Annotated in this window: 55 protein-coding genes and 1 pseudogene; 32 read left to right on the top strand and 24 right to left on the bottom strand. The window is 61.6% G+C overall.

What is annotated here, in order from left to right:
- Window positions 1–54: 54 nt before the first annotated feature.
- On the top strand, window positions 55–1,227 hold the full coding sequence (locus VGH41_RS09325; protein WP_331597100.1) for a porin: 1,173 nt from the start codon (window positions 55–57) through the stop codon (window positions 1,225–1,227).
- Between the two features lie 81 nt (window positions 1,228–1,308).
- On the opposite strand, the gene VGH41_RS09320 is transcribed toward VGH41_RS09325, so the two are convergent.
- Window positions 1,309–1,929 carry an ATP-binding cassette domain-containing protein gene (locus tag VGH41_RS09320; RefSeq protein WP_331597099.1) on the bottom strand — a complete coding sequence of 207 codons (621 nt, stop codon included), beginning with the start codon at window positions 1,927–1,929 and terminating at the stop codon, window positions 1,309–1,311.
- A gap of 210 nt (window positions 1,930–2,139) precedes the next feature.
- Between VGH41_RS09320 and blaOXA the strand changes: the two genes are divergently transcribed.
- A complete protein-coding gene (gene blaOXA, locus VGH41_RS09315) occupies window positions 2,140–2,943 on the top strand; it encodes a class D beta-lactamase (protein WP_331597098.1) in 804 nt (267 codons plus the stop codon).
- Window positions 2,944–2,969: 26 nt separating this feature from the next.
- Window positions 2,970–3,389, top strand: a complete 420-nt coding sequence (locus VGH41_RS09310) for a hypothetical protein (protein ID WP_331597097.1) — start codon at window positions 2,970–2,972, stop codon at window positions 3,387–3,389.
- Window positions 3,390–3,423: 34 nt separating this feature from the next.
- Here VGH41_RS09310 and VGH41_RS09305 read toward each other — a convergent pair whose 3' ends face one another.
- The gene (locus VGH41_RS09305; RefSeq protein ID WP_331597096.1) at window positions 3,424–4,488 is read right to left on the bottom strand and encodes an alkene reductase; all 1,065 of its coding nucleotides are present in this window, start codon (window positions 4,486–4,488) and stop codon (window positions 3,424–3,426) included.
- A 104-nt stretch (window positions 4,489–4,592) separates the two neighbouring features.
- Here VGH41_RS09305 and VGH41_RS09300 point away from each other — a divergent pair, with 104 nt between their 5' ends.
- Window positions 4,593–5,489, top strand: a complete 897-nt coding sequence (locus VGH41_RS09300; RefSeq protein WP_331597095.1) for a LysR family transcriptional regulator — start codon at window positions 4,593–4,595, stop codon at window positions 5,487–5,489.
- A 166-nt stretch (window positions 5,490–5,655) separates the two neighbouring features.
- Here the strand turns inward: VGH41_RS09300 and VGH41_RS09295 are convergent, their stop codons facing one another.
- The 3 genes from VGH41_RS09295 to VGH41_RS09285 form a co-directional block, all read right to left on the bottom strand.
- Entirely contained in the window at window positions 5,656–6,096 is a 441-nt protein-coding gene (locus tag VGH41_RS09295) for an ester cyclase (protein WP_331597093.1), read from the bottom strand.
- Window positions 6,097–6,219: 123 nt separating this feature from the next.
- Window positions 6,220–7,323 carry a GTP 3',8-cyclase MoaA gene (gene moaA, locus VGH41_RS09290; RefSeq protein WP_414696627.1) on the bottom strand — a complete coding sequence of 368 codons (1,104 nt, stop codon included), beginning with the start codon at window positions 7,321–7,323 and terminating at the stop codon, window positions 6,220–6,222.
- Window positions 7,324–7,372: 49 nt separating this feature from the next.
- Window positions 7,373–9,565 carry an efflux RND transporter permease subunit gene (locus VGH41_RS09285; RefSeq protein WP_331597092.1) on the bottom strand — a complete coding sequence of 731 codons (2,193 nt, stop codon included), beginning with the start codon at window positions 9,563–9,565 and terminating at the stop codon, window positions 7,373–7,375.
- A gap of 435 nt (window positions 9,566–10,000) precedes the next feature.
- On the opposite strand from VGH41_RS09285, the gene VGH41_RS09280 reads away from it, so the two are divergent.
- The 6 genes from VGH41_RS09280 to VGH41_RS09255 all read left to right on the top strand — a co-directional run bounded on the left by VGH41_RS09280 (window position 10,001) and on the right by VGH41_RS09255 (window position 14,466).
- Window positions 10,001–10,282 carry a hypothetical protein gene (locus VGH41_RS09280; protein WP_331597091.1) on the top strand — a complete coding sequence of 94 codons (282 nt, stop codon included), beginning with the start codon at window positions 10,001–10,003 and terminating at the stop codon, window positions 10,280–10,282.
- A gap of 151 nt (window positions 10,283–10,433) precedes the next feature.
- Window positions 10,434–10,778, top strand: coding sequence for a hypothetical protein (locus tag VGH41_RS09275; RefSeq protein ID WP_331597090.1), 345 nt, complete (start codon window positions 10,434–10,436; stop codon window positions 10,776–10,778).
- A 51-nt stretch (window positions 10,779–10,829) separates the two neighbouring features.
- Window positions 10,830–11,267 carry a DUF2442 domain-containing protein gene (locus tag VGH41_RS09270; RefSeq protein WP_331597089.1) on the top strand — a complete coding sequence of 146 codons (438 nt, stop codon included), beginning with the start codon at window positions 10,830–10,832 and terminating at the stop codon, window positions 11,265–11,267.
- Between the two features lie 250 nt (window positions 11,268–11,517).
- Window positions 11,518–11,721, top strand: a complete 204-nt coding sequence (locus VGH41_RS09265) for a cold-shock protein (RefSeq protein WP_331597088.1) — start codon at window positions 11,518–11,520, stop codon at window positions 11,719–11,721.
- 345 nt (window positions 11,722–12,066) lie between these two features.
- Window positions 12,067–13,110, top strand: a complete 1,044-nt coding sequence (gnd, locus tag VGH41_RS09260; RefSeq protein WP_331597087.1) for a phosphogluconate dehydrogenase (NAD(+)-dependent, decarboxylating) — start codon at window positions 12,067–12,069, stop codon at window positions 13,108–13,110.
- 303 nt (window positions 13,111–13,413) lie between these two features.
- The gene (locus VGH41_RS09255) at window positions 13,414–14,466 is read left to right on the top strand and encodes a phytoene/squalene synthase family protein (protein WP_331597086.1); all 1,053 of its coding nucleotides are present in this window, start codon (window positions 13,414–13,416) and stop codon (window positions 14,464–14,466) included.
- 29 nt (window positions 14,467–14,495) lie between these two features.
- Here the strand turns inward: VGH41_RS09255 and VGH41_RS09250 are convergent, their stop codons facing one another.
- The 3 genes from VGH41_RS09250 to nthA are packed head-to-tail and all read right to left on the bottom strand — an operon-like array spanning window position 14,496 to window position 16,227.
- Complete coding sequence (locus VGH41_RS09250) at window positions 14,496–14,873, bottom strand: nitrile hydratase accessory protein (RefSeq protein WP_331597085.1); 378 nt, start codon at window positions 14,871–14,873, stop codon at window positions 14,496–14,498.
- On the bottom strand, window positions 14,870–15,550 hold the full coding sequence (gene nthB / locus VGH41_RS09245; RefSeq protein WP_331597084.1) for a nitrile hydratase subunit beta: 681 nt from the start codon (window positions 15,548–15,550) through the stop codon (window positions 14,870–14,872). The genes VGH41_RS09250 and nthB overlap by 4 nt, the downstream gene beginning before the upstream one ends.
- The gene (gene nthA, locus VGH41_RS09240) at window positions 15,547–16,227 is read right to left on the bottom strand and encodes a nitrile hydratase subunit alpha (protein WP_331597083.1); all 681 of its coding nucleotides are present in this window, start codon (window positions 16,225–16,227) and stop codon (window positions 15,547–15,549) included. Before nthA ends, nthB begins: the two co-directional genes overlap by 4 nt.
- A gap of 155 nt (window positions 16,228–16,382) precedes the next feature.
- Between nthA and VGH41_RS09235 the strand changes: the two genes are divergently transcribed.
- Entirely contained in the window at window positions 16,383–17,684 is a 1,302-nt protein-coding gene (locus VGH41_RS09235) for a UDP-N-acetylglucosamine 1-carboxyvinyltransferase (protein ID WP_331597082.1), read from the top strand.
- Window positions 17,685–17,689: 5 nt separating this feature from the next.
- On the opposite strand, the gene VGH41_RS09230 is transcribed toward VGH41_RS09235, so the two are convergent.
- The 3 genes from VGH41_RS09230 to VGH41_RS09220 all read right to left on the bottom strand — a co-directional run bounded on the left by VGH41_RS09230 (window position 17,690) and on the right by VGH41_RS09220 (window position 20,277).
- Window positions 17,690–18,271, bottom strand: a complete 582-nt coding sequence (locus tag VGH41_RS09230) for a hypothetical protein (RefSeq protein ID WP_331597081.1) — start codon at window positions 18,269–18,271, stop codon at window positions 17,690–17,692.
- A gap of 240 nt (window positions 18,272–18,511) precedes the next feature.
- Complete coding sequence (locus VGH41_RS09225) at window positions 18,512–19,624, bottom strand: asparaginase (protein WP_331597080.1); 1,113 nt, start codon at window positions 19,622–19,624, stop codon at window positions 18,512–18,514.
- A gap of 272 nt (window positions 19,625–19,896) precedes the next feature.
- Complete coding sequence (locus VGH41_RS09220; RefSeq protein ID WP_331597079.1) at window positions 19,897–20,277, bottom strand: hypothetical protein; 381 nt, start codon at window positions 20,275–20,277, stop codon at window positions 19,897–19,899.
- A 141-nt stretch (window positions 20,278–20,418) separates the two neighbouring features.
- Here VGH41_RS09220 and VGH41_RS09215 point away from each other — a divergent pair, with 141 nt between their 5' ends.
- From VGH41_RS09215 to VGH41_RS09195, 5 genes are all read left to right on the top strand, one after another.
- A complete protein-coding gene (locus tag VGH41_RS09215) occupies window positions 20,419–21,237 on the top strand; it encodes an IclR family transcriptional regulator (RefSeq protein ID WP_331597078.1) in 819 nt (272 codons plus the stop codon).
- Window positions 21,238–21,354: 117 nt separating this feature from the next.
- Window positions 21,355–22,077, top strand: coding sequence for an amino acid ABC transporter permease (locus VGH41_RS09210; RefSeq protein WP_331597076.1), 723 nt, complete (start codon window positions 21,355–21,357; stop codon window positions 22,075–22,077).
- Window positions 22,074–22,862 (top strand): amino acid ABC transporter ATP-binding protein, encoded by a 789-nt coding sequence (locus VGH41_RS09205; RefSeq protein ID WP_331597075.1) that lies wholly within the window; start codon window positions 22,074–22,076, stop codon window positions 22,860–22,862. The genes VGH41_RS09210 and VGH41_RS09205 overlap by 4 nt, the downstream gene beginning before the upstream one ends.
- Before the next feature lie 37 nt (window positions 22,863–22,899).
- Window positions 22,900–23,775, top strand: coding sequence for an ABC transporter substrate-binding protein (locus VGH41_RS09200; RefSeq protein ID WP_331597074.1), 876 nt, complete (start codon window positions 22,900–22,902; stop codon window positions 23,773–23,775).
- A 186-nt stretch (window positions 23,776–23,961) separates the two neighbouring features.
- Window positions 23,962–24,096 (top strand): hypothetical protein, encoded by a 135-nt coding sequence (locus VGH41_RS09195; RefSeq protein WP_331597073.1) that lies wholly within the window; start codon window positions 23,962–23,964, stop codon window positions 24,094–24,096.
- 15 nt (window positions 24,097–24,111) lie between these two features.
- Here VGH41_RS09195 and VGH41_RS09190 read toward each other — a convergent pair whose 3' ends face one another.
- Window positions 24,112–26,442, bottom strand: coding sequence for an FdhF/YdeP family oxidoreductase (locus VGH41_RS09190; protein WP_331597072.1), 2,331 nt, complete (start codon window positions 26,440–26,442; stop codon window positions 24,112–24,114).
- 169 nt (window positions 26,443–26,611) lie between these two features.
- On the opposite strand from VGH41_RS09190, the gene VGH41_RS09185 reads away from it, so the two are divergent.
- From VGH41_RS09185 to VGH41_RS09165, 5 genes are all read left to right on the top strand, one after another.
- Window positions 26,612–28,021: a PLP-dependent aminotransferase family protein gene (locus tag VGH41_RS09185; RefSeq protein WP_331597070.1), complete on the top strand. Its 1,410-nt coding sequence runs from the start codon at window positions 26,612–26,614 to the stop codon at window positions 28,019–28,021.
- Between the two features lie 10 nt (window positions 28,022–28,031).
- A complete protein-coding gene (locus VGH41_RS09180; protein ID WP_331597069.1) occupies window positions 28,032–28,298 on the top strand; it encodes an ArsR family transcriptional regulator in 267 nt (88 codons plus the stop codon).
- An 88-nt stretch (window positions 28,299–28,386) separates the two neighbouring features.
- Entirely contained in the window at window positions 28,387–28,803 is a 417-nt protein-coding gene (locus VGH41_RS09175; protein WP_331597105.1) for a MarR family winged helix-turn-helix transcriptional regulator, read from the top strand.
- Between the two features lie 136 nt (window positions 28,804–28,939).
- Complete coding sequence (locus tag VGH41_RS09170) at window positions 28,940–29,074, top strand: hypothetical protein (RefSeq protein ID WP_331597068.1); 135 nt, start codon at window positions 28,940–28,942, stop codon at window positions 29,072–29,074.
- A gap of 516 nt (window positions 29,075–29,590) precedes the next feature.
- The gene (locus VGH41_RS09165) at window positions 29,591–30,544 is read left to right on the top strand and encodes a GNAT family N-acetyltransferase (RefSeq protein WP_331597067.1); all 954 of its coding nucleotides are present in this window, start codon (window positions 29,591–29,593) and stop codon (window positions 30,542–30,544) included.
- A 34-nt stretch (window positions 30,545–30,578) separates the two neighbouring features.
- On the opposite strand, the gene VGH41_RS09160 is transcribed toward VGH41_RS09165, so the two are convergent.
- Window positions 30,579–31,763: a glycosyltransferase family 4 protein gene (locus VGH41_RS09160; RefSeq protein WP_331597066.1), complete on the bottom strand. Its 1,185-nt coding sequence runs from the start codon at window positions 31,761–31,763 to the stop codon at window positions 30,579–30,581.
- A 277-nt stretch (window positions 31,764–32,040) separates the two neighbouring features.
- Between VGH41_RS09160 and VGH41_RS09155 the strand changes: the two genes are divergently transcribed.
- On the top strand, window positions 32,041–33,156 hold the full coding sequence (locus tag VGH41_RS09155) for a succinylglutamate desuccinylase/aspartoacylase family protein (protein ID WP_331597065.1): 1,116 nt from the start codon (window positions 32,041–32,043) through the stop codon (window positions 33,154–33,156).
- Window positions 33,157–33,234: 78 nt separating this feature from the next.
- Complete coding sequence (locus tag VGH41_RS09150) at window positions 33,235–33,708, top strand: NUDIX hydrolase (RefSeq protein ID WP_331597064.1); 474 nt, start codon at window positions 33,235–33,237, stop codon at window positions 33,706–33,708.
- Window positions 33,709–33,788: 80 nt separating this feature from the next.
- Here the strand turns inward: VGH41_RS09150 and VGH41_RS09145 are convergent, their stop codons facing one another.
- A complete protein-coding gene (locus VGH41_RS09145; RefSeq protein ID WP_331597063.1) occupies window positions 33,789–35,921 on the bottom strand; it encodes a phosphocholine-specific phospholipase C in 2,133 nt (710 codons plus the stop codon).
- 60 nt (window positions 35,922–35,981) lie between these two features.
- Complete coding sequence (locus tag VGH41_RS09140) at window positions 35,982–36,326, bottom strand: hypothetical protein (RefSeq protein ID WP_331597062.1); 345 nt, start codon at window positions 36,324–36,326, stop codon at window positions 35,982–35,984.
- Window positions 36,327–36,543: 217 nt separating this feature from the next.
- On the opposite strand from VGH41_RS09140, the gene VGH41_RS09135 reads away from it, so the two are divergent.
- From VGH41_RS09135 to VGH41_RS09115, 5 genes are all read left to right on the top strand, one after another.
- Window positions 36,544–38,496, top strand: a complete 1,953-nt coding sequence (locus VGH41_RS09135; protein WP_331597061.1) for an amylo-alpha-1,6-glucosidase — start codon at window positions 36,544–36,546, stop codon at window positions 38,494–38,496.
- 51 nt (window positions 38,497–38,547) lie between these two features.
- On the top strand, window positions 38,548–39,783 hold the full coding sequence (locus tag VGH41_RS09130; protein ID WP_331597060.1) for an AAA family ATPase: 1,236 nt from the start codon (window positions 38,548–38,550) through the stop codon (window positions 39,781–39,783).
- Between the two features lie 110 nt (window positions 39,784–39,893).
- Window positions 39,894–42,617 (top strand): MGH1-like glycoside hydrolase domain-containing protein, encoded by a 2,724-nt coding sequence (locus tag VGH41_RS09125; RefSeq protein WP_331597059.1) that lies wholly within the window; start codon window positions 39,894–39,896, stop codon window positions 42,615–42,617.
- 160 nt (window positions 42,618–42,777) lie between these two features.
- Complete coding sequence (zwf, locus tag VGH41_RS09120) at window positions 42,778–44,376, top strand: glucose-6-phosphate dehydrogenase (protein ID WP_331597058.1); 1,599 nt, start codon at window positions 42,778–42,780, stop codon at window positions 44,374–44,376.
- 100 nt (window positions 44,377–44,476) lie between these two features.
- The gene (locus VGH41_RS09115) at window positions 44,477–45,232 is read left to right on the top strand and encodes an ROK family protein (protein ID WP_331597104.1); all 756 of its coding nucleotides are present in this window, start codon (window positions 44,477–44,479) and stop codon (window positions 45,230–45,232) included.
- A 66-nt stretch (window positions 45,233–45,298) separates the two neighbouring features.
- On the opposite strand, the gene VGH41_RS09110 is transcribed toward VGH41_RS09115, so the two are convergent.
- The 5 genes from VGH41_RS09110 to VGH41_RS09090 form a co-directional block, all read right to left on the bottom strand.
- On the bottom strand, window positions 45,299–46,294 hold the full coding sequence (locus tag VGH41_RS09110) for an aldo/keto reductase (RefSeq protein WP_331597057.1): 996 nt from the start codon (window positions 46,292–46,294) through the stop codon (window positions 45,299–45,301).
- A 127-nt stretch (window positions 46,295–46,421) separates the two neighbouring features.
- Window positions 46,422–47,627 carry an MFS transporter gene (locus VGH41_RS09105; protein ID WP_331597056.1) on the bottom strand — a complete coding sequence of 402 codons (1,206 nt, stop codon included), beginning with the start codon at window positions 47,625–47,627 and terminating at the stop codon, window positions 46,422–46,424.
- Window positions 47,628–47,846: 219 nt separating this feature from the next.
- Entirely contained in the window at window positions 47,847–48,152 is a 306-nt protein-coding gene (locus VGH41_RS09100) for a HigA family addiction module antitoxin (protein WP_331597055.1), read from the bottom strand.
- A gap of 175 nt (window positions 48,153–48,327) precedes the next feature.
- Window positions 48,328–48,942: a hypothetical protein gene (locus tag VGH41_RS09095; RefSeq protein WP_331597054.1), complete on the bottom strand. Its 615-nt coding sequence runs from the start codon at window positions 48,940–48,942 to the stop codon at window positions 48,328–48,330.
- Between the two features lie 126 nt (window positions 48,943–49,068).
- Window positions 49,069–49,374 carry an antibiotic biosynthesis monooxygenase gene (locus tag VGH41_RS09090; protein WP_331597053.1) on the bottom strand — a complete coding sequence of 102 codons (306 nt, stop codon included), beginning with the start codon at window positions 49,372–49,374 and terminating at the stop codon, window positions 49,069–49,071.
- A 108-nt stretch (window positions 49,375–49,482) separates the two neighbouring features.
- On the opposite strand from VGH41_RS09090, the gene VGH41_RS09085 reads away from it, so the two are divergent.
- The gene (locus VGH41_RS09085) at window positions 49,483–50,442 is read left to right on the top strand and encodes a GlxA family transcriptional regulator (RefSeq protein ID WP_331597052.1); all 960 of its coding nucleotides are present in this window, start codon (window positions 49,483–49,485) and stop codon (window positions 50,440–50,442) included.
- Window positions 50,443–50,526: 84 nt separating this feature from the next.
- Here VGH41_RS09085 and VGH41_RS09080 read toward each other — a convergent pair whose 3' ends face one another.
- Together VGH41_RS09080 and VGH41_RS09075 are read right to left on the bottom strand one after the other, a co-directional pair.
- Entirely contained in the window at window positions 50,527–51,549 is a 1,023-nt protein-coding gene (locus VGH41_RS09080) for a 2-dehydropantoate 2-reductase (RefSeq protein ID WP_331597051.1), read from the bottom strand.
- A gap of 144 nt (window positions 51,550–51,693) precedes the next feature.
- A complete protein-coding gene (locus VGH41_RS09075) occupies window positions 51,694–52,461 on the bottom strand; it encodes a class II aldolase/adducin family protein (RefSeq protein WP_331597050.1) in 768 nt (255 codons plus the stop codon).
- Between the two features lie 201 nt (window positions 52,462–52,662).
- Between VGH41_RS09075 and VGH41_RS09070 the strand changes: the two genes are divergently transcribed.
- The 3 genes from VGH41_RS09070 to VGH41_RS09060 all read left to right on the top strand — a co-directional run bounded on the left by VGH41_RS09070 (window position 52,663) and on the right by VGH41_RS09060 (window position 56,189).
- On the top strand, window positions 52,663–53,370 hold the full coding sequence (locus VGH41_RS09070; RefSeq protein ID WP_331597049.1) for a Crp/Fnr family transcriptional regulator: 708 nt from the start codon (window positions 52,663–52,665) through the stop codon (window positions 53,368–53,370).
- A gap of 266 nt (window positions 53,371–53,636) precedes the next feature.
- Window positions 53,637–55,193 (top strand): methyl-accepting chemotaxis protein, encoded by a 1,557-nt coding sequence (locus VGH41_RS09065; protein ID WP_331597048.1) that lies wholly within the window; start codon window positions 53,637–53,639, stop codon window positions 55,191–55,193.
- Window positions 55,194–55,700: 507 nt separating this feature from the next.
- A complete protein-coding gene (locus tag VGH41_RS09060) occupies window positions 55,701–56,189 on the top strand; it encodes a hypothetical protein (protein ID WP_331597047.1) in 489 nt (162 codons plus the stop codon).
- 311 nt (window positions 56,190–56,500) lie between these two features.
- Here VGH41_RS09060 and VGH41_RS09055 read toward each other — a convergent pair whose 3' ends face one another.
- Window positions 56,501–56,764, bottom strand: coding sequence for a hypothetical protein (locus VGH41_RS09055; RefSeq protein ID WP_331597046.1), 264 nt, complete (start codon window positions 56,762–56,764; stop codon window positions 56,501–56,503).
- Window positions 56,764–56,872: pseudogene (locus VGH41_RS09050) on the bottom strand (MgtC/SapB family protein); the annotation flags it as partial. The pseudogene VGH41_RS09050 and the gene VGH41_RS09055, both read right to left, overlap by 1 nt.

The raw sequence follows: 56,872 nt of genomic DNA, 5'->3' as shown, positions 1-56,872 counted from the left end.
GCATCGCGTGGAAATAGCGAATTGAGACCCGTCTATCTGATCGGATAAAACCAAATGAAAAAGACAATTCTTGCTTTAGCCTCTCTCGCCGCCATGTCACCCGTTGCTCACGCACAAAGCAGTGTGACGCTTTACGGCGCGCTCGATACGAGTATTGCGTACTTCGGCAATCAGCAAGGGACCAGCCATTCGGGCCGAACCTTCGAAATGTCGGCCGGCAATCTGGCGCCGAATCTGTGGGGTTTGAAAGGCACGGAAGACCTGGGCGGCGGCCTCGCGGCGATCTTCAAACTGGAAAACGGCTTTAACATCGACAACGGACGCCTCGGTCAAGGCGAAAAGATGTTCGGCCGCACCGCGATGGTCGGTTTGACGGGCGACAACGTGGGCACGATCACGTTGGGTCGCCAGTACGATCCGCTGATCGACCTGATTCAACCGCTGACGAATGACGACACCTTCGGTCCGACTTTCGCGACCCCGGGTGATATGGATAACTACGACAACAGTTACCGCACCAACAATTCGGTCAAGTACACCACGCCGGATTTCGCAGGTCTGCAGGCGTCCGCGATGTACGCATTCGGCGGTGTGCCGGGCAGCGTTGCAAGCGGGCAGACCTATGCAGCGGCGCTGGCATATAACCACGGACCATTCGGCTTCGGCGCGGGCTATTTCCACGCCAATAGCGATCACGGCACCGCCGCAACCTTCGACGGCCTGAATCCGGACGCCACGGACTTCGCCGTCGATTCCGTCGCCACGACCGGCGCGTTCGTTTCGGCAAATTCAATGCAGATCATCCGCGCGGCCGGCGACTACGTCTTCAGCAATTTCACGCTCGGCGTTTCGTATAGCAACGTGCAGTACAACGACTATGCGACGTCGTTCGGCAACCAGAACAAAACCAGCTTCAACACCGGACAGATCTACCTGAACTATCAGGTCACTCCGTTGGCCATTGTTGGCGTGGGCTACGACTATACGAAGGGCAACGGCAACAACGTGACGGTCAGCTATAACCAGTTCAGCTTCGGTGCCGACTACTTCCTCTCGAAGCACACGGACATTTACATGCTGGCTGGTTATCAGAAGGCTTCGGGCAACACGATCAGCGCGTCGACGGGTGATGTCGTGTCAGCCGTCGCTTCGATGGGCGACTTCGGAAACGACGCATCCAACGATCGCCAGGCGATGGGCATGGTGGGTATCCGCCACAAGTTCTGAGCCAGTTGCGTTCGTCGCAACAGGAGCAAACAATGAGGGCCGCCTGAGTCAATCTCAGGCGGGCTTTTTTATAGCCGGATCTCAGCGCGCACGCAGGTCGGCAAAGCGGATGCTCCTGGCACCGCACGCTTGCGTGAGCGCGGCGTCGTGGCTGCAGAAAAAGACGGTGCGATCCAGCGCGAACGTCTTGAAGAGACCGACGAGAACGGCACGCGCGCTGGCGTCGAGGCCGCCGCCGGGTTCGTCTGCGATCACTACCGCAGGTGTGCCGATTGCGGCCGCCGTCAGGAACATTTTCTTGCGCGTGCCAAATGACATTTGCTCGAAGCGTTTGTCGAGATGGGGCTCCAGTCCGAACTGGTGAGCGAACTCGAGCGTAGAGGCTTCCACGCTGGATTGCCGGCTCGCGGCGACCGCTTGCAAAAACGCGCGGCCCGTTTGCATCGGATACGCCATGCAGTCGTCGGGCACATAGGCGAGCGCCGCTTTCGCCTTGAGCGGGTCAGTGCGCAAGGCATGCCCAGCGAGCCACACTTCGCCTTCATCCGCTTCTATTTCACCCGCGAGGATGCCCAGCAAGGTGGATTTGCCGCTGCCCATTTCGTCGTTCAATGCGATGCATCCGACACCCGCATGGTAGTGCAGTCCCTTGAAGATGACGTGATCGTCGAAGCGTTTGCTGAGGTTTTCAAATCGAAGCATGGATTTCAGCGTGATGCGCGCAAGGTGGCAGGAGTTCGAAAGCGATACGGCGGTCATTATGACATCTCGTGCAGGCGCGTCATTCGCGTCAGGCGAGCCTGTCTGGCGACGGCGGACGCATTGCGCTGGAGATTTGAAACTCCGCCCTTTAGACTCATGGTCTAACGAATCGCGCTTGCCATGAGCGTGATCATCAAAGGAGACACCCGCATGCTTTGGCGCCATGTCGCACTCGGCTTTGTCCTGGCCGGACTTGCTTCTTCCACCGTCTACGCAAGAACGATCTGCACGGTCGTTGCGGATGCAAGCACCCGGCAGATCCTGGTGCAGCAGGGCGACTGCAGCAACCGTGTGACGCCTGCCTCGACGTTCAAGATTGCCATCAGTCTGATGGGTTTCGATTCGGGCTTTCTGAAAGACGAACATGCACCGGTGCTGCCGTACCGCGAGGGTTACGTCGACTGGGGCGGCGCGCTCTGGCGTGAGCCGACCGACCCGGCGCGGTGGATCAAATACTCGGTGGTGTGGTTTTCCGAGCAGGTGACGCAAGCCCTCGGCCAGGCGCGTTTTCAGCAATACACCAGCGCGTTCGACTATGGAAACGCCGACGTCTCCGGCAACCCACCCGAACACAACGGCGTGATGGGAGCCTGGATCAATTCCTCCTTGCGCATTTCGCCGCTGGAACAAGTGTCGTTTCTGCAGAAGGTGGTCGACCGGCAATTGCCGGTCAGCGCCCATGCATTCGATATGACTGACAGCATCACGGAGATCACCACGCTGCCGGGCGGCTGGAATATTCACGGCAAGACGGGTACCGGTTCGCCGGGTTCAAGCTTCGACAAGGCGCATTCGTATGGCTGGTTTGTCGGATGGGCGACGCAAGGGCCGCGTACGCTTGTCTTCGCGCGCCTGATTCAGGACGAAAAGATCGAAGCAGACTCAGCCGGCGTGCGGGCGCGCGACTCCTTTTTGCAAGAACTGCCTGCATTAGTCAGTCCGGTGAGGCAATGACCGAAGCGTTGAACCGCGAGGTGAACATGGCAAGCACACTTCAGTTCCAGTTGAGAATTACGGTTTCGCCGGAGCTCGCTTCGGCCCTGCGTGCAGATGCAGCGGCGACATCGTACGAGCCGCTTGCGAGTGTGCTGCGCAAAGACGGCGCGACCTTGAAGTGTCAGTTCGATGCATTCGCCGACTACGTCAGCGAGGCCGAACGACTCGGCATCGATCAGTTTCCCTTGTACCAGTGGACCAGGGACACGATCGAAAACCCCGAGAAAAAGGCCAGATATCTGCGGTCGTTCACAGTCTATGTGAACGGGCAAGAGGTCTACGACAAAGACGTAGCAGACCGGATGCACGGCGAACTACTGGCGCTCGTGGGGGAGACGGGCATCGAAAGCGTCTCGAGGTTCGATACGAACCCGGCGAATAATCCGCAACCGCCCAGGCGATAGGAACGATTCGCCGAAGTTCGCGCTGTGCGCATCATCAGGCATTTTCAAGCGCGGGATAGTCGACGTAGCCGTTCGGACCCGCTGAGTAGAAGGTGTCGCGATCGGGCGTATTGAGCGGAGCGTCGATCGAAAACCGCTGCAGCAGATCCGGGTTGGCGAGGTACGAACTGCCGAATACGGCTGCATCTACGTGGCCATCGGTAATCAGCGACTGCGCGGCGGCTTTGTCGAGACCGCCGCCGTAGAGGAGGGCGCCGTCGAACAAGGGACGCAGCAGCGCGCGGTAATCGAACGCGCTTTTCGTCCTGGCCAGATGCAGATAGGCAAGATTCAGTGGAGCAATGCGCTGCACCAGATACTGGAAGGTCTGTTCCGGCGTGGCGTCGCTGACACTGTTGAAGCCCATCTCCGGCGCGATCTTGATGCCGACCCGATCGCCGCCCGCTTCTTGCGTCATGGCCGTCAACACTTCCACGATGAAACGCGCGCGGTTCGCGAGCGAGCCGCCGTAGCGGTCGGTGCGTTGATTGGTTCCGGACGACAGGAATTGCTCCGGCAGATAGCCCGAAGCCGCATGCAACTCGACGCCATCGAAGCCCGCCTCCAGCGCGTGGCGCGTAGCGAGCCGGTATTGCTCGACGATGCCCGGAATTTCCTCGGTCTGCAGCGCGCGCGGTGTGACGAAATCCTGCGGTCCAGTCGCAGTGAACACCTTGCCCGCGGCCGCGATTGCCGAAGGGGCGACCGGCGTGGCGTGGTCCGGCAGCAAGCTCGGGTGCGAGATGCGTCCGGTGTGCATCAGTTGCAAGAAGATCAGGCCGCCCTTGGCGTGCACAGCGGCGGTGATGCGCTTCCATGCTTCGATCTGTGCCGCCGAGTGGATGCCCGGCGTGCGCACGTAGCCTTTGCCCATCGCAGAGGGGAAGGTGCCTTCGGTGACGATCAGGCCGGCGTCGGCGCGTTGGGCGTAGTACTGCGCGGTGAGCCCGGAGGGCACCCCTGAGGTGTCGTCGGCGCGCGAGCGGGTCATCGGCGCCATCACGACGCGGTTGCGCAACATATGGCGTCCCACGCGGAGGTTCTTGAAGAGCGTGTTCATGTCGGTTCCTTGAGTGAAGAGGGTGTGTCCACACAATGAACTGATCCATTGATGAGATAAAGACCTATAGTTGAATACAGTGATCCATCTATGGAGCAATCGACGTGGAATTGCTGAACTACATGCGCCTTTTCGTCGAAGTTGCGCGTACCAAGAGCTTTCGTCGCGCGGCGGAGGCGCTGGAGATGCCGAACTCCACGCTGTCGCGCCATATCGCGGAACTGGAGAAGGCGATTGGTTTGCGGTTGCTGCATCGGTCGACGCGCAAGGTCGAGTTGACCGATGCAGGCGAGGTGTATTTCAAGCGTTGCCAGAGCATCGTGGAGGAAGCGCGGATTGCGCATGAATCGCTGCTGGAGGTGGCGGAGCGTCCGGGCGGCACGTTGCGCGTCTCGATGCCGGTCGATCTCGCCACGGGTTATCTGGCACCCATCCTTGCCGACTTTGCGCGGACGTATCCGCTGATCTCGTTCGAATTCGACCTGTCGCCACGCCCCATCGATCTGCAAACGGAACCCTTCGATCTCGCGATCCGCATTGGAGCGCCACCCACCGCACCCTCCACGCTGGTTGCGCGGCAGATCGCGCTGTTGCCTCGTTATCTGTATGCGTCGCCGGCGTATCTGAAGCAGGGCGCGCCGTTGCTTCACCCAGGCGATTTAACCGGGCACGTACTCTGCATCGTGCAGGCAGCGGCGCGCCAGGGCGACGGCATGCGAACGTTCTATCGCGGCGACGAGGCGGTGCAGGTGATGACCACGAGGCGTTTCGCAATGAATAGCGTCGCCTTGAGCCGTGCGCTGGCAGTGCAAGGGATCGGCATTGCCGTGCTCGACACCGAACTTGCGCGGGATGAGGTCGCCGCGGGTCGCCTGATTCGCGTGCTGCCGGAATGGAGTCTGAAGCCCGTTCAGGTGCATGCAATTACCGAAACCCGCCTGCTGCCGGCGAGGACGCGCTTGTTCATTGATTTTGTGCGGACCCGGTTGCGCAAGGAGTGACGTTTTGCCTGCACGTCTAACTGGCGCGAGCAGTCGAAATAGGCAAGATGAAAAAGAGGCGCGAGCCGTCGCGCCTCTTTATATGGTGGAACGATTCACCGTTGCGGGTGCCGCTGCGCATGTCCGGCGGCAAGCGGCGAAACGCGATGCCATCGCAACCCCGACCCTAACCCCGCTCAAGCGTTTTAGGTAACTGCCCAAGTTGCCGGAACACCGAAAGCCAGTCCTCGAGGTGCCAGGTTTTCGCTATCAGATTCCCTTGCAACTGATGGAAAGAGTGAATCGCGAATTGAATGTGTTTCGAGCTTGCCTCAATGCCCAGCAATTTCCCCGTTTGCGTGCCGCTGATCTCCGCGCGAACCGCCGCCCGGTCGCCATGAATCAACACGTCGAGAAGGGTGATGTTCATATCGGGCAGGGCTGTCGTGATGTCGTGGAAGATCTGAGCCATCTGATCGGGTCCCGGGGCCGCCCCACGGGGCTCGGGAATATATTCCCAATCGGCGGTGACGACCTTTCGTAACAACGCGACGCTTCTCTGCTCGAAGGCGCGGTAGAACTCCTCGATCACTTGTCGAGTGATATCTTCGCTGGCAGCTAGGGGCATGATCGCAAACTCCTGAAAAATGCTCACGGGATAAGGTGCACGAAACGGGCGTTCTGCCACTTTGCCATCAAAACGGTGGCCTCGTCACCCTGTCCCCGAAATCGCCGCTGACACCTTCAGGCGTCAGCCTCCGACCAGCGACATGCGCACGGTGGGATAGACCTTTCCCGATCCGGACCTGCGTTGCGTCGAGCGAAGTTCGGAGTAGCGGTCGTCGCGCTGCAGCCATCGGCTGCGGATGGCGAGAGCCAGTTGCTCGACGGAAGCGCTGTCGGTGAGCAAGGGCCGCAAGTCGGTGCCATGCGTGGCGAACAGGCACGAATAGAGCTGGCCGTCCGCCGATACCCGGGCGCGCGAACACGATCCACAGAACGGTTGCGACACGCTCGCGATGAATCCGACTTCGCCTGCGCCGTCGGCGTGGCGATAATTCACCGCGGTGGCCGCCGGCTCATGACCGATGACGGGTACCAGAGGGAATTCCGCTTCGACGATCTCCCGCGTTTCGCGAGCCGTGATCACCTTCGTATTCGACCAGCCGCCCGCGCCGCCAACGTCCATGAATTCGATGAAGCGCACGGCCACGCCGGTGCCCTTGAAGAGCCGCACGAGCGGCAGGATCTGGCTGTCGTTGGCGCCGCGCTCGATCACGGCGTTGACCTTGAGCGGCGCGAGTCCGACCGCGCGCGCCGCCTCGATTCCGTCGAGGATGCGCGACACCGGCATGTCGACATCGCTCATGCGGCGAAACACGGCGTCATCCACCGCGTCGAGGCTCACGGTCACGCGGCCGAGGCCGGCGTCGCGCAACGAGCGCGCCTTCGCCGCGAGCAGCGAGCCGTTGGTCGTGAGCGCGAGTTCCATCGGCTTGCCACTTACGGTCGTCAGTCTGGCGAGCTGTTCGATCAGTGATTCGAGTCCGCGCCGCAGGAGCGGCTCTCCGCCGGTGATGCGAATCTTCTCCACCCCGAGCTGCGCGAACGCTTTCGCGAGCTTGACCATCTGTTCGAACGACATGCGTTCCGAAGACGGCAGGAACCGGTAGTCCGCACCGAAGGTGTCGCGCGGCATGCAGTAGGTACAGCGGAAATTGCACTGATCGATCACCGACAGACGCAAATCCCGCAGCGGACGATTGAGCGTGTCGAGGGTAGGCGTGACGCCCCCAGCGGATACGCTATGACGGGGCGTAGTCTCTGCACGTATTGGCGGGTCGATGATGTTCACGATCTATCCGAAGGTGGGCTGGTTGCGACAGGGGACGGAGCAACGGCAGTCATCGTTCTGATCGGAACACTGGCCGGCCCGTAAATGGCCTGCTTGCAGGATAGTGCGTAAGCGCGGCGAAGGGACGCACAGTCTGTGCGGAATTACAGGGGTACAGTTTGACGCACTGTACTCCCGCGCGCGGCGACGCAATCGTACCCAGGCCCGAAACCGGCGGAGGTGGGAACGTTGCAATCGTGGCGTCCTTGATGTCGCCATATTCCTTCTGCAAGTTACCGACTAGGGTGGCGGCGGATTCGTCCTTGCCGCGAAGCTTCGATGGACTCATCACCGGAAACACCAGACCGCTGCTCGACGAATTCATCAGGCCGGTCACGTTGAGGCCGGGAAACTCAGGCGTGTGCTCGACACCTGGTTGACGACGCGCCATCTCCCCCATTTCATGCACGACTTTCGCCGTGCGATCGAGCGAAGCGCCTGGCGGCAATTGCACGATGCTCACGAGGTAGTCCTTGTCTTGCGCGGGCACGAAGCCTCCCGGCACGATCTTGCCGAGAAGGACCGTGCCGCCTAGCAGGACGCCATACACGATCACCATCGCGAACTTGCGATGGATGACGCCCCCGACGCCTTTGCCGTACGCTTCGGAGCCCCGCTTGAAGACCTTGTTGAAAACGCTGAAGAACGGTCCCAGGATGCGGTCAATGATGCGCGTGAGCCAGTCCTTCGGGGCGTGATGATCCTTCAGCAGAAGAGCCGCCAGCGCAGGCGACAACGTCAGCGAGTTGAACGCCGAGATGACCGTCGAAATCGCAATGGTCATGGCGAACTGCTTGTAGAACCGACCCGTCAGTCCGGACATGAACGCGAGGGGCACGAACACCGCGACCAGCGTCAAGGCGATGGCGATGATCGGCCCGCTGACTTCCCGCATGGCTTCATACGATGCCTCGAGCGGACTGAGACCTGCAGCGATGTTGCGCTCGACGTTTTCCACCACCACGATCGCATCGTCGACCACGATGCCGATCGCCAGCACCATCCCGAACAGCGACAGCGCATTGATCGAAAAGCCGAACGCGAGCATCAGCGAGAACGCGCCGACAATCGATACCGGCACGGCGATCAGCGGAATCAGCGAAGCCCGCCAGGTCTGCAGGAACAGTATCACCACGACCACGACGAGGACGATCGCCTCGAAGAGCGTATGAATCACCGCATCGATACTCTCGCGGACGAATTGCGTCGGGTCGTAGACAATCGAGGCCTTGACGCCGTCCGGCATGTCTTTCCGCAGTTCGGCTGTGATGCGGCGCACGTCGGTGGATATCTGCAGCGAATTGGCGTTGGGCTGCTGGAAGATGATGAGCTGAACCGCAGGCTTGCCGTCGAGGTTCGCGCGCAGCGCATATTCCGACGCGCCCATTTCGACACGGGCTACATCGCTCAGGTGCGTCACCGCTCCATCAGGTCCTGTCTTGAGGATGATTCTGCGGAACTCCTCTTCCGTCGCCAATCGTCCTTGTGCGTTGACACTCAGTTGCAAGGGCACGTTTGTCGTCATGGGTGCGCCGCCGACGATGCCGGCTGCGACCTGAACGTTCTGTTCGCGAATCGCCTTGATGACATCTGTGGCCGTCAGGTTATGACTGGCCACCCTGGTGGGGTCGAGCCAGACGCGCATCGAGTAGTCGCCCCCGCCCCACATCACGACTTCGCCCACACCGGGCACCTGCGCAAGCCGGTCCTTGACGTTGACGAGCGCGTAGTTGCGCAGATAGGTCAGGTCGTAGCGGCCATTCGGGGAGCCGAGGTTCACACCCATCGTCAGGGTTGGCGAAGATTTGACCGTCACGACGCCGAGTCGCTGCACATCTTCGGGCAAGCGCGGCATGGCCTGAGACACGCGGTTCTGCACAAGCTGCTGCGCCTTGTCCGGATCAGTGCCAAGCTTGAATGTGACGGTTGTAGTCATGGCGCCGTCGCTATTCGCCTGGGACTGCATGTACAACATGCTCTCGACGCCGTTGATCTGCTCTTCGATTGGCGACGCCACCGTCTCGGCTATGACCTTGGGATTCGCACCAGGATACTGGGCACGAACCACCACCGAAGGCGGTACGACTTCCGGATATTCTGCGGTGGGCAACTTCGTCAGCGCGATGACTCCGGCCAGCAGGATGATCACCGACAGCACGCCCGCGAAGACGGGGCGGTCGATGAAATACTTTGAGATGTTCATGAAGGGCTTCCCGGTTGTCGCTCAGTCGCCAGTTGCGCGGCGGACTGCGCGGCGACGGTTATGCTGGCCATGCTGGCGCGCCCGGCTTCGTGAGGACGCCGTTTGCCAGATACCCGCAGGCATGAGGCGAGTATGACGACCGTGCCGTTTCGGATAAACACGCTTCCCGGAGACGCTTGGGCGATTCACGAGCGACAATCTGGCGAGGAATGGCACGGCAACCGCTGGCTCGACCGCATCGCAAGGCATGGCAGATGTGCAAGCGCGCGAGCATGGCCTGAGTTGTATTTCGAATTCGCCTATGGACGGCTATAGTGGAACCACCGTCGCCTTGGAGCGCACGTTGCGTTCAGGACGGTGATCTATGACGGGGGCAAGATGACTAACGCTGCGGGTTTGGCTAACAGTGTGCCGGCAGACACGCCGGAGTCGCTGATGGCGCTGATCAAGTACCTCGAGCTTTCGCTCGATCAGGGAAAGAGCGTCGTGATGATGCGCGACGCTACGAAAGCCTTTTCGGTTTCCCTGGGCGTTCCGGAGGACGAGGAAAACGACTTGAAAAATTACGGGACCCTTGAGGCGCCAATGGTGGAAGAGATACTCGAGCTGACCCGGCCTGGTGTGAATCGCATCACCGTTGGAGATCAAACGTACCGGTTTTTTCGCAGCTTCACTCACATCGCCGAGGTTGGAGCGGTGGTATTCGCTCCCGCGTAGATTCGCGCGCCCTGACTGCAGCCGGGCACTAGCCGTAGTATTGTATGGCTCGCCGTAAACTGGCCGCGCGAATGTGCGCCAGTATTGATTCTCGTACGCCGTCCCTCATATCTTGTGGCGTTGAGTAACAACAGTAGGCAAGCCGATAAGTATGACAAAACCTGAATTTATTGAGCCCGACAGCGCGCGTCCTGACTTGCTGTGTTTTCTCGTGGCGATTGCCGCGGCATCGTATGCCCTGACCTACGAATGGCGTGTGGACCATGTGGTCGAATGCTGCCGCCAGTGGTTACAGAAGAACCGGCTGAAGATGCACTGGCTCGACCGGGTCCGGATTGGCCAACTCGCTTTGAAGATTGCCAGTAAGGACTTGCTCGACGCGGGAGTCGCGGTTCGACTGTCCAGCGTGCAGGCACTCTTTACCAATGAAATGGAACTCAACGCTGCGAGCACGATGGTGCAGCGAATGATGGTGTTGTGTCACGAGGCGCTTTGATTGGCTGCCTGCGGATCCGGTCGCTACCGGTAACCGGGACTGGCGGCTGCGGTGAATCCGCGAAAAACTACGCAAAAAATCTACTCAATCTTCTCCCGGGCGGATACGCGCGCTTACGGGCTCCGCTCGCTGCGTATCTGCGCCACGCGGACGGTCATATCCCCCACCACCCCGGCATTTCTCTTGAAGGTCGCCGCGCCGCCACCTATCTTTAAGTTGCTTTACGTTCAGGAGATAGCCATGGAAGGCGCTGCAGTTGACGTGCGCATCGATAGCAGGCACTTGTTCGTCGACCTGTCCGACGGTCGCGCTGCTGAGTTCCCACTTGACTGGTTTCCTGTCCTGCAGGCAGCCACGGTAGCGGAGCGCGAACATTTTGCCATTTCAATGGACCGGCAGCAGGTGTTCTGGCCTGAAATCGACGAAGACGTGAATGTACCGGCACTGCTTTCTTTTGTTCCCGACAGGACATTTCTACAATCGTTCTGAAGGCTGACTCCTCTATCGAGCCTTCGCTATGGCGTAGCCTGGCGCGCCGCGGGACCACTTTTGAGCGTGTTTCGCCGTCGCGGCAAATCGTCGGTAGCAGATCACAAAGGACGGATGGCACGGTGGCCTGTCCGAGCGCAACGCCAATCCTGGTGTGCAGTGACGTTTCTTCACCGGAGCCGTTGAACGCCTCTTTGAGGCAATCCACGGCTTCTATATAACGCGGCCTCTTTTAATTCTGGACTCAATCATGGCAACCGGTACTGTGAAGTGGTTTAACGACGCGAAGGGCTTTGGCTTCATCACGCCGGACGATGGCGGCGACGACCTGTTTGCTCATTTCTCGGAAGTCAAGGCCGAGGGGTTCAAGTCGCTTCAGGAGGGGCAAAAAGTGAGCTTCGAGGTCAAGCAAGGACCCAAGGGGAAACAGGCGGCGAATATCAAGCCGGCGTAAGCCCAAGGGGAATCCTCCTCAGCGGGCCGAGACCGTGGGTTATGCGGGCCGGCGGCCGCGCAAAAAAAAGCCCGCGTCGTTGCGTGGGCTGAATGATGCACGCGACTCGGGGAATTCGCGTGCATGCCATGCACAAATGTTAGGCGATATTCTAGAAAATACTTTAGGTATTTTTGTAACTGATTGTTTTATATTAATAATAGGCTGAACGAGTGTCGCAATCGGGTTGTCTCACCGCTGCGCGTTGCCCGCAATCAGGCACATCGTGTGCATCGCTCCTGCTCTGAGCTCTGCATGGACGGCTGCTCATGATGTACAGCGCGGTACCCCTCAAAGGAGCGAAACATGCAGCTAGGCATGATTGGATTGGGGCGCATGGGCGCCGACATGGTACGGCGCCTGACCGCTGGCGGTCAGACATGCGTGGTCTACGACGTGCAGCCCGCGGCGGTCGAGAAGCTCAAACAGAGTGGTCATGGCATTGACGGCGCGGCGTCGCTCGAAGACCTGGTGCACAAGCTTGCGAAGCCGCGCGCGGTCTGGCTGATGGTGCCGGCGGCCGTGGTCGATTCGACGTTGTCGCAACTCACCCCCTTGCTGGAACCGGGCGACATCGTGATCGACGGTGGCAATTCTTTCTATCGCGACGACATCCGGCGCGGCCAGGAGTTGGGCGCACGGCAGCTTCACTATGTGGATGTCGGCACGAGCGGTGGCGTCGCTGGACGGGAGCGCGGCTACTGTCTGATGATCGGCGGCGAGAAGGCGGTCGTGGAGCGGCTCGCGCCGGTATTTTCGACGCTGGCGCCCGGACCCGGCGCGGCGGTTCCCACACCCGGCCGTAGCACGAGCGCAGGAACGGCGGATCAGGGCTACCTGCATTGCGGACCGCAAGGCGCCGGGCACTTCGTGAAGATGGTCCACAACGGCATCGAGTACGGGATCATGGCCGCGTACGCGGAAGGCATGAACATCCTGCACAGCGCCAACGCCGGAAAACAGTCGCGCGAGATCGACGCCGAAACCTCGCCGTTGCGTAACCCCGAGTTCTATCAGTACGACCTGGACTTGCCGGAAATCGCGGAAGTGTGGCGGCGCGGCAGTGTCATCGGTTCGTGGTTGCTGGATCTGATCGCCGCCTCGCTGATCGGCGATGCGGATCTCAAGGAGTACACGGGGCGCGTCTCCGATTCGGGCGAGGGGCGCTGGACAGTCGAGGCCGCGATCGATGAAGGGGTGCCCGCGCCCGTGCTGAGCGCCGCGTTGTTCGAACGATTCAGCTCACGCGGAGAAGGCGATTACGCGAACCGGGTGTTGTCGGCAATGCGGCATGATTTCGGCGGTCATATGGAAAAAGCGGCCGAGAAGCTGGGTAAGCCGCTGAAGTGACATCTTCCGGCGAGGGCGAGGGCGAGGCAAAGCACCAGGTGCGGAACCCGTCGGCACAACAGGCGCAAGCATGACGTGAACGAGGCCGGCCAGCTTACACAAGGCCGACCGCCGTTCACGCTGGGCGCACCGGGACTCACACCCTTGCGTCACGAGCATGGGCGCGCCGCGCGCGGCGGCGCGTGGTCACACCGGTTCGCCCGCGTCTTCAAGGCGCCGGGAGCCCGTCGGGACAAGGCGGTCGCGGTTTGCAGGATACAATTCGGCTGCGCCTGATTTGTCCCATTCCGACCTGACCCATCCATGCTCAATCCGACCCGGGCCTTCCTTCTCGGCCCGCTGCTGAAAGGCGTTTCACGTTCGTTCTATCTGACGCTGCGCGTACTGCCCGCCGGCATGCGCGATCCGATTGGCCTCGCGTATCTGCTCGCGCGCGCCGCGGATACGATTGCGGATACCTCGTTGATTCCGCCCGAGCAGCGTCTTGCCTTGCTGCTGTCGCTGCGCGCCCAGGTGAACGGTGCCGCGGACGAAGGCGCTTTCTTGCAGCGCATGGCGGTGGAAGTGGCAGGACAGCAGACGCACTCGGACGAGAAGGTGTTGCTCGAATCACTTGGGCCGGCGCTGGCGGTGTTGGCGCAACTGGGCGAGTCCGACCGCGCGGCGGTCCGCGAGATCGTCACGACGCTTACGCAGGGCATGGAGTACGACCTTCGCACGTTTCCCGACGAACGCTCCGGGCAGATCGTGGCGCTTCAGGAACTGGCCGATCTCGACCGCTACACGTATCTGGTGGCCGGATGCGTGGGCGAGTTCTGGACCAAAATGACGTATGCGCACATGCCGGGCACGCTCAAGGGCGAACCGCGGATCATGCTCGCGCGCGGCGTTCGTTTCGGCAAGGCGCTGCAGATGACCAATGTGCTGCGCGACTGCGGCAAGGATTTGCGGATCGGCCGCTGCTATTTACCGGTGACGCTGCTGGAGCGCTTCGGCCTCACGCCGCAAGACCTGCTGGTACCTGCCAACTCATTGCGTGCGCAACCGTTGTTGTTCGAACTGGTGCGTCTGTCATTGGACCACTTCCGCGAGGCAGTCGAATACACGCTTGCGATTCCTGCGTTCTCGGTGCGGCTGCGCCTCGCGTGTTTGTGGCCCGTGATGATCGGCCTGGAAACGTTACTGTTGCTGGTCCATAACGACGACTGGCTGGACCCCGGCAAAGTGTCGAAGATCCAGCGCAACAAGGTGTACCAGGTGATGGGATATTCGTTGCCGGCGGTCGCTTCGAACACGCTGGTGCGCAATTGGGCCGCGGGGCTGATCCGGCGTATCGAAGCCCGGTTACAGGCCTGAGCGTTGCTGCGCGTTCGCCGCTGTTAACGTTAGCGCGAGCGACCAAGCTCGATCGGCTGACCGTGCGGCGTATGTCGCGCGGCAGCGTCCCATTCGTTGCGACGCTGCGCGAGCATGTCGCGCTTCACCAGGCCCTTGGCGGTGCTGATGCGCTCCAGCGCGGTCAGCCAATGCGCATAGTAAGTATCGCCATGGTCCGGATCGCCCGCGGCCTGCGCATCGCGGATGGCGCCGTGCAGATAGTCCGCCCACTCCGCCCACGTGAACGTGCCGCGCTCGTGCAAGGCGAGCGTCATCGCAAAGGCCGTGGCTTGCCACGGTGCGTTGAAAACGGGACCCGCGCCGTCGCACGGCAATTCGGGCAGCGCGTGACGCAGTTCGGGCAGATTGAGCCGGCTCGAAGTCATGCGCGCTGATCCTGCCCGGCGTTCGCATGATCCAGGTACGGCTCCCAGCAATCGACGCATACCGAGGCCGCCGTCGTATCCGCGCCCCACAGTTCGGCTGCGTCGAAGCGCACGGTGTAAAGCCACTGCGGCTGCTCGCCCAGGCCGATTGCGTTCGTGTCGGGAAACACATGAGTGCCGCGCACTGCGACGATTTCGCCGCGTTTGCCGCGGCAATAACGCGGCAAACGCGTGTGCGTGGAGGGATTCATCACGCGCGCCCGGACCGCATCGCCCATCTTGAAGCGTGCTTGAGTCGTGGCCGGACGTTCCGCCGGAGTGCCGCGCAGCAGCGCAGCCGTCACCTGATCGGCCCTCAGCACGCGCGCCACCGGCGCAGGCGCGCTGGTGGATTTGCCCGTGCGGATTTCTTCCTCGCTCGCGAGCCCCGCATGCAGTACCAGTTGTTTGAGCCCTTCGAACCAGATCTGGTAATAGGTACTTGCCAGATATTGCGCCGGCGGCAAGCTCTCGCGTTCCGAGCGGGACGTGTCGATGTTCCACTTGCCGGTCGCGCCCATTCCCAGCGTGATGGCGAGGACTCTGCGCTCCCAGTCGGCGTGAAATGTTGCGGTGTCCGCCTGAGGGCGAATCGGGCCGAATGACTGCATGCCGCCCATGTCATGCGGGCCGTTCATGTTGTCTCTCCAGCGAACGAGGGGGTGAGTGGCAAGCCGGTGCCAATCATCGAATCGCGCGTCACCAGTTCGGCAAGCGCCTCTTCGCTGAAGGTTTCGGTACCGGCGGGTTGCATGGGCAACACCAGGTAGCGGAGTTCGGCGGTGGAATCCCACACGCGAAATTCGACCCGCGCGGGCAATTCAAAGCCGAACTCCTTGAGCACGCCGCGTGGATCGATCACCGCGCGCGAGCGGTACGGCGCCGACTTGTACCACGTAGGCGGCAGTCCCAGCACCGGCCACGGATAGCACGAGCACAACGTGCACACCACCATGTTATGGACCGTGGGCGTATTTTCCAGCGCGATCATATGCTCGCCCTGCCTGCCCGAAAACCCCAGCGACGCGATGGCCGCCGTGGCATCGTCCAGCAGCCATCTCTTGTAGGCCGGATCGGTCCACGCCCTGGCGACGACGCGCGCGCCGTTGCGCGGCCCGACCTGATGCTCGTACGTGTCGATCAGCACGTCCAGCGCTTTGGGGTCGACGTAGCCCTTCTCGATCAGCAAGGATTCCAGCGCACGTACCCGCAAATCCATTTCCGGCAGCGCGCTGCCGTCGTGGCCGTGATCATGATCGTGAGAGTGATCGTGTGTCTGCGCGGAGGTGCTTCCGGGAGAATCTTGATGGCTCATTGAAGTTCGTCCTGGCGTTTTTCCGACACGTCCAGTATGGTTTGCTCAATGTGCAAATGCAAACCAGCCCTTGAATCAGGACACAAATTATCATCTACGCGCGTCGCGCAGTGGCATGATAACGGCCTCGCGTCCCCTTCTTTTCGTTCCCGAACATGTCCAACCTGATCGTCCATGGTGGCCTCCCGTTGCGCGGAGAAATCACGCCATCTGCCAATAAGAATGCTGTTTTGCCCATTTTGTGCGCCACCTTGCTGACGAATCAGCCGTTGCGGCTGATTGGCGTGCCGGATATCACCGACGTCAAGAAGATCCTCGAAATTTTCCGCACGCTGGGCAGTGAAGTGTCGATGGACTTCGGCACCGGCATTCTCGATCTGCATCACCACGCCACCGCGTTCGACCCCGTCACGCACAAGTTGCCGGAGGAAATGCGTTCCTCGATCATGCTGGTGCCGCCGCTGCTGGCGCGTTTCGGCGTGGCCCGGCTGGAAAACGACGTGAAGGGCTGCACGCTCGGCGTGCGCGAGATCGATCCGCACGTCGAAGTGTTCGAGCGATTTGGCGCCCGTGTCACGCGCACGGCGGAGTCGCTGATCGTGCGCACCGAAAAGCAGATGACGCCCAACCATCATTGGCTGGACTACGCATCGGTCACCACCACGGAAAACTTCGTGCTGTGCGCGGCTTCGGCTAGCGGCACCTCGACGCTCGTGAATGCCGCATCGGAACCGCACGTACAGGAGTTTTGCCGTTTCCTCGCCATGCTCGGCGTGCAGATCGAGGGCATCGGCACGTCGCGTTTGAACGTCGCCGGCGGCAACAAACTCGGCGGCGGCGAATTCCGTTTCAGCGAGGATTTTCACGAGATCGCGACCTTTCTCGCTCTGGGCGCCATCACGGGCGGCGACATCGTGGTCAAAAACACGGCCCCGGATCAGTTTCCGCTGATCGACCGTACCTTCGCCAAGTTCGGCGTGGACGTGGTGCATCGCGACGGCTGGTCGCGCGCGCATCGTGAAGGGCCGCTCAAGGTGCGCCGGCCGTTCACGCAGAACATCCTCACCAAGGTGGAAGCCGCGCCCTGGCCGTATCTGCCGGTCGATCTGCTGCCCATCTTCATCGCGCTCGGCGTGAAGGCCGAGGGCAGCGCAATGTTCTGGAACAAGGTCTATGACGGCGCAATGGGCTGGTCCGGCGAACTCTCCAAGTTCGGCGCGCACGTGTTCCTGTCCGATCCGCATCGGCTGATCACGTTTGGCGGTCTGCCGCTGAGTCCGGCACGTGTGGAGAGTCCGTACATCATCCGCGTGGCGATCGCGCTGCTGATGGTGGCCGCGAGCATCGAAGGACGCTCGGAAATCATGAACGCGCTGCCGATCCGCCGCGCCCACCCGCATTTCGTGGAAAACCTGCGTTCCGTCGGCGCGAACGTGGAGTGGACCAGCAGCGAATAGCAGTCTTACTGCACGGCGTAACCGCGTCCTTGCATGCAGACGCCGTAGGCGCGCCAATAGCGCGTCATGGGCGGTTCGGGTGGCGGAGGCGGTGGGAGCGCGGGGGTTTTGGCATCGGCTTCCGTGGTCGCTGAAGCGCCGCTGGCCGCGCTGGCGCCCGGCATCTCCGGCATACCGTTCTTGCCGGTCTGGGCCATCGCGCCGCTGGCCGGCGCTGCGCCGGCTGCGGGCGTCGCGCTGGCGGCCCTGGCCGTGCTAACCGACGCCGCGGCCGTTCCGCTGGCCGGCATCGCAGCCGTCGCCGCGGTCGTCGAAGCCGCGCCGTACCCGGGTAGCGGCGGTTGCGTCACCTGCCCGCCGCCGCCCTGGCCGGCGGCGCCCGAAGCGGGCTTGGGCGCCATCGGCGCCTGTGCCTCACGGGTCATGTTGACGTTGGTTTGACGGGACGCCATGGCATAGCACGTGGCGGCGTCGGCGTTCTGCTGCCACGCATTCTGGCTGCGGATCGGGTAGATCACCGGCTGCCATGCCAGCGCGGCATGGCTCAGCACGCATAGCGTCAGGCCAATCAGGATTGTCGTTCTCATCGCGGCGCCTCCTGCGGCGGTCTCGCTGCAATCCTTAAATGGCTCCATTCTCCCCAGGCGCAAACTGCGACCTGAACGGGACCCAGACGTCAGCGCGTATTCGACCGCCTATCGATGTCACTTGAGGGTAACACCGCGCCCGCGCCGCGCAAGACGCGGTATATCGGCTCTGTCGGCCATTGTGAAGCGAATTGGGGCACGGTGGCGGCGGCTGGCGGCGGAAGACGGACGCCCGGTCGATTAGACGGGCCGGGTGGATTCGAGCGCCACTGAGACTTGTAATCGACCTGTCTGAACGCCCATCGTGTTGCGCAAGGGCGGTGCCCGGAACGATTCGAGTTGCGCGCGCTGCGCGGCGCTGCCGATCTCGAGCTGCGCCAGCAGGTCAGCCACGATCGCGTACAACACGGTCGCATTGCCGTCCTCGACCTTCACCGCGATCCCCAACGCGCCATGGGCGCCCAGCCGCGCGGTTTGCGCGTTGGGCCGCACGCCGATCGCATAGCTTGCATCCGCGCCCACCTTGCCGACCAGCGCCCCGTCGAACGCCTGCATCAGGCTCGTACAAAAGCGGCCTTCGCCCGCGACCAGTTCCGGATAGCGCGTCATCGCGCGATAAATCCGCGCAAGCGCAGCCGTACGGGCGGATGACGACGCGGTCCCGGTCACGGTGCCGGTTCCGGTCCCGGCGGGTTGAGCGGTGGCGTCAGCCAGCTTCGCAAAAAGCCGTGCGAGGCGGTCGAGCGGAAACGCGGGCGTCGGCAGGTTGCAGCCGTCGATGGCCCACTGAACGGCGTCGTCCGGGAGATCGCAGAGCTGGGCGACGGTGTGTTTCACGCGCACCTGCAGCGGATGGTCGGGCAAATGGTAGTCCTGCTTCGCCGCGCCGATGGCTTGTGCGCCCGCCAGCATCCCCGCATGCTTGCCCGAGCAGTTGCTGCATACCCCGCCAGGCGTGAAATCGCGCTTGATCCACGCGCGATAGACCGCCTCGGACAATGGCGGATGGCCGCCGCAACGCAAGTCCGCTTCATTTGCCTGCGCCTTGGCGAGCATCTGCCGGGTCCGTTCGATGTGCCGCTCCTCGCTGTTGTGCGACGCGCACATCAGCGCGAGGTCAGCCTCGTCAAAGCCGAAACGTTCGAGTGCGCCGGTTTCGACCACCGCCAGCGCCTGGGCCGGTTTGGCCGCCGAACGTGCCAGCGTCATGCGCGCCGGATCGCCGAACGCATAGAGCAGGCGCCCTTCGGCATCGACCACGGCGACGTGCGCGACATGCGTGTTTTCGACCGAGTCACCACGATAAGTGGTCGCCGCAATCGGTGCCTGGGGTCTGCTGGCGTGCGCAGTCATGGGTTCGTCTCCTGAATCGTCATGGAATGCGAGCGATTTTACGGTTTTTAGATCGCACGAACCAAACGACGACGTGCCAGAAGGGAAAGCCACGGATCTCACCGGAGGGCGGCAAATCGTCATAAAAAAGATGCGGATGCCGGTGTATTTGTAATTCGAATTACCGCTGCGTCCCATTTCCGAAATTCACGCAGTCGGAAAAATCTGCTGAAAATGAAATTGCCTGGCAGATTATGCGGAAATAATTGATGCGAACGATATTCGTAAATTACTTAATTCTTAAGGGCGCCGAGAATCCGGTCGATTTCATCGAACTGCGTCGGCGACAATTGATGGCTTTGCATGATGCTCAGCAGACGCTTGCGCCAATAGGCCCGCGGCAGGCCCGAGCGGTCGAGTTCGGCCTCCGAAAGGAGCCCTATGACCAGTTTGATGTGCAAAATTTCGCTATGCACGAGCTTTGCGGAATGGGCACCCGACATTTTCGATTGCCCGGTAATACAAACGCCCTGTTCGGAAACTATTCCCATCTTCGCTTGCCGACGAGCCTGGCGACGCCACGTGAACAACCCCGGAACGCGGCGTCGGCTCGAATTCGGCCTCCTGTCGTATTTTTGATGGTGGGGCGCACCGTAGGTCGTCTGGAACGCCATTACCGAAAGTGAATATATGTTCGGCTATACCGAACGCCGTTCGGTATTGAGATTCATGGTAATTTCCGGATTAGTGACTGTCAATATGAGATGTGGGATCCTTACGGGATGGCTTCATCAATCTGACGGACAAAACAGAAAATGACCGATGCAGCTCAAATTGCCGAAGATCGATACGCGCTGCGTAGCGTCAATCGCGCAATCGATGTTCTGGATGCCTTGGGGAAGGCAGGCGGAGACGGCCTCACAGTGGCGGGAGTGGCGGAGCAGATCGGGGTGTCGAAAAGTACCGCATTCGCGCTGCTGCAGACGCTCCTCGTGCGCAATTTCGTCACCGACGTGCGGCTGGGCGGCTCGCGGCGCTACCGGCTAGGACTTGCGCTCGTCTATCTGGGCGATCGGGCGGCGGAGGAGGTCGGTGTATCGCAGCTGGCGCTGCCCGTATTGCGTGAACTCACGGCGCTGACGGGACTGACTTCGCGTCTTGCGATTCTCGACCACGGCTACGCGGTGGCGATCAGCCGGATCGATGCGCCGGGGATTTTGCGGATCGCTTCCGCGCTCGGGCAGCGCGAGTTGCCGCATTGCTCGGCGCTCGGCAAGTCGCTGCTGGCGCTGCTGCCGCCGGCGCGGGTCGTCAAGCTGCTGGCGCAAACCGGCATGCCGCGTCGCACGGAACACACGCTGGTCACGCCGGCCGAATTGATGAGCGATCTGATGCGGGTGGCCGAGCGTGGCTATGCCTTCGACAACGAAGAGGACAACATCGGCGTCGTGTGTATTGGTGCGGCCATTACGAATCGCGATGGCGAAGGCGTCGCCGCGATCAGCGTGACGACCCTCAAGAGCGGCTTGACCGACGCGGACCTGCACGAACTGGGCCGCACCCTGCGCAAGCATGCGGACCGCGTGAGCCGGATGCTGGGCGCCGAAGTGGACCAGGAAATCCAGGCGGTCTAATCAGGTTGCACGAGCCGCCGCAGCGTCCAGTTTGCGCGGCCGCGACGCAGGGGGGCGCTGCACAACCGTCGGCTGTCGCACTGGTAGCACCGTTGTGCACCGATACGAAGGAACTGCATGCTGACGACATTTATCGGCCTGTTCGATTTGCACGGCGTGGGCGAATATATGCCCGCGCTGTTGAAGGGCGCCATGACCAGTCTGGCGCTGACGTTATGCATCATGTTGATCAGTTTGCCGCTTGGACTGCTCATTGCATTGGCTAAAATCGGTCGCTCGCGGATTATGCGCACGCTGGCGTCGATTTACATTGAAGTGATCCGGGGCACGCCTGCGCTATTGCAGCTGTTTTACATTTATTTCGTGCTGCCTTCGTTCGGGATTCGCTTCGATCCGTTCTGGGCCGGCGTCATCGGACTGTCGATCAATTACTCGGCCTATCTGGCCGAGGTCTATCGAGCGGGTATCGCGGCTGTTCCGCAAGGGCAGATCGAGGCAGCCAAAGCCTTGGGCATGTCGCGTCGCAAGATGTTGCGGCTGATTGTTCTGCCGCAAGCAATCCGCGTAATCATTCCCCCGCTCGGCAATTATGGCATTTCGCTGTTCAAGGACACGTCGCTCGTGTCGATCGTCACCGTCAAGGAACTGATCTTTACCGGGCAAATCATCTCGTCGACGAATTTCGAATACGTCACGGTGTTTACGATCATCGGCGCGATCTATCTGGCGTTCTCGTATCCGAGCGCGCTCGTCGTGCGCTGGCTCGAACGGCGCATGAAGGTTGGCGGCAAGGCGAAGGCCCCCGCCACCACGCCTCGTGCGACGGCGGCCACCCCATGATCCGGCTCGAGCACGTCAACAAGCGCTTTGGGCACCATCACGCACTGCAGGACGTCTCCCTGAACGTCGCGAAAGGGCAAGTGCTGAGCATCGTCGGGCCGTCCGGATCAGGCAAGTCGACCCTGCTCCGGTGCATGAATCATCTGGAGAAAATCGACAGCGGCACAATCTATTTCGATGAAGTCCCCGTTTACGAATACATCAAGAACGGCAAGCGTCACGCCGATAACGATAAGGCAGTCGAAGCGATTCGCGCGAAGGTCGGCATGGTGTTTCAATCGTTCAATCTGTTTGCGCATTTGAGCGTGCTCGACAACATCACGATTGCGCCGATCCACGTGCGGGGTATTTCGGCATCCGATGCAATCGACGAGGCGCGCGCGTTGCTCGACAAGGTCGGGTTGCTGGCGAAGGCGAATGCCTACCCGCACGAAATGAGCGGCGGCCAGCAGCAACGCGTGGCGATTGCGCGGGCGCTGGCGATGCGCCCGGAGGTGATGCTGTTCGACGAAGTCACCTCGGCGCTCGATCCGGAACGGGTCGGCGAGGTGTTACGCGTGATGCGCACGCTGGCCGGTGAAGGCATGACCATGATCGTTGTCACCCACGAGATGGGTTTTGCGCGCGAAGTATCGGACCGCATTGTGTTCATGGCGGATGGCCGGATCGTCGAAGAAGGCAGCCCCGCGGCATTCTTTGCGACGCCTCAGCAACTGCGCACGCAGGATTTCCTGCGCTCATTGTGGGAGCGAAACAGGCAACTGGGCGGGACCGTTAGCCCCTAATAACAAACAGTCAAGACCAACGAATCGGGAGCTTCACATGAGAATGGCAACGCTGATGCTCGTGTCGCTGGCGGCGGGCTTGCTGTCCACCTCAACCGTCTTCACCGCGTCATCCGCGTGGGCTGCGGACGAAGCGGCACTCGGCAACATGCGTTTCGACGGCGGCGACGGCTCGTATAAGCGCGCGGTCGAAAACGGCGTCACGTTTGTGATCGCCGCGGACCCGCCTTCCACCTTTCGCGACAACAAGACCAATAGTTTCGACGGCGCCGACGTGCGCATCTTTCGCGAAGTGGCGAAACGCCTGGGCATCGCCAAAGTGAACTGGGACATCGTGCCGTTCGACGCCATGATTCCCACGCTGCTGGCCGGCCGTGCGGATGTGATCGTGGATAACCTGCACGAAACCGAACCGCGTCTGCGTGTGGTGGCATTCACCAGCCCGGCCTACTGGTACGGCTCGGGCATCGCGGTGCAGCGCGGCAACCCCGCGAAGATTCACGACTGGGCCAATTTTGCGGGCCGTAGGGTGGGCACATTGCGCGGCAGCATCAACCATCAATTGCTGAGTGAGCGCAACGACCTGAAGGAGCTGAAACTCTATACGAGCAGCGAGGCCGAGTACTCCGACCTGATTGCCGGGCGCATTGACGTGGCGATGGAAGACGACATCAAGATCGGCCAGTTTCTGAAACAGCATCCCACCGCGCCGGTGGAGAGGGTGCTGGACTACAAGCCGCAGCCACGCGAATACGGCTACGCGCGTTACGCGTTGCGCAAGAGCGACGTGGATCTCAACAACGCGGTGTCACGGGCGCTGGATGAAATTCGCGCGGACGGCACGCTGAGTTCGATCATCGCGCAGTTCGGCTATACGGACCGCAACCTCTGGTATTTCCCCGTCAAGAACTGACCTGGCAGCCTGATGGCGCGCCGCCCGTGCCGTTTCTGCGGAGCGGCCTTGCATCATCGCATCCCGCCAATCTGATCGGTTTCGACGCGAGGCCGTACAATCATGCCTTCATGAATCGCGCAGGGCGCCAGCGCCTGGCGCGATTCAAATCGTTGCAAACCCCTTTGAATCGAAACAGAAAGCCACGTGACTTCGTCTTCCAGTTCCTCTTCCTCCGCAGCCAACCCCCGCACCCGCAAACCGCTGACCATCATCCAGACGCTCGCCATTGTCGGCGTGGCAGGGCTGATCGGCTCGCTGCTTCTCAAGCTGCTGGTCTAGCCCACGCGCCGGGCATCAGGCCGCGATCGCGACCTCGTCTTCGGAAACGACAGTCGAGGCCGCGAGCAGCACCGGAATCGACTTCGACGTCGGCGTGCCGGCGCCGTCGGCCACCGACGACAACGGCACCAGCGGATTCGTCTCCGGGTAGTAGGCGCCGAGGCAACCGCGCGGAATGTCGTACTCGACGAGCAGGAAGCCGGCGGCGTGGCGTTCGACGCCGTCGTCCCACACGCTTGTGATATCCACGCGCTGGCCGACTTTGAAGCCGAGCATGTCGATGTCCGCCTTGTTGGCAAACAGCACGCGTCGCTGACCGAACACGCCGCGATAGCGATCGTCGAGACCGTAGATCGTGGTGTTGTACTGGTCGTGCGAGCGGGTCGTCATGAGCGTCATCAGGCGCTCCCCATGGAGGGCGCGGGCGCGGTGAATCGGCGAGTCGACCGAAATAGCGTGCACCATGAATTGCGCCTTCTTGCTGGGCGTATTCCAGACGCGGTCGCGCGAGGCGACGCCCAGATGGAAGCCGCCCGGGTGCTTCAGGCGTTCGTTGTAATTTTCGAAGCCGGGGAATACCTTTTCGATGCCGTCGCGGATCAGCGCGTAGTCGTTCGTCAGGGCGCGCCAGTCGACCTTGGCGCTACCGAGCGCCGCTTCCGCCATGCGCGCCACGATGGCGATTTCCGACAGCAGATTCGGCGAAGCCGGCTTGTTCATGCCGTACGAGATGTGCACCATGCTGAACGAATCTTCGACGCTCACGCCCTGCGCCACGCCGTTCTGGATGTCGATCTCGGTGCGGCCGAGCGTCGGCAGAATCAGCGCGTCGCGACCATGGACGAGGTGGCTGCGGTTCAGCTTGGTCGTGATGTGCACGGTCAGATCGCACGAACGCATGGCTTCCCACGTGCGCGGCGTGTCCGGCGTCGCAATCGAGAAATTGCCGCCCAGACCGATAAACACCTTCACCTTGCCGTCGAGCATCGCCTGAATCGAGTTCACGACGTCCAGACCGTGCTCGCGCGGCGGCTCGAAGTCGTACACCTCGCCGAGACGGTCGAGGAAAGCCTGGGTGGGACGCTCTTCAATGCCCACCGTGCGGTCGCCCTGCACATTCGAGTGGCCGCGCACCGGGCACAGGCCCGCGCCGCGCTTGCCGATCATGCCGCGCATCATCATCAGGTTCGACAGGATCTGGATGGTCGGCACCGAATTCTTGTGCTGCGTGAGGCCCATGCCCCACGTGGAGATGACCGCCTTGCCCTTGACGTAGATGTCGGCGAGCTTGAGCACGTCGTCCATCGGCACGCCCGATTCGGCGACGATGGTGTCCCAGTCTTCGGCACGCAGATCGGCGGCGAAGACGTCGAATCCCACCGTGTGCTCGGCGAGGAAGTTCACGTCCAGCACGCGTTCGGCGCCGCTCGCGAGTGCCGCGTCGTCCAGTTCGATCACGCGCTTGGCGACGCCCTTGATCAGCGCGAAGTCGCCGCCCACCTTCGGGCGAATGAACACGGAGCTGATCTGGGTGCTGCCCATGGTCAGCATTTCAATCGGATGCTGCGGGCTGGCGAAGCGCTCCAGACCGCGCTCCTTGAGCGGGTTGATGGATACGATGGTCGCACCGCGTTTCGCGCACTCGCGCAGTTCGCCGAGCATCCGCGGATGGTTGGTGGCCGGATTCTGGCCGAAGATCAGAAACGTGTCGGCATGTTCCAGGTCGTCCATCGTGACCGTGCCCTTGCCGACGCCCACCGTGCCCGGCAAGCCGCGGCTGGTCGCCTCGTGGCACATGTTCGAGCAGTCGGGGAAGTTGTTGGTGCCGTACATGCGCACGAACAGCTGAAACAGGAACGCCGCTTCATTGCTGGCGCGGCCCGAAGTGTAGAAGGCGGCGCGGTCGGGATCGTCGAGCCCTTTCAGGTGACGCGCGATCAGGTCGAAAGCTTCGTCCCAGCCGATCGGCACGTAACGGTCGAGCAGCGCGTCGTAGACCATCGGATCGGTCAGCCGGCCGTGCTGTTCGAGCTCGTAGTCGGTCTGCTTCATCAGTTCCGTGACCGTGTGCTCCGCGAAGAACTGCGGCGTCACGCGCTTGCTGGTCGCCTCGGCGGCCACGGCCTTCACGCCGTTCTCGCAGAATTCGAAGGTCGAGGCGTGTTCCCGGTCCGGCCATGCGCAGCCCGGACAATCGAAGCCGTCAGGCTGATTCTGCTTGAACAGGGTCTTGTAGTTCCCGCCTGCGACCTTTTCCTTGATGAGGTTGATCGCGACATACTTCAGCGCGCCCCAGCCTGCTGCCGGGTGGGTATACGGTTCGATACGAGCTTCGGGTTTCTTCATGACCTTGTTGCCGGAAACAGGCGGATTGACAGGCGGATTTGTGGATTGGCTCAAGCTTACTGTGTTCCAAAAACATCACGGATCACAGAAAATGAGAAAGACAAGGGATACAGTTGCGGCGATTTGTCTTAGACTTCGCGTATTCCATCTGTTTGGGTTGTTGTCTGCCTTGAAGCTTTACGAAAAACTCGCCGATGAGATTGGTGAGGCCATCCGCCGTGGCGTATTCGCCGTGGGCGAGCGGATTCCGTCGGTGCGCCAGTCGAGCCAGCAGCATGGCGTCAGCATCAAGACGGTGCTGCACGCTTACGCGTTGCTGGAAGGCCGCGGCATCATCGAAACCCGGCCGCAGTCCGGCTATTTCGTGCGCGAACTGGCCGCGCCGCAAACCATGCGGAGTCCGGCGCCGGCGCCGTCGCCGCCTTCCGAAGTGGATGTGAGCCGGCTCGTGCTCTCCACGCTGCGCAGCATCCGGGCGCACGACGCGATTCCGTTGGGTTCGCCGTACCCGGATCCGTCGCTTTTTCCGTGGCGCCGGATCAACCAGTACGCGAACGCGATTGCGCGGCGGCATTCAAGCTGGAACCTGATGGACGATTTGCCGCCGGGCAATCCGGAGCTGATTCGCCAGATTGCGCGGCGCTACGCCGAAAACGGCGTGCCGGTGGATCCGCAGGAAATCGTCATCACGTTGGGCGCGACCGAGGCGATCAATCTGAGCCTGCAGGCGGTGGCCAAGCCGGGCGACACGGTGGTGGTCGAGTCGCCGACCTTCTACGCGATGCTGCACGCCATCGAGCGCATGGGCATGCGCGCGCTCGCGGTGGCGACGCATCCCACCGAGGGCATCGACATTGACGTGCTGGCGGACCTGCTCGGCAAGCAGAAGGTCGCCGCGTGCATGGTGATGCCGAACTTTCAGAATCCGCTCGGCTTTCAGATGCCCGACGAGAAAAAGCAGCGGCTCGTCGAATTGCTCACCCTGCACGATATTCCGGTGATCGAAAACGATGTGTATCAGGAACTCTATTTCGGCGAAGCGCGGCCCACGACACTCAAGAACTACGACACCAAGGGGCTCGTCTTGCACTGCGCGTCGTTTTCCAAGAGCCTGACTGCGTCGTACCGGATCGGCTGGGCGATGCCGGGTCGTTATCGCGCGCAGGTGGAAAAACTGAAGTTTCTCAACACACTGACGACGCCTTCGGTGCCGCAGGTGGCGGTGGCGGACTATCTGCGGCAGGATGGCTACGACCGGCATTTGCGGCACGTGCGCAAGTTCTATCGCCACCAGGCGCGCCTGATGAGCGCCATGGTGCAGCGCTTCTTCCCGGCCGGCACGCGCGTCTCAGCGCCGCAGGGCGGCTATGTGCTGTGGGTGGAAATGCCGCCAGACGTGGATTCGATGCGGCTCTATCGCGCGGCGCTGGCACGCGGCATCACGGTGGGGCCCGGATATATGTTTTCGACGCGCAACGATTTCCGCCACTTTATCCGGCTGAATTACAGCTATCCGTGGACGGCGCAGACTGAGGCAGCGCTCAAGACACTGGGCGAACTCGTTGCAGAGATGACTTGAGGAGAGACAAATGAGCGATGAAATCGACCCGGCACTCGTAGCGGTGCTGATGCAGCTCTGGCAGGCGGAAAAGGAGACGCCGGGGCGCGACTGGTCGCTGGCCAAGCTCTCGAAGCGGTGCGGCCTGCCCATGAGCGCATTGCGCAGGCAACTGACACTGCTCGGTGACGGCGACATCGTCGCGACGACGCTGACCGAAGAAGGCACCGGCACGGCGAAGCTGACCGATGCGGGCCGCAGTTTGTGCGGCGAGCTGTTTCGCGATCTCGAACAGTAGGCGTCGTCGTCGCCACGGTTGTGTTTGCAACCATGTACGTATCCCGAAAGTAGTTGCATTGCTAACTATCCAGACTTATACTCTGGCCATGTTCGATCAATGTCTCTACTTCAACACGTCTGCACTGGCTCGCCGTCTTGAACGCGAGTGGGCGGAAGCGTTCGAGCCTTTCGACGTCACGCCGCCGCAAGGTTTCATGTTGCGCGCGGTGATCGAGCGTCCGGGCATGTTGCAACGCGAACTCTCGGACGAGCTGTTCATTGCCAGACCAACCGTCACGCGCGCGCTGGATGGCCTGGAAGCAAAGGGCTATATCGAACGGCGCCGCACGGAAGACGACGGCCGCGAAGTCTCGGTCTTTCCGACAGTCAAGGCGCTCGTCATCAAAACCGAGTTGAACGGTGCGAGCGGGGCCGTTACCGCGCGGCTCAAAAGGGCGCTGGGCGGCGCGGAATTTTCGGAAGCGGTTTCAAAAATTCGTGGGGTACGCTCGGCACTTCCCTAAGGCAGTTTTTTGGCTGACGTATAGTTGCATAGCTAATCAAATTGAGGGTCGCATGCCAGCTAGGGTGTGATTACACCGGTGTATTCGCGGAGACCGATCCGCGGCTTTATAGACGCAGCAACAGGCTGTTTTCATCATGAAACATATCGCAGCATTCTCCATCGCGACCTGGTCGGCCGCCGCCATTCTCTACTTTGGCCAGCACTCCGTGGCAATGATCGCCTTAAGCGGTGTGGTCGTGCTCGGCGGTTTCGATCTGCTGCGTCCTTGAGGCCGCGCGCGCTTGCCAAAGTCGGCATGCCGAAGTGATCCGGGCACATTTACCTTGTGCGCAAACGCACTGGCGGTACCAAATTCAGCTTGCAATCCGATTGCAGTCTACTTACGCGCTTTCGCTCGATTTTGGCGTGAAAGTGCTACCGGATTACGCATAGACTCGGCCTAATCAATCGTCAAAATAATGCGCGTGAGCAGGACCAGGGAGAGGCGCGTGGCCGTCCAGACGACTGGACAGCGGCTTTGCACGGCAACGCACACTTGCGGATACCCTGGTTTGTCCCGACGATAGAAGGCCGCATAATCAGAAACAGTGGTCGAGGGACTGGAAAGGCCTGAAGGGAAAACAAGCGCTATAAGCGCCTGGCTCCGCATACGATATGCCCGAACCATGACTGCACGGTCGGGTCGGGAATAATGTGAGTCGCCGATGACAACCGTAAGAGACCATACGTTGCCTCGCCAACACTTGATGCACGGCACCAGGGCCGCGCGGCCTGCTGCTTTGCGCGTGCGGTCACTCGACGAAGCCGGCGCTTATTCAATCTTTCACGAACCCTGGTGGCTGGACATCGCAACGGAAGGCAACTGGAGCCTCGCTAAAGTCGTACGCGGCAAAGAGGTGCTCGGCCAGATGCCTTACAACACCACCCGCATGGGCATGTGGCGGATTTCACATTTGCCGCCGCTCACGCGCACGCTTGGGCCGGTCATCAGACCGTTGGGACTCGACACCGTCCATGAGCAGCATCACCGGCTGAACGTCACGTCGCAGCTGATCGAGCAGTTACCTCACTTCGATAGCTTCTTTCAGGTGTTCGATGCGCGCGTCGACGATGCGCTCGCATTCGCGCTGAAAGGCTTTACGGTGTCCGCGCGCTACACGTTCCAGATCACACCGGATTGCACGGCCGCCGAGGCGTGGGCACGTCTTCACTGCAAGACCCGCAATGTGATCCGCGGCGCGGAGAAACGCCTGACGGTCGCGCCCATTGCCACGCCAAGCGAATTCCTGCAATTCTACGAAGCCAACCTGCTCGAACGCGCACGCACCAACGCGTACGGATCGGCGGTGATGCGGCAGCTCGTGAACGCATTCGTGGAGCGCCAGGCGGGACATCTGCTGGGCGCTTACGGGCCCGACGGACGGCTGGTCGCCGCAATCGGTGTGGTGTGGGACCAGCACGTGATGTACTACCTGCTGTCATCGCGCACGCTCGGCGCGCACGGCGGCTCGATCAGCTTGCTGCTGTGGACCGCGATTCAGCACGCGCTGGAACGCAACCTGACGTTTGATTTCGACGGTTTCTCCAGTCCGGCCACCTTCAATTTTCTCGATGGTTTCGGCGCCACCTTGAAGCAACGGCTGGGCGTCGAGCGTCTGAGCACCATGTACTCCGTGGCGCGGATTCTCAAGCGCCGCATCACGCCCAAGTCGAGCGCGGTATTCGCGCCGAATCTGTGAGCGCGTGATTTTCCTGCGCTACTGCAGCGTGCCTCTAGGCGGCTTTCTGCGTGTGCTTGGCGGGGCCGATCATCGATTCGGCCAGCTCGACCGTGTTGGACGCAAACAGAACCGGCGTCCAGCGCTTGATCGACGCAAGGGCGTTGGCCGAGAAGCGCTCGCGTAGCGCGGCATTCGTCCCCAGCCGCATGAGCCGCGCGGTGAGCGCGTCCTCGTCGTCCGGCTCGATGACGAAGCCGTTGAAGCCGTCCTCCACCAGTTCGTCGGCGACCCCGCAAGTACGCGTGACAATGGCGGGCTTGCCCGCCGCGAACGACTCGTTGACGCACAAGCCCCATTGATCGAACTGGCTGGCGAGCACGGTGAACTCGGCAAGCGCATAGAGGCCGGGCATATGCTGGTTCGGCACGGAACCCAGAATGACGACGTGCTTCGTCAGCCCGAGCCGGTCGATCTGCTCCAGCAGTTGATCCTTGCACGGACCCTGCCCGATCAGTACCAGCGAGACGCCTTCAGCCTGCAGCCCGGACCTGAAAAATGCCGTCAGCAGCAGGTCGATGTTCTTGCGGGCCACGAAGCGGCTCACGCACAGCACGTAGCGCGGCGGCAGAGCGAAGCGCGTGCGCACCTCGGCGGCATTCGACAAAGCCTCTCGGGCCCGCTTGGAGAAATAGTCGACGTCGATGACATCGAAGCCGATGCGCGATCGTTCGAGCGGCACACCTAACGACTCCGCATAGGCGCGGTGTTTTTCCCCCGCCACCAGCGCGGCGTCGAACTTCGACACCAACATGCGCTTCATGCGCTCCTTGAACGCATACCGTTTGCCGTCGTCGGCTTTGGAATCCGACATATACATCAGCGAGAAGCGGCGCGTGAACAACTTGAGCAGGCACAGGATGATCGAGTAATTGGTGCTATAGCCGAGCGTGACCACCACTTCCGGCGAGAACGTGCGGAGTATCTTCAGCAGATCGCGGGCCACCCGGAAGCTATGTCCGTCGTTTTCGCCCGCACTCTCCATCAGCGTGACGCAGTTCGCCGGACTCGAGCTGAAGAAGGCGCTGCGGCGGTCTTGCGGGAAGCCGTACGCACCGGACTTGCCGAACACTTCGACGAGATAGACTTGGTGTCCCCGGCTGTTGGCGAGCCGGAGAAGCGCCTGGTAGCGCGGCACGTGGTAGTCACCCAGATGACCGACGACGAATAGGACTCGCATGGAAGGGCTAACCGAGCGGTTTGGATTGTTTGGATTGGCGGGACGCTGCTGGAGTCATCCTAACGCGGGCACGGTGCCGGCCAGCCGGATGGCCGACAAAGGCGAATCTTTGGCGGCAGGATCAGAGTGGGAGCGCACAGGATTTGCGGGGGGCTGCGAGCCGCAATCATACATTGAGTCCGACAGGGACTTCTTTGTCGCACCGGCATGCTTTAGCATGGCGCCGGATCATGTTGCAGTTTTTTAATTGCTCGCCGCACACTCAATCCGTTTGCTCATGAAAAAACACTCGAATCCGCTTCTATCCCCTGCCATCGGCACGCATCGCGAACTGGTGAGTTTCCATTTTGGCCCTGCGGATAGCGGTCAAAAAATCTATGTGCAGTCGTCCTTGCACGCCGACGAAACACCCGCGATGCTGACCAGCGTGCTGCTGAAGCGCCGGCTGCTCGAACTGGAAGCGCAAGGCGCGCTCGCGGCCGAAATCGTGCTGGTGCCGGTCGCCAATCCGGTCGGGCTGGGTCAATACGTACTGGGTCAGTTTCTCGGCCGTTTCGATGCCGGCAGCGGCAAGAATTTCAACCGCCATTTCTTGCAGTTCGACGCCCTGGTTGAGCGCGCCAAAGAGGCGCTGGGTGCGGACCCGCTCGCCAATCGTCAAATTGTCAGGCAATTGCTGCGCGACGAATTGCAACGGCAACAGCCGCTGACCGAGTTCGAGTCGTTGCAACTGGCGTTGCTGAAGCTGTCGTTCGACGCGGATGTCGTGATCGATCTGCATTGCTCGCTCGAAGCGGCCATGCATCTGTATACCAGCGAATCTGCGTGGTTCGACTTCGAACCGCTGGCGCGCTATCTTGGCTCGCGTGCCTCACTGCTCGCCACCAATTCGGGCGGCGAGTCGTTCGACGAGACGCATAGTCTGCTGTGGTGGCAACTGCAGCAGAGCCTCCCGGCGGACAAGCCGGTGGACAACGGTACCATTGCGGTGACAGTGGAATGCCGCGGGCAGCGCGACGTATCGTATGAAGTCGCGCAGCAGGACGCGGATGCGATCGTCGACTATCTGACGTGGCGCAAGGCGATTCGCGGCGAGCCGAAGCCGCTGCCCGAATTGCCCGCACCCGCCACGCCGCTTGCCGGCAGCGAGCAGTTCCATGCGCCCGTGAGCGGTATCCTCGTACACCGCGCAGACATTGGCGAGCTGATCCGTGCGGGCGATCCGCTGTTCGACATCGTCGATCCGCTCACCGACGAAACCACCACGATCACCAGCAATACCGAAGGTGTCTTCTATATGCGCCGCGCAATCCGCTTCGTGACCGCAGGCGCGCCGCTTGGCCGCGTGACGGGGACGAAGCCGGTCCGCACGGGCGTGTTGCTGGGGGCGTGAATCATCCGACAAAAGTTGTCTGAAACATGGATCGCGTAGGATTGCGATCCAACTCGCCGCGCTACCGCGCCAACGATCATGATCTCTTTCGACTCCGGCCCATTCCGTTTCCAGTTGCGCGCTGCGGCCGTACTCCTGCAACGCGACAAGGTGCTGCTGCACCGTGCCAATGACGACACATTCTGGTCATTGCCAGGCGGCCGCGTGGAGCCGGGCGAAGAAGCCGCCGTCACCGTCATGCGGGAAATGCTCGAAGAACTCGGCGTGACCGTAGCGATCGAGCGTCTCGTCTGGATGGTGGAGAACTTCTTCCACTACGCCGGAAAGCAGCAGCACGAAGTGGGGTTTTATTTTGTGGTGAGCGCGGCGAAAGGCTCCGCCGTGCTCAATGAAACCGGCGATTTCCCAGGCGTGGAGAAGACACCGCGTTTGACGTTCCGCTGGTTTTCACGCAGCGAACTGGCGCAATACGACATTCGCCCCGCGTTTCTGGCTAAGGCGCTTGCACAAGACCCGCTCCAGTTCGCGCACGTAGTGAATCACGACGCATAACGTTACGGCGCAACAGCGTCGCTCAGCGCTACGCATAAACGCAGCGCTGAGCGACACCCGGCAACCCCCCGAAGCAGACCTCAGATTGCAGTCAGGGTCGGCGCTACCGCAGCCGGATCGCTGATACTCGGACGGCCATTTTCAACGTGGCCGGCCAGACGCCGCGTAAAGCTGGCGTCTTCATTGCTGCTGACGGTCAGGTCATACCAGTGATGGCTCGAAGCCAGCACCCACGCTTCCTCGATCTGCGCACCGGCCGGCACCAGCACCTGGCGCGGACGCGCGCCGTACGCGTTGTCGGTCACGGTCAGGCGCGCGATCCCGCCGCCCTTGTTGCTGAATTTGAGGAACACGTTGCCGTTGGCCACATCGTATTGCGTGTGGATTTCGGGAAGCGCCGGCTTGCTGTTGTGCGATTGCGTGTTCGTCGGGCTCGCGTTGCCGGCGAACTTGCGCACGAAACCATTCGGGCCGAACACTTCGAACGCGTACACGCCGTTCGTCGTGGTCAGATCGAAGGTCTCCGTCAACGACTTGCGCGCTTCGACCGTGTAGCGCCACGGACCATCGGTGCGGTTGGTGGCGTACACGTAGAAATGCGCGCCTTGCTCGCCGGTATTGCCGATTTCGATCGTGAAGGTGTTTCCCCGCGTGTCGACATGACCGTTCACATGCAGCTCGTAGGGCAACGCGCGGGCAAAACGAATGCCCGGTTCCTGCGGATCGATCATGCCGGGTGTCGCCGGTACGGTCGGCTTCGGCTGCGTCGCGCATTGGTTGTCGGCCATGCTCATATAGTTGCTGGTGTCCGGCAGCGGCGGCATGCCGGCGTCCGGCGTGCGGAAGTCGAATGCCGTCGTCAGGTCGCCGCAGACCGCGCGGCGCCATGGTGTGATGTTCGGCTCATTCACGCCAAAGCGCGCTTCGATGAAGCGGATCACCGACGTGTGATCGAACACCTGCGAGCAGACAAAACCGCCTTTGGTCCACGGCGAGACGATCGTCATCGGCACGCGCGGCCCAAGCCCGTAGGGCAGGCCGTCGGCGGTATAGCTGCCGCCGCGCAGCGGATTGACGACGTTGTGAATTTCGCCTGCCACGCTGACGGTCGATTGCCCTTGAGCCGCGGTCGTCGCCGGTTGCGGCGGCACGAGGTGATCGAAGAAGCCGTCGTTCTCGTCGTACATGATGAACAGCACCGTCTTGCTCCACACCTCCGGATTCGACGTGAGGGCGTCGAGAATCTGCGACGTGTATTCCGCGCCGTAAGCCGGCGTATAGCTCGGATGTTCCGAATAGGCGGCCGGCGGGCACAGCCACGATACTTGCGGCAAGTTGCCGGCCATCACGTCGTTCTTCAGGTCGACGATCGTACGCACCGTCTGCGCGCGCTCGTACAGCGCGGAGCCGGGCTGCGCGTCGATGTAGTTGACGAAGTTCTGCAGGATGTTGGTGCCGTAGTTGCCGTTCAGCGGATCGCTGCCGGTGAGACCTTGCTGATACACCTGCCACGTGATGCCGGCGGCCTGCAGGCGCTCCGGATACGTGGTCCACGACAGCAGCTGATAGGTCGGCGGGCCATCGCCATCCACGAAGTCGTTGTTGTCGAGCAGGGGGCCGCCCATCGTGCCGGTCGGGTCCACCATGCCGGTCATCAGATACGCGCGATTCGGGTGCGTCGGTCCCGGCATCGCGCAGAAGTAGGCGTCGCAGACGGTGAACGCATCGGCCAGCGCGTAGTGGAACGGAATGTCGCTACGCAGGTAGTAGCCCATGGTCATGTCCGTCTTGTACTGCGGCCACTGGTTGTACACACCGTTGTTGATGGCGTAGTGCGTCGGATACCACGAGTGGTCGAGGTCGCCGATACATTGCGCACTGGTTGTCTGCGTATTCAGATGGAACGGCAACACCGGTTGCGCGGCGTTTTCCTTCGACGGCTGATACCAGACCGGCTTGCCGCCGGGTAGCGGAATCGGGAAGCGGTCGTTGTAGCCGCGCACACCGCGCATATGGCCGAAGTAGTGATCGAACGAGCGGTTCTCCTGCATGAAGACGACAATATGTTCGACGTCCTGAATCGTCCCGGTGCGCGAATTGGCAGGTACGGCAAGCGCATTGCGGATCGACTCGGGGAATGCCGCGAGCGCGGCAGCTGCGCCTGCGGAGGATGCAACGGTCTGCAGGAAACGGCGACGGCTATTTGAGGTCATTTGTTATCACCTTCTGCGGGGGGGAAGAATGAGCGCGCGAGGCGCCGGGTTAAGCCGGTCTCAATTGGTGGAGTTGGTGTTGCCGCCGTCACCCGGCGCGTCATGCATGACGGGCGCGACCTGCCGGCTGTCGGCGGCAAGGCTCGCCTGCACGCTTTGTACGGCGCTGTCCGAGCTTGCGTCGGGGGCGCCCGACTGCATGGTGCTCAATGCTGCCGAAGCGCCGAACGCGACGGACGGCGTGACGGTTTGCGTGGTCTCTTGCGCAGAAGGCGTGGGTGCGCCTGATGCGGCGCTGCTTTGATCGACGTTGGCCGAAGCGCGGTCGTCGGGACCGCAGGCACTCAGCGTGATGGTTGCAAATACAACGAGTACGGCCGGGACCGTGACGGGATGTTTGTGCATATCTGCCTCAGTGTTCTGGGTAGCGGGATGGAGTCTCCAGACAGTTGAAGAAAAATTTGTGAAATATGGTGTAACGTTTGCGCGCCGCGAAATTTCTCTAGACGTTGTGTGCTTTTCGAAAGCTGTCGGAAACAAAAAGGTAGTAAAACGGCGCCGTTTCGCGCGAGGTGCCCAGCAAACCGATAAGATCGAACCGGGTAGAACTGCTGGTTACGACATGACACGCATCGATCGACCTTTCGATCCCGCCCGTCTCGACGACGAATGGCTCGAAGCCGACGGCTTCGGCGGCTTCGCGTCCGGCACGGCGGGCACGTCGCGCACCCGCCGCTATCACGCGTTGCTGCTGGCCGCGACCCACGCGCCGGGGGGCCGGGTGGTGCTCGTCAACGGTATCGAGGCGTGGCTCGAAGCGCATGGCAAGCGTTATGCGTTGAGCATGCAGCGCTACGTGCCCGACGTCGTGTATCCGGACATTGCGGGGCACCTGCTTGGCTTCGATACGGCCCCATGGCCGACCTGGCGGTTTCAGCTCGATGGCGACACGTTATTGATTGCCGAGCTATTCGTCGCGAAGGCGACCTGCGAGACGGTGTTGCGCTGGCGTCTGCAGGGCGGCAGCGAAACCGGCGCAGCATGGGGCGATGCCACGCTGCATGTGCGGCCGCTGCTATCGGGGCGCGACTATCATGCACTGCACCATGAGAACGCCGCCTTCAACTTCAATGCGGACATCAGCGAAGACCTCGCGCGCGTGAGCTGGCAGCCCTATGGCGATCGGCCCGTGATCCACGCGTCGACCAATGGCGTCTATACGCGGGCGCCAGACTGGTTTCGAAACTTCTGCTACGTGCGCGAGCGCGAACGCGGGCTGGATTTCAGCGAAGACCTTGCCACGCCTGGCGTATTTACGTTCAACCTGAGCGATGCCGAGGCGCTGATGATCCTGCAGGCGGGTCCGCAGCAGCCGGACGCCATGCCTGCAATGCAACGCGTCAAGGATCTGGCCGACAGCGAATACGCGCGGCGCGCCGCGTTCGCCTCACGCCTGCACCGTTCCGCCGATGCGTATCTGGTCGCGCGCGAAGAAGGCCGCACCCTTGTCGCTGGCTTTCCGTGGTTCACCGATTGGGGCCGCGATACGTTCATTGCCATGCGCGGTCTGCTGCTGGCATCGGGGCGTTTCGATGCGGCGGAGGCGATCCTGCTGGAATGGGCGGGCACGCTCTCCGAAGGCATGCTGCCGAACCGCTTTCCCGACTACGGCAGCACGCCCGAATACAACGCCGTCGACGCGTCTTTGTGGTTCGTGGTTGCGGTGCATGATTATTTCGTGGCCGATCACGCATCCGCTGACACACGTGGCCGCTTGCAGCAGGCAGTGGAAGCGATCCTCGCCGGTTATACGCGCGGCACGCGTTTCGGCATCTGCGCCGACGGCGACGGCCTGTTGCGCGCCGGCGTGCCCGGCGTGCAACTGACATGGATGGATGCGAAGGTGGGCGACTGGGTGGTGACGCCGCGCATCGGCAAGCCGGTCGAAGTCGAGGCGCTGTGGATCAATGCGCTGCGCATCGCGGCAAGCTGGAATGCCCAATGGCAGGAACCGGCGCAGCGTGCGTCGCAGGCGTTTGACGCGCGCTTCACGAACCCCGAGAGCGGTGCGCTATACGACAATGTCGACGTGGATCATGTGCCGGGCACGGTAGATCGAGCGATGCGCCCGAATCAGATCTTCGCGGTGGGCGGCTTGCCGTTTCCGCTGCTCGAAGGCAGCGCGGCACGCGCCGTGGTGGATCAGGTGGAAACGCATCTGTTGACGCCGCTGGGTCTGCGCACCCTCGCGCCATCCGATCCCGCCTATCGCGGGTGTTATGCAGGTGCGCCGCTGGAGCGTGACAGCGCGTATCACCAGGGGACGGTGTGGCCCTGGCTCATGGGGCCCTTCGTGGAGGCATGGCTGCGCGTGCATCAACCGGATGCCGGGGCCCGTGGGCAAGCACGCTCGCGATTTCTCGCGCCGCTGATCGCGCATCTGGATCACGACGGTCTGGATCACGTGTGCGAAGTTGCGGACGGCGATGCACCACACACACCTGGCGGCACGCCGTTTCAGGCGTGGTCGCTGGGGGAATTGTTGCGGGTGCAACGGATGCTGCAGAACGGGTAGGAGTCCGGCATTTGCAAATTCTTGCAATCCGCGTTGCGCCGTTTGGTACACATGCATCTCTGTTTGCCGACCAAAAAAACCAACGGAGATTCCACAGTGCTTCGAACCCTGGCCATCAGCAACTATCGCTCCATCAACAAGCTGGTCGTTCCACTGACGCGGCTCAATCTGATCACGGGCGCCAACGGCAGCGGCAAATCGAATCTGTATCGCGCCCTTCGCTTGCTGGCTGAGACGGCGCAAGGCGGCGTCATCGCGCCGCTGGCGCGCGAGGGCGGTCTCAGGTCCGTCGTCTGGGCCGGACCGGAGGCTTTTTCACGCGCCATGCGCGAAGGTCTTGCGCCGATCGAGCCGCTGGTGCGCCAGCATAGTCAACGCCTCAAACTCGGATTCAGCGGCGACGACTTCGGCTACGCAGTGAGCCTCGGCTTGACGCCGACTGGCAAGCCACCGCCGGATCCACCTTCGGCTTTCTCCCTTGACCCCGAATTCAAGCGCGAATGTATCTGGGCAGGGCCGTTCCTTCGACCGGCCAATCTGCTGGTGGATCGAAACGGCGCCATGGTTCGCCGCCGCATCGGGCGCGAATGGGATGTGGTGACGCAACATTTGCCCGCGTACGAAAGCCTGTTCGCGCACGTCGCAAAAGATCGCCAGAGTCCTGAAGTGTTCGAGGTGCGCGAGACCATTCGCGGCTGGCGCTTCTACGACCACTTCCGCACCGACGCGGACGCGCCCGCCCGACAATCGCAACTCGGCACGCGCACGCCGGTGCTGCATCACGACGGCCGCGACCTTGCCGCCGCGCTGCAGACGATCCGCGAAGTGGGCGACAGCGAAGCGCTCGACGCCGCCATCGACGACGCATTCCCCGGTTCGAAACTCGAAGTGCTGGCAGAGGCCGGCGGCCTGTTCACCTTGACGCTGCAGCAGCACGGTTTGCTGCGGCCTCTGAGCGCCGCGGAACTGTCCGACGGGACGCTGCGCTATCTGTTGCTGGTGGCCGCCTTGATGACGCCGCGACCGCCTTCGCTGATGGTGCTGAACGAACCGGAATCGAGCTTGCATCCGGACCTGCTGCCTGCATTGGGACGCCTGATCATTCACGCATCCCGTCACTCGCAGATCTGGGTGATTTCGCATGCAACGCGCCTTGCCGCTGCAATCGAGGCAGACCCGGAATGCAATTCGATCGTGCTGGCGAAAGAGCTCTCCGAGACCCTGGTGTGGGGACAGGCGCCGCTCGATCAGCCACCCTGGCATTGGCCGGACAAGGACGGGCATTAGGCGTGCACGCGGGCAGCGCTCGTCGCACCCGCTTTGCGCTCTCATCGCCCCTCTGCTCAAAACGCAGTACGATGTGAGTCCATCTGCCTGGTAGAGCGAGGATCCCGGTCATGCCGCCGCTGCGTGTCGCCAATTTGCTTGATACGGTCGAAGGTAGTCGTCTGCATTCAGGCGAATGTGCCCGCTGGCAGCGCTGGGGCCCCTATTTGAGCGAACGCCAATGGGGCACGGTGCGTGAGGATTACAGCGAAAACGGCACCGCATGGGACCATTTCCCGCACGATCAGGCACGCAGCCGCGCGTATCGCTGGGGCGAGGACGGCATAGCCGGCTTCGGCGACGACAAACTGAACTGGTGCGTTTCGCTCGCGCTCTGGAATGGCCGCGATCCGATCCTCAAGGAACGCCTGTTCGGCCTCACCAACGCCCAGGGCAATCACGGCGAGGACGTCAAGGAACTGTATTTCTACGTCGACGGCACGCCCACGCATTCCTATATGCGGATGCTGTATAAATATCCGCATGACGCGTATCCGTACACCGATCTGATCGAAGAGAATGCGCAACGCGGCGCGGACATGCCGGAGTACGAAGTGCTGGATACCGGCGTGTTCGACGACAACCGCTATTTCGACGTGCAGGTCGAATATGCCAAGCACACGCCCGAAGACATCGTGATGCGCGTGAGCGTCGAAAACCGCGCGGATCAGGCGGCAACGCTGAACGTCTTGCCGCACATCTGGGCGCGCAATACCTGGTCATGGAAGGCCAGCAAAGACCGTCCATCGCTGTCCCTGAAAACGGCGCGCGGCGAAACGCATCTGGTCGGGCATCAGCAGGGACATGACCCGATTGTCGTCACCGCGTGGTCGAAAGACGCGCCTGCGCTCACCTGGCTCTTTTGCGAGAACGACACCAACGTCAAACGTCTGTTCAATATGGACGGCGCGGGTCCCTTCAAGGACGGCATCAACGATTACATCGTGAACGGCGACCAGCACGCGGTGCGGTTCGACGCGGGCAGCAAGGCTGCCGCGCATGCACTGCTGGAGCTTGCGCCGCATGGCCGCGCGGTGGTGTATCTGCGCTGGCGGCCCGAGTGCGTGACCGACAACACCCCGCTCGATGCGGACGCACTGTTCGCGCGGCGCATCGCGGAAGCAGACGCATTTTATGCGGCGTTGCAACAAGACATGCCCGATCCCGACGCGCGCCTCGTGCAGCGTCAGGCGCTCGCCGGCATGTTGTGGTCGAAGCAGTACTACCAGTTCGACGTGCATCGCTGGCTGGAGGGCGACCCCGCTCAGCCCACACCGCCCGCTAGCCGCAAACGGGGCCGCAATATCGACTGGCGGCATCTGTGCAATGCGGACATCGTGTCGATGCCCGATAAGTGGGAATACCCATGGTATGCATCGTGGGATCTGGCGTTTCATGCCGCCGCGTTCGCGCTGATCGATCCGCAGTTTGCCAAGCGTCAGTTGCTGCTGCTGGTCAAAGACCGCTATCAGCATCCCAATGGGCAGTTGCCTGCTTACGAATGGGCCTTTGGCGATGCAAATCCGCCGGTTCACGCGTGGGCTGCGTGGCGTGTCTACGAAATCGACCGGGCGCTCACGGGCAAAGGCGATCGCGATTTCCTCGAACTCGTGTTCCACAAGCTGTTGCTGAATTTTTCATGGTGGGTGAACCGTAAAGACGCCGACGGGCACAACATTTTCCAGGGCGGGTTCCTTGGACTCGACAACATCGGTATCTTCGACCGCTCCTCGCCGTTACCGACCGGCGGCCATATCGATCAGGCGGACGGCACCGCGTGGATGGCGGCTTATGCACTCGACCTGATGCGCATCGCGCTGGAACTGGCGTTTGCGAATCACGTGTTCGTCGATATTGCCGTGAAGTTTTTCGAGCACTTCCTGTATATCGCCGAGGCAGTCAGTTGCGACGACGGCTGCGAGACGGGCCTGTGGGACAGCGCCGACGAGTTCTTCTACGACAAGCTGAGACTGCCCGATGGCACCAGCGAGCCTTTGCGCATGCGCTCGATCGTCGGCCTGATTCCACTCTTTGCGGTGCACGTGCTTGAAGAGCGGCTGCACGGTTCGCTGCCGGGATTGCGCGACCGGCTCATGTGGTTCCTCGAACACCGCCCGGATCTGGCGAAGCTCGTATCGCGCTGGAATGAACCCGGCAAGGGCAACAATTTGCTGCTGTCCCTGTTGCGCGGGCATCGAATGAAGGCGTTGTTACGGCGGGCGCTGGATGAAGCCGAATTTCTTTCCGATCATGGCGTGCGCGCCCTGTCGCGAGTGCATCGCGACCAGCCGTTCATCTATACGCATAACGGCCACAGCTTTTGCGTCAAGTATCAGCCGGCCGAATCGGATACGCGCGTATTCGGCGGCAATTCGAACTGGCGCGGGCCGGTATGGATGCCGGTCAACTATCTGCTGATCGAATCGCTCTACGAATTTCACCGCTATTACGGCGACGATTTTCGTGTCGAATATCCCACCGGCTCCGGCAAGAAGTTCTCGTTAAGCGAAATTGCCGATCAGCTCGCGCACCGCGCAACCACGCTGTTTCTCAAGGACAGCAACGGAGACCGCCCGGTGATGGGTGCCTACCCGTTGCTGCAGGCCGATCCGCGGTCGAGCGATCTCGTGCTGTTCCACGAGTATTTTCATGGCGACAGCGGGCGCGGGGTCGGCGCCTCGCATCAAACGGGCTGGACCGGACTGGTTGCGTTGTTGCTGCAACCTCGCGTAATGGGCGAGGCGGGCAATGTGCCGGTTGCAGGCGAAACCGAAATGGCGCTCGCCGCCAAGTAGCGGCACGTCGAAAGAATCCGGGGGAGTGGTCGCATCTGATGCATGACAGGATCACTGCGTGCAGGCGATTCGCGACTGTGATTGAACTGTGTGACTGCGAGCGTGGTCTTTTACGTATCGCCATGTTCGTTCCGTTGGCTTCCTTCAGTTAAGTGAACCTATGTCGACCACTCCGAACGCACCTGATTCAAGCTCCTCCGCTGCCAGCGCCAAACTGGATGCCGGACCGTCTTCGTCGACGCCGGCGGCGCCGGCAGGCAAGCACCCTGCGCCGCCTTGCACCCTCGTGATCTTCGGCGCCGGTGGCGATCTGACCAAACGCCTGCTGATGCCGTCGCTCTACAACCTCACCGTCGACGGCTTGCTCGACGAGCAGATGAAGATCATCGGCGTCAATCACGGTGAGCTCGAAACGAGTGCGTGGCGCGACGACCTCTTCAAGTCGTTGCAGCAATTCGCGGCGGACAAGGCCAGCACATTTCATACCTCGAAGCTCGATGAAAAGGCGTGGGGCTCGCTTGCGCAACGCCTCGAATACATGGCCGGCGAGTTCGAAAGCGACGATACCTTCAACCGGCTCAAGCAGAAGCTCGAGAAGGCACCGGGCGGCAATGTGGTGTTTTATCTCGCCGTCACTTCACGCTTCTTCAAGCCGATCGTCGAGCATCTCGGCCACGCGGGTTTGCTCAAGGAAGGCGAGGGTGGCGCGGGTTTTCACCGTATCGTGATCGAAAAACCGTTCGGCACCGACCTCGCGTCCGCGCGCGATCTCAACGAACACATCCTGACCTACGCGAAAGAAGAGCAGATCTATCGCATCGACCATTTCCTCGGCAAGGACACGGTGCAAAGCATTCTCGCGGTGCGCTTCGCAAACGCGCTGTTCGAGCCGGTGTGGCGGCGCGAGTACATCGAATGCGTGCAGATTACCGCGGCGGAAACCATCGGCGTGGAAGGGCGCGGCAAATTCTACGAGCAGACCGGCGCGTTTCGCGACATGCTGCCCAATCACCTGTTCCAGTTGCTCGGCATGGTTGCCATGGAACCGCCCAATTCCTTCGATGCAGAAGCCGTGCGTGACAAGAAGGCCGACATCTCGGATGCGATCCAGCCGTTGAAACCGGACGACGTGGTATTCGGGCAGTACGAGAAGGGTCCGGCGGGGCCGGGTTATCTCGAGGAACCCGACGTGGCGCCTGGCAGCAAGACGGAAACGTATGCAGCGGCGCGCGTGTTCATCGAAAACTGGCGCTGGGCCGGCGTGCCGTTTTATCTGCGCACGGGCAAGCGGCTCGCTGCGCGCCGCACGGAGATTTCGGTGCAATTGAAGGCGGTGCCGTTTCGCCTCTTTCGCGACACACCGGTTGATGCGCTGACGCCGAACATACTGACCTTGCGCATCGATCCGACGCACGGTACGAGCTTCGATTTCAACGTGAAAACGCCAGGTCCCTTGATGCAGATCGGCCCGGTGCAGTCGGCGTTCAACTACGGCGACTTTTTCGCGGAACGTCCCAATGTCGGCTACGAGACCTTGCTTTACGACTGCATGCTAGGCGACGCAACGCTGTTTCAGCGCGCCGATAGCATCGAGACGAGTTGGGCCGCAGTGGACACCGTGCTGCATCCGAAAGGCAATCCGCTGCCGGTGCACGGATATCCGGCGGGCAGTGCCGGTCCGGCCGAAGCCGATGCGTTGCTCGCGCGCGATGGGCACGCATGGCGACCGCTGCAAAAGGATGCAGATAGCAAGAAGTAAAACTCACACAAGGGGACCCAACGTGGCCACACGCAAGAGCAGCGTCAAAGGTAAAACAGGCAGCACACGCAAACCCGCGGCCAGCACCCACGCGCAAAACATTCTGGCAATCGATGTCGGCGGCACGGGCCTGAAGGCCGCGATCATCGACGCACACGGCAAGATGCTCACCGAGCGAGTGCGTGTCGCCACGCCGCATCCATGCACGCCTGAGCAACTGGTCGACACGCTCGTGAAGCTGGCCGAGCCGCTGATCGCGCAACATCCGCCGGCAAAAATCTCGATCGGTTTTCCAGGCGTCGTACGCAACAACCGCGTGCTCACCGCGCCGCATTTCGGTAACGAGGGCTGGCACGATATCCCGCTCGCCGAATCGCTTGCGACGCGACTGGGCGGCTTGCCGGTGCGCATGATCAACGACGCCGAGGTGCAGGGTTTTGCCGCGATCGAAGGGCACGGCATCGAATTCGTGCTGACGCTCGGAACCGGCGCGGGCACGGCGCTGTTCCGCGACGGCGAATTGATGCCGCACCTCGAACTTGCGCATCATCCCGTCAGCAAGAACCGCGCGTATGACGAGTACATTGGCGACGCGGCGCGTATGAAAGCGGGCGACAAGCGCTGGAATCGCCGCGTCGAGAAAATCATCGGCATTCTGGCTTCGCTCGTGAATTACGACAAGCTGTGGATTGGCGGCGGCAACGGCGCGCGTCTGACGTTCAGGTTGCCGGCCAATGTGGCTATCGTTTCCAACGACGCCGGCATCGAAGGCGGCGCAAAGCTTTGGCACCCGCGTTCGTTGCGTGAGACGCGGCAATTGCCGGATGCCACGCAACGTACGGGTATTTTCAAGTGATGGTTGCGGTTGCACGCAGAAGGTTGTGCGTGCAACCGCATACTGCGCATGGCGGTGACTTGACGATTAACGCGCGGCGTCGCCCCAGCGGTACTCGATGCTCGCATCGTCGAGCTGTGCCTTGAGTTCGGCGTCGAGCTGCAGATCCACCGCGCTGAGCGTGTCCGTGAGCTGATCCGGATTGCTTGCACCAATGATCGCCGAGGTGATCAGCGGATTCGCCAGCACCCACGCAACCGAGGTCTTCGTCAGCGACGCACCGGCTTGCCCGGCGATCGCGCGCAGCTTGTCGATGGTTTCGAATTCGCGTTTGTGCCAGTAGCGCTCCTGATACATCGCACCGGCCTTACCCACCGTCGCGGTGAAGCGCCCCGCCGCAGGCTGCGCGTCATGCTTGTGCTTACCGGTGAGCAAACCGCCCGCCAGCGGGTTGTAAGGGATGACGGCCAGGTGTTCTTCGCCGGCTAGCGGCAGCAGTTCGCGCTCGATCTGACGAAACAGCAGGTTGTAGCGCGGCTGCACGGAAACGAAGCGGGCCACGCGCAGTACATCTGCGCGTCCCAGGGCGCGTGCCAGACGATATGCCAGAAAATTCGACACACCGATATAGCGCGCCTTGCCGGATCGCACAATGATATCGAGTGCTTCGAGCGTCTCGTCGAGCGGTGTTTCAGGGTCGTCGGAGTGCAACTGATACAGATCGACGTAGTCGGTGCCGAGACGGCGCAGGGACGTGTCGATCGCGTCGAGCAGATGCTTGCGTGAGGCGCCCTGGTCCCACGGCGAAGGCCCCACCTTACCAACCGCCTTGGTCGCAACGATATAGCGGTCGCGTTTGCCTTTGAGCCAGCGGCCCACGATCTCTTCGGTACGGCCGGCCAGATCCTCGGTACCGCCTAGAGGATAGACGTCAGCCGTATCGATGAAATTGACGCCGGCGTCTGCCGCTTTGTCGAGGATGCTGTGTGAAACGCTTTCTTCGGTTTGTAAGCCGAACGTCATTGTGCCAAGACATAGACGTGAAACACTCAGGCCGGTGCGGCCAAACTTACGGTATTGCATGGTGGGACTCCGCGAGAGGGAAGGGATGCCGAATGCGTCAGACAAAAAGCATAACGCGGATCGACAACATTCGCTGGCGCTCCCTTAAACCTTAAACCTCAGGCCTTAGACCTTAAGCCTTAAACCTTTAGTCAGAAACCGCTGGCACCGCTGTCTGCGTCACCGCATTCTCATGCTTGCCGAAATGCAGTGCGACGCCAGCGAGGCCGGCTGCGCATGCAAGTCCCAGCACCACGAACACTTCGCTCGTCGAGAGACAGCTCGTCAGCACCGCGCCAATGCAAGGCGCAACGAACTGCGTCAGCATGCCCGCGGACTGAAGCGCTGCGCTGGCACTCGCCACCTGATCCGGCAGGCGCCGCGCAATAAATAACCTGCATTTGACGCGAAAGCGCGCGCCGACCAGACCGGTCGCAAAGAACGCCAGCGCGAGCAGGCACTCGGCCGGACGCAGCGGCAACTGAAAGATGCCGCCTATGGCGACGAATACGCCGCACGTCGCGAGGCCGGGGACAACCAGCGCGGCGACGCCGGCTCGCTGCGCGTTTTGTGCCACTGGCACCAGGCTGGCAAGCACGCCGCCGAGCGCCGAAACCGAAACAAGAATACCCAGCACCGACTTGTCGAAGCCGAAGTTCTTGAGCATCAGCGGGAACTGATTGTTGATGGCGGCGGCAAGCGCGAAGTAAATACCGACGCAAAGCAGAAGCGGCATGACGGGGCCCGTATAGCGCACACGCGGCGCGACTTCGTCGGCGGGCGCCGGTTCGCGTGCCGCCTCGGCACGCACAGAAGACAGCAGCATCAGGACGATCGCGGCGGCGATGAAGACCATTGAAACGAGCATCGTGTGATTGTCGCCCGACCATGCCGCGACGAGCCCGCCGGCGGCGGGCGCGCCAATCTTGGCGACGCTTTGCGCCAGCGTCAGAAGCCGGAAAGCGCGGCTTTGCTGCGCCTCGGCAACGCTGGTCGTGACATAGCGGGTTTCGGAGGGATCGGTGAATCCCAAAGCCGCTGACTTCACCGCGATTGCGGCGAGGAAGGCAACGAAGTTGCCGACCCATAGCAACGCCGCCGTCGTGCCGAGCGTAACCGCTAGCGCGGCGACCAGCACCCGCGTGCTTGCGTGGCGGCCGCAGACATCGCTGATGACCTTCGTAAGCAAGATTGGCGGCAGCAGCAACGCGGCGCTCAGGATCACCAGGTCGAACGGCGTGGCGTTGAACCGATAGGTGGCGATGTTCAGGATCGCGAGGAAGTTGATCCATCCACCAAAGCTTGCAAAGAAACTACCGGTGAGGAAAACACAAAAGCGGCGATTGCTCGACATATTCACTCGCGGGTCGTAAAGGGTTGAGAGTCGTCGCGGTCTCGCCTGCAACGACAAGACGCAACAAGTCCTTCGAAGCATTTCGAATAGAAAAATAAGGGATACTAAAAAATCAGGGCGAGACGAAGCGAACCCCGGATTGCTCGAGGGTTCAATGCTGCTTGCTTACGGGTCGTACCGGATGATGCGGGATCTTGCCGATCGTCGAGATGCCGGCGTCTAGAACAACGCCGGCTGCTGCGCGGAGACCATTGGCACGACGTTGAGTTCGTCGAGCCGCAGGCGCGCTTTTGCGAGATCGTGAAGCACTTGCCTTTGTAACCATGTTTCAGCGCCGCCGCCGAACGCCTTGTCGAGCCGCAGCGCCATCTCGGGTGAGATGCCTGCCTTGCCGCTCAACAGGTTCGTTAGAGCCTGGCGACTGACGCCCAAAACCGTCGCACCCTGGGTGACGGACAAATTGAACCGCTCAAGGCAGTTCTGGCGGACGGTCACGCCCGGGTGGATGAATTCTGGATCGGCCATGGACTGAACAATATCGACGAATGGGAGATTCGTCAACTGACAAGCGCTGCTTGTCATAGAGGCCGGGGGGCGACCGTATCGGCGGGTACCCCCTGTGCGGGCGAGATCTGAAAATCGCTTAGGATAATTGAATGAATGGAAAAGAAGATCCTGACGGCAACCGCATGAGCAGGCGTTAGAACTGCGGCGCCACACCGTCCTTTTCGACGAACAGCACGTGTGCGTCATACACGCCGCTCGCACCCCGCGTCACCACGAGGAACACTTTCCTCCCCGCCGTCAGGTCCGCTCGGCTCGCCGGAACCGGCGTCACGACGGGCACGTTTTCCGGCACGGTCACCGTGCTGGTGCCACCCTTGTACGACAGGTTCAGCTCACGTCCGCTGGTGCCGGTAACAACCGACACCACGTTCGCATTCGTCATCGTGCTTTGGGGGCCGAAGTCATAAGCGAAATGCCCTTCGGCCGTGCCGCGTGCCGCGTCGGGAAACACGATCATCGAAGTGGCGGTCAATTTCCCGTCGCTGCCCATGAGCGCGGGTGTCCCTACATACGTACCGACTTTGGCGTCGGAAAGCCTGGCGGGCTTGAGAGCCGATACCCCGAGGTCCGGCTTGACGTCCACCGACACGTTGTCGCCGCTGTTGCGGTGCACGGTCAGCATTTCTCCCTGAAACGACACGATGTCGCCGCGAATCCGCTCCGGTTTGACGTCGGGCGTTTGCGCAAAACACGCGCTCGAAAACACAACGGCAGCGAACAGGACACCTGGTTTGCAATGAATCGACACGAGTAACTCCATCTACATGAACGGAACGAACGGGATTGAATCGGGACGCCGGGCATTTGTGCACGCCACGATTGCCGGTGAAATGTCGCTGGCGGCAGGCCTGGTGTGCCACGGGGCGCGAGCGATTCAGGGGAGCTGATTCTTCATGCCCAGCACGTCGATCGACTCGATTGAAGGGGGGCTTGCCAGCATGTCGTCGGCGTGCGCCATCAGGGCGTGGGCGATGTTGCCGCTCAGGTGTGCATGGCGATCGTCTTCACCCGCAAAAGCGTCGAAGATGCCGAAGGTCGTCGGCGACAGCTTGAGGGCAAGCCAGATCGGCGTGGTCACCTCCCGCCTGGCCATTTCAAGGCCCGCGCCAAGAAAGTCTGCTACTGCCTGCTCCTTTCCTGGTTTGGCTTCAAGTCGGACAAATAGCGCCTTGCTGATCATCTTCGTTCTCCAGTGTCCGCGTGAGGGTTCACGCGGTGAGCGACACTGTACAAACAGAGTGCACCGGAGAATACTGTCCCAATCGACAATTTTGGTATCAATCCGGCCATGCGAATTTTTGTGCTCGCGCTCGAGGGACTGTTCGATAGCGGTCTCACCACCATGCTCGATGCCTTCATGATGGCCAACAGTCTTGCTTGTGCGACGGGCATGAGGTCAGCGGGCTTCGACATCACCGTGGCGGGGATGCGGCCGCAGGTGCATACCCAGCTTGGCATGCAAGTGCCCGTACGCGATATGACGGGCGCGCCGGCCCCGGATTGGGTCGTCCTGCCGGCACTCAACCGCACCACGGCCGAGGCGCTCGTGCCTGTGCTCGGACGGGACGATGTGGTCGATGCACTCGCTGCTTTGCGCGCGTGGCGCAGTGGCGGCGCCCGCATTGCGGCCGCCTGTACGGGCACCTTCGTGCTGGCTGAAAGCGGCTTGCTCGACGGGGGCGAAGCCACCACCACCTGGTGGCTCTCGCCGCTGTTCCGGCAGCGTTACCCGAAGGTGCACCTGGACGCGCATCGCATTGTCGTTCCCAGCGGCAGTGTGTTGACGGCAGGCGCGGCCTTGAGCCACCTCGATCTTGCACTCTGGTTGATCCGCAATAACAGTCCCGAGCTTGCGGCGCTGGTGGCCAGGTACCTCGTATTCGACGCGCGGCTGTCCCAGTCTGCTTATGCGATCTCCGATCACCTGTCCCACTCGGACCCGCTCGTCGAGCGGTTCGACCGCTGGGTGCGGGAACATCTCGACGCGGCAATCACGCTCGATGCCGCCGCCGATGCCCTGGCAACCAGCAAGCGGACGTTGACGCGCCGCCTTAACGAGGTGCTGGGCAAGACGCCCGTCGAGTACATCCAGGATTTGCGGATCGAGCGCGCCGTCCATCTGCTCAAGACGAGCAAGCTCACCGTCGATCGTATTGCCGAGCAGGTCGGCTATGCGGACGGCGTCACATTACGAACCTTGCTGCGGCGCCGGATCGGCAAGGGAGTCCGTGAGCTGCGGTCGTCGTGAACCGGCTTTTGGGTAGAGTCGGACAGCTTCCAGGCGGCACATAAACGACCCCTAAGCAGCACCTAAGCAGCACCTAAGCAGCACCTAAGCAGCACCGGCTGCGGCCCGCATCTCGGCCAGCAGTGCGTCGCCCGACCACGAAGGCCGCACGTTGGCTCGCTCGGCGTCGTGCACGAGCTCGCAGAGCCGTGCGTTGACCGGTGCGCCTCGCCCAAGGCGTTGGGCGAGGCGCACGACCTCGCCGTTGATCCAGTCGACTTCCGTGGCGCGCCCTGCGGCGAGGTCGTCGGACATCGACGAGCGCGCGAGTGGATCGATCGTCAGCATCGCGCGGCCGAGCCGTTCGAATAACGCATCGGGCACGCTCAGAACATGCGGTATCCAGGAGGTGGGCAGCGGCGTCACCTTGACTGGCCGTATGCCCGCCTGCTTCAGAAGCGCGAGCGCTTCTTTCTGTGCCATGGCGAGACAGCGCCGGTAAGCGCGTTGCGAGAGTTCCTCTTTCAAAGGACGGTTCGCTAGCGCGTTGATGGCATTGTTGAGATTGAGCAGCAGCTTCGCCCACTGCACCGGCAACATATCGGCGTGCTGAATCAGCGGCAGCCCCGCTTTCCTGAACTCGTCGACGAACGCCTGCATGGCCGGCGCATGCCTGATCTCCAGCTCGCCGCCCGAACCCTGATGAAATGCGCCAGGGCCGCGTTCGACGACATTGAACGGCACCATCCCTTCCAGTACCGTGTGTTGGGGCAGCGCGGCGCGCAGCACGTCCGCATTGCCAATGCCGTTCTGAAAGCTCACCACAACCGTACCGGGGCGCAGCACGTTCGCCAGTTCCGCCGCGGCTGTGGGCGTCGCGGCAGACTTGACGGTGACGAGCACGAGGTCGGCGGCTGCAGCGCTGGCAGCATCCGTCGACACGTCGGTCCGCTCTCGCGGCACATGCCAGCGGCTATCGTCGTGGCGCGACAGCGTGATGCCTTGATTGCGCAACTGGTCGGCCACGCGTGCACGTCCAATGAAACTGACGTCGCTACCCCCGGCAAGAAGCCGTCCGCCGACGTAGCAACCAATCGAGCCGGCGCCGTAGATATAGATTTTTGCCATACAGGTTCTCACGTGACCTACCCATTACATCCGCGCTGCGTCGAATCGGCAAGCGCGGCCCATGACGCCTGATACACGCTTAAGCCGTTCGCGCAGCACATGTCATCAGACGCAGTGCGGTGTGCGAACGGACCGCGTGAGTCATCAGTCAGCATATCCCGGGTTACGACGGTCGAGCCGACGCAGCAATCCGGGCCACACTAGCGCGCCCGGCGTGACGCCGCGTGTAGCCACCTTGATCTGATCCTTGATGCCGTCGAGCAGCGGTTGTGCGATCGAGGTCAGCTTTGCGCCACCCGACTGGGCACGCACCTGAATCATGCAAGACGCTTCAAAGAAGTACATGGCGACGAAGGCGTCGGCCGGCGTTGCGCCGACTGTCAGCAGGCCATGGTTGCGCAGCATCAGATAAGTGTTGGTGCCGAGGTCTTGAACGAGACGAGGCTTCTCGGCTTCATTGAGGGCGATGCCCTCGTAGTCGTGGTAGCCGAGCGACGCCAACACACCCAGCGACTGCTGGGAGAGCGGCAGCAAGCCCGCTTCCTGCGCCGACACGGCGGTGCCGTTGACCGAGTGAGTGTGCATCACGCAAAGGGCGTCTTCGCGGGCCGCATGCACGGCGCTATGGATGGTGAAGCCAGCCGGATTGACGTCATACGGGGATTCGGAAACCTTGCGGCCGTCGAGGTCGATCTTGACCAGCGAAGACGCGGTGATCTCGTCGAACATCATGCCGTACGGGTTGATCAGGAAATGGTGTTCGGGGCCGGGCACGCGCGCCGAGATGTGGGTAAACACCAGATCGTCCCACCCAAACAGCGCCGTGAGACGGTAGGTCGCCGCGAGATTGACGCGCGCTTCCCATTCGGCGGCCGAAACGTCGTTCTTCAGACTGACAGCAGATGAGGCCATGTCGACACTCCTTATTCGATGGTTCAAGTAATGAAATAACCCGGAACAACGCTGGACAGCACCCTGCGAAATCGCCCATTCGGTCCTTGCGGTGCAACGCCTGTCGCAAGGATCAACGTCATTGCGTCGTCCGATGCGAGTCCCCATGATGTTCGCGAACCCGCCTAAAATCTGTCAGATACACGACAGGTCGACGCGCCAATGGAATCCAGCAGCCTGAATCGCTACCGGTTACAACTCGAAACGACCTCGTGGTTTCGGGGCCTGCCCGTCGAACTGCGCGACTACCTGATCTGCCATGCCAATCTGGTCACGCTGGAGAAGGGCCAATATCTATATCGGCGCGGCGAGCAGTCTTATGGCCTGTATGCCGTGCTGGGCGGCGCACTCGCTTTCGGCACCGTCGGGATGGATGGCAAGGAGGCCTTGCTGGCCGTGCTCGGACCGACTGCATGGGTGGGGGAAATCTCGCTGTTCGACGGGCTGCCACGCCCCAACGACGCCACTGCCGTCAGCAGAACGCTGTTGCTGCATGTGCCTGAAGCCGCGCTGCAAGAGCTGCTCGATTCCACGCCTCGTTATTGGCGCAACTTCGCGTTGCTGATGGCGCAAAGGCTGCGGGTTTCGTTCGAGAACAGCGAAGCCATCGCATTGTTGCCAGCGGCGCAACGCGTAGCGAACCGTTTGCTGATGATCGCCGGCGGCTATAGCGGTCTGAATGCTGCGCAGAGCAGAATCAGGCTCTCGCAAGACAGCCTCGCTTCAATGGTCGCGCTGTCGCGACAGACCACGAACCAGTTGCTCAGGAACCTCGAAAATCAGCGGATAGTCAGCCTGAAATCCGGAGAAATTGCCATTCTGGATTTTGACCGGCTGCGCGCAGCCAGCCTCGGCGAGCCCGACGCATGACCGTCACGCCGTTTCGTCAGTGAATGACGCATCCGGAACGCGTAGTGAGCATGGTCCCGGGTTAGCCCCCTTTGTGCAGACAATTGCCCGGCACCGCGCGAACACGCCGGTTCGCAGGGAACGATGCAATTGTAAAAATTGACTTGCCTACAAAACGCATTCAGCTGGCCGTAATAGACGGTCAGCAGTGCCACTGCCAGCCGCATTGACGGTCGGCACGTCCCAGTTCAATTGCAAGTCAACACTTCACGCACAGAGCCACGCGAGTGAACCTACAATCCATTGCAGTCAAATTAAGCCTTATTTTTGGCGCAGCGCTCGCGGCCACGATTCTCGCCATCACGGTCTTCGCGACGCTCAACGTGCGCCGCGAGGCAGTCGACAGCTTCAATGACGCAAGCAACGGGCAGATTCGCCAGATCGATGCGAGTCTGCGGGACACTTTCAAGCGGATCCACGACAACGTCACGTTTCTCGCCGACGCGCCGGTGGTTCAATCGGCCAACGAGTCGCTGACGAACTATCTGACGCACGGCGGCCAGATGACGCCGGACACCAACGGCGGCGCGGAAACCGACATCTTCCACGAGTTGCAGCGCTTCGGCGATAGTCATCCGGATCTGCAATACGTGTATGTCGGCACCAAGTGGGGCGGCTACGTGCAGTGGCCTAAGGGCAAGTTCACGAGCGATCATTACGATCCGCGAGAACGTCCGTGGTTCACGCAGGGCATGCAGGCTGCGGGCGAGGTCCACCGCACCGCTGCCTATGCCAACTCGGGGGGCGACAAGAACGTCATCATCAGCTTCGTGCGTACGGTTCATGATGCCCAGGGCAAGCCGCTCGGCGTGCTCGGGATGGATATCTCGCTGGACGGCTTTGCGAAATCGATCGAACAGGTGCGCTTTGGCGAGACCGGATATCTGATGGTCGTCGAAGATAGCGGCACCGTGCTGGTCGATCCGCGCGAGCCTGCTCACAGCTTCAAGCCGCTCAAGGATCTCGGCGATGGCTACGCGGAACTCGCCGGACTCGACAACGGAACGCACTCGGTCGTCATCGACGGCAAGCGCTTCGACAGCGTGATCTACACGTCACCGCAACTCGGCTGGAAATACATCGGACTGATTCCCCATACGGAGATGATGGCGTCGGCCAATCGCCTGAGCGCGATCCTGGTCGGGGCGGGCCTGCTTGCGCTCGTGATGGCGCTGGTGTTGACCACGGCGCTCGGCCGACGGCTGACCGCACCGTTGCGGCAGGTATCGAACGGCATGCAGGACATTGCTTCCGGCGACGGCGATCTGACCCAGCGTTTGCCGGTCACGAGCGAGGACGAGGTAGGCGTACTGGCCGCGCAGTTCAACGCCTTCGTCGAAAAGCTCAACGGCGTGCTGCTGGACGTGCGCGCCAACAGCGAGTCGTTGCGCGTGGCCACTGGCGAGATTTCGGCGGGCAACGCGGATCTGTCCGCGCGTACCGAACAACAGGCGGCCGCCCTCGAGGAAACGGCGGCCAGCATGGAAGAGCTGACCGCCGCCGTCAAACAGAACGCCGAGAGCGCGCGGCATGCCAGCTCACTGGCGGCCAACGCGTCGGCGGTGGCGCGCCGCAGTAACGACGTGGTGGAGCGAGTGGTCGATACGATGAGCGACATCAGCCAGAGCTCGAGCCGCATCGCGGATATCACGGGCATCATCGAAGGCATCGCGTTCCAGACCATTATTCGAATGTTGGTCGCAAAGCTATACCAGTCTTGGCGCGACGTAAAACGGCTGATCCTAGCCCGCCACGCAGCCCGCCACACAGCTTGCGCGGCGTAGCGCGGCTCCACCCATTCCGGCAAGCAAAAAAACGCCCCATGAGGTAGCGCGGTCGTCTGTTGGATATCGTATTCGACGGTTGATGTCGCCGCTTGTTGACATCATTTACTTAAGCCTTATCCTTCAATGGCATCATTAGCCATCGAAGACGATAAACATGACAGACAAGCTTGAATTAGGCCGCTCCGCGTACCGTCGCCTCCAACGCTCAAAACGGGTATTCGCAAATTTGTGCGAGCGTATTCAGTGCGGGGACAGCGTGACGCTTTTTCGACTTGAGAGAGCCGCGCGTGTATTGGAAAGGCGCTTTCAGCGATTCTGCGACTTGTATCCATGCGGCAACGGAGGGATCGGCAGGTGCGAGTCAGCTCCAACCATGCGGAGGCAATCCGTCTGTTCCATCTGATGTTGCCCCGCCCAGGGTCGTCACTCCATCCGACTCAAGACTACTGAGGTCTGCGAACGGATAAGGTTGGTGCCTCTGCCAAATCATTTGGAGGATGACGTATGCGGTACGACATGGGCAGTACGCCCGAGCTTACTCGTCTGCTTTTGTCGGCTTTCACGGAGATACCGCAGCCGGCCATAGAGACGTCGCTTCAGCGTTATCTCTGGCGGCTTATCCGCTTCGACTATGCGGAGCACTTGGCGGACGCGTTAGACGACGTACGTACGGGGGCGACCGGCGATTTTCTCTACCACAAGGCGAGCGGCTTAATCTTCGCGCATGTCGAGTATGGCTATCACCGGGTATTGCTTGCACATCTCTGCGCCCTGCGCAAGACAGATCTTTCCCGCGAGCACGTAGAATGGAGCGTGCGCCGGCTCGGGTACATGGATCCGCTCAGACAGCTTGCAGACGACTGCGTACTTGAGGGAGACGCCTTGTTTCGGTCGTCCCTCTCGAAGCGTGCGCACATCACGGTCGGGCGGGCCTTCAAATGGGAGCCGCTTGAGCGAGCCGCTTTTGGTCATTTCGAACAAGATCTCATTTGAACCTGACGCCCTCCGCGCTTCAAATTTGGGCTTGCGACCGTCCGTAAATGGCGGCGATTGGACCGTTTTCCGATCGGGAGCCGAACGACCCTCAACCGACGGACAGGTTTGGGTCGCGTGCCGCCGATAGCCGGCTTGTGAGGTTCGAGCTAAATATGCATTTCGCATGAGGCGACACTCGGCCATGAAGGGACAGTCGTCCGGCGCCACCGAATGGCCGATCATTGCGTCATGCCAGCCATTTAGAGCGTTGGAGAATCGGATAAATGGCTGGGAGGTTTCCTGCCGTGCATAGGCATCAGGGCACAGGGTTACGAATTGAGCAAGTCATCGACAATACGTCGTCCCGCACTATAGCCGCCCATGAGCGCGTCGGCTTCACTGAGAAATGGCTTGCCTTGGGATTCGCCAAAACGGAGCGGGGAGAACACGGCAACAGAGGCACCGGCCTTGCTGATCCTCACGACCGCCACAAAGCCGACGCTGGTTGTTGCCTTGGGTCCGGCCTTCCAACTGAAGTCAGTCTCAACGGCCACCTCAATGTCGAATCCGTGATAGTGATAAGTGCGGCTCATCCGATTGCCCTGTCCACCTGGGCGGCAATCCGGGAAGGATTGAGCGCTACGCTCTTCTCACCCAACACATCGGCAAATCCGTGCGCTGATAACAGCGCGATCAACGAT

The organism is Paraburkholderia sp., assembly GCF_036488795.1.
Classification (GTDB): Bacteria; Pseudomonadota; Gammaproteobacteria; order Burkholderiales; family Burkholderiaceae; genus Paraburkholderia.
Note: the sequence above shows the minus strand (reverse complement) of the source record. Positions and strands in the feature narration are given on the sequence as shown.

Coding starts and splice junctions, on each gene's coding strand:
- VGH41_RS09210 (WP_331597076.1), top strand. CDS start 21,355: ATGCTGACGACATTTATCGGCCTGTTCGATTTGCACGGCGTGGGCGAA.
- VGH41_RS09060 (WP_331597047.1), top strand. CDS start 55,701: ATGCGGTACGACATGGGCAGTACGCCCGAGCTTACTCGTCTGCTTTTG.
- VGH41_RS09160 (WP_331597066.1), bottom strand. CDS start 31,763: ATGCGAGTCCTATTCGTCGTCGGTCATCTGGGTGACTACCACGTGCCG.
- VGH41_RS09140 (WP_331597062.1), bottom strand. CDS start 36,326: ATGCACAAACATCCCGTCACGGTCCCGGCCGTACTCGTTGTATTTGCA.
- VGH41_RS09280 (WP_331597091.1), top strand. CDS start 10,001: ATGGCGCTGATCAAGTACCTCGAGCTTTCGCTCGATCAGGGAAAGAGC.
- VGH41_RS09130 (WP_331597060.1), top strand. CDS start 38,548: ATGCATCTCTGTTTGCCGACCAAAAAAACCAACGGAGATTCCACAGTG.
- VGH41_RS09070 (WP_331597049.1), top strand. CDS start 52,663: ATGGAATCCAGCAGCCTGAATCGCTACCGGTTACAACTCGAAACGACC.
- VGH41_RS09200 (WP_331597074.1), top strand. CDS start 22,900: ATGAGAATGGCAACGCTGATGCTCGTGTCGCTGGCGGCGGGCTTGCTG.
- VGH41_RS09295 (WP_331597093.1), bottom strand. CDS start 6,096: ATGCCCCTAGCTGCCAGCGAAGATATCACTCGACAAGTGATCGAGGAG.
- VGH41_RS09110 (WP_331597057.1), bottom strand. CDS start 46,294: ATGCAATACCGTAAGTTTGGCCGCACCGGCCTGAGTGTTTCACGTCTA.
- VGH41_RS09310 (WP_331597097.1), top strand. CDS start 2,970: ATGGCAAGCACACTTCAGTTCCAGTTGAGAATTACGGTTTCGCCGGAG.
- VGH41_RS09320 (WP_331597099.1), bottom strand. CDS start 1,929: ATGCTTCGATTTGAAAACCTCAGCAAACGCTTCGACGATCACGTCATC.
- VGH41_RS09255 (WP_331597086.1), top strand. CDS start 13,414: ATGCTCAATCCGACCCGGGCCTTCCTTCTCGGCCCGCTGCTGAAAGGC.
- VGH41_RS09220 (WP_331597079.1), bottom strand. CDS start 20,277: ATGGCGTTCCAGACGACCTACGGTGCGCCCCACCATCAAAAATACGAC.
- VGH41_RS09215 (WP_331597078.1), top strand. CDS start 20,419: ATGACCGATGCAGCTCAAATTGCCGAAGATCGATACGCGCTGCGTAGC.
- VGH41_RS09250 (WP_331597085.1), bottom strand. CDS start 14,873: ATGACTTCGAGCCGGCTCAATCTGCCCGAACTGCGTCACGCGCTGCCC.
- VGH41_RS09275 (WP_331597090.1), top strand. CDS start 10,434: ATGACAAAACCTGAATTTATTGAGCCCGACAGCGCGCGTCCTGACTTG.
- VGH41_RS09075 (WP_331597050.1), bottom strand. CDS start 52,461: ATGGCCTCATCTGCTGTCAGTCTGAAGAACGACGTTTCGGCCGCCGAA.
- gnd (WP_331597087.1), top strand. CDS start 12,067: ATGCAGCTAGGCATGATTGGATTGGGGCGCATGGGCGCCGACATGGTA.
- VGH41_RS09170 (WP_331597068.1), top strand. CDS start 28,940: ATGAAACATATCGCAGCATTCTCCATCGCGACCTGGTCGGCCGCCGCC.
- VGH41_RS09285 (WP_331597092.1), bottom strand. CDS start 9,565: ATGAACATCTCAAAGTATTTCATCGACCGCCCCGTCTTCGCGGGCGTG.
- VGH41_RS09305 (WP_331597096.1), bottom strand. CDS start 4,488: ATGAACACGCTCTTCAAGAACCTCCGCGTGGGACGCCATATGTTGCGC.
- VGH41_RS09085 (WP_331597052.1), top strand. CDS start 49,483: ATGCGAATTTTTGTGCTCGCGCTCGAGGGACTGTTCGATAGCGGTCTC.
- VGH41_RS09145 (WP_331597063.1), bottom strand. CDS start 35,921: ATGACCTCAAATAGCCGTCGCCGTTTCCTGCAGACCGTTGCATCCTCC.
- VGH41_RS09125 (WP_331597059.1), top strand. CDS start 39,894: ATGCCGCCGCTGCGTGTCGCCAATTTGCTTGATACGGTCGAAGGTAGT.
- VGH41_RS09190 (WP_331597072.1), bottom strand. CDS start 26,442: ATGAAGAAACCCGAAGCTCGTATCGAACCGTATACCCACCCGGCAGCA.
- VGH41_RS09175 (WP_331597105.1), top strand. CDS start 28,387: ATGTTCGATCAATGTCTCTACTTCAACACGTCTGCACTGGCTCGCCGT.
- nthA (WP_331597083.1), bottom strand. CDS start 16,227: ATGAGCCATCAAGATTCTCCCGGAAGCACCTCCGCGCAGACACACGAT.
- zwf (WP_331597058.1), top strand. CDS start 42,778: ATGTCGACCACTCCGAACGCACCTGATTCAAGCTCCTCCGCTGCCAGC.
- VGH41_RS09180 (WP_331597069.1), top strand. CDS start 28,032: ATGAGCGATGAAATCGACCCGGCACTCGTAGCGGTGCTGATGCAGCTC.
- VGH41_RS09265 (WP_331597088.1), top strand. CDS start 11,518: ATGGCAACCGGTACTGTGAAGTGGTTTAACGACGCGAAGGGCTTTGGC.
- VGH41_RS09055 (WP_331597046.1), bottom strand. CDS start 56,764: ATGAGCCGCACTTATCACTATCACGGATTCGACATTGAGGTGGCCGTT.
- VGH41_RS09225 (WP_331597080.1), bottom strand. CDS start 19,624: ATGACTGCGCACGCCAGCAGACCCCAGGCACCGATTGCGGCGACCACT.
- VGH41_RS09100 (WP_331597055.1), bottom strand. CDS start 48,152: ATGGCCGATCCAGAATTCATCCACCCGGGCGTGACCGTCCGCCAGAAC.
- VGH41_RS09150 (WP_331597064.1), top strand. CDS start 33,235: ATGATCTCTTTCGACTCCGGCCCATTCCGTTTCCAGTTGCGCGCTGCG.
- VGH41_RS09135 (WP_331597061.1), top strand. CDS start 36,544: ATGACACGCATCGATCGACCTTTCGATCCCGCCCGTCTCGACGACGAA.
- VGH41_RS09105 (WP_331597056.1), bottom strand. CDS start 47,627: ATGTCGAGCAATCGCCGCTTTTGTGTTTTCCTCACCGGTAGTTTCTTT.
- blaOXA (WP_331597098.1), top strand. CDS start 2,140: ATGCTTTGGCGCCATGTCGCACTCGGCTTTGTCCTGGCCGGACTTGCT.
- VGH41_RS09325 (WP_331597100.1), top strand. CDS start 55: ATGAAAAAGACAATTCTTGCTTTAGCCTCTCTCGCCGCCATGTCACCC.
- VGH41_RS09080 (WP_331597051.1), bottom strand. CDS start 51,549: ATGGCAAAAATCTATATCTACGGCGCCGGCTCGATTGGTTGCTACGTC.
- VGH41_RS09090 (WP_331597053.1), bottom strand. CDS start 49,374: ATGATCAGCAAGGCGCTATTTGTCCGACTTGAAGCCAAACCAGGAAAG.
- nthB (WP_331597084.1), bottom strand. CDS start 15,550: ATGAACGGCCCGCATGACATGGGCGGCATGCAGTCATTCGGCCCGATT.
- VGH41_RS09205 (WP_331597075.1), top strand. CDS start 22,074: ATGATCCGGCTCGAGCACGTCAACAAGCGCTTTGGGCACCATCACGCA.
- VGH41_RS09155 (WP_331597065.1), top strand. CDS start 32,041: ATGAAAAAACACTCGAATCCGCTTCTATCCCCTGCCATCGGCACGCAT.
- VGH41_RS09235 (WP_331597082.1), top strand. CDS start 16,383: ATGTCCAACCTGATCGTCCATGGTGGCCTCCCGTTGCGCGGAGAAATC.
- VGH41_RS09230 (WP_331597081.1), bottom strand. CDS start 18,271: ATGAGAACGACAATCCTGATTGGCCTGACGCTATGCGTGCTGAGCCAT.